Below are 54,546 nucleotides of genomic sequence, written 5' to 3' on the forward strand. Positions count from 1 at the left end.
GACACCACCCAAAACACCAAGAGCAACTGGGTTCTCGACAACAAAGAAAATCAGGGTGGGGTGTGGTTTTTCGTCTCGGAAGAACACAACCCCCCCCCCCCCCCCCCCCCCCTGGGCATGGTCACCGAGTACGCGGCCAACTCGGCCGAGGGCTGGGCGATGGCCACCGCCTCGGCGCGCGACCTGTTCGCCGACGCCGAGATGGGCGCCGACGAGGTGGGCGGCGACTTCCAGGGCGAGTCCTACCGGCTCGGCGAGGCCGTCGCGTCGGTGCACGCCGACCTGGCCGACGAGCTCGGCTCGGGGCCGGCGCCGTTCCCGCTCGACGCGGTGCTGGCCCGGCTGCGGCAGAACGCCGGCGCGGTCAGCGAGATCCAGCAGTACGTGCCGACGATCGAGGCCCAGTTCCGGGCGCTGCAGGGCGAGACCGTCACGGTCCAGCGCGTCCACGGCGACCTGCACCTGGGCCAGGTGCTGCGGACCCCCGAGGCGTGGCTGCTGATCGACTTCGAGGGCGAGCCGGGAGTGCCGCTCGAGGAGCGCCGCCTGCCCGACTCGCCGCTGCGTGACGTCGCCGGGGTGCTGCGCTCCTACGAGTACGCGGCCTACCAGTTGCTGGTCGACTCGGCCGACGACGAGCACCTCGCGGCGCGGGCCCGGGAGTGGGTGGACCGTAACCGGGCCGCCTTCTGCGACGGCTACGCGCACGTCTCGGGCGTCGACCCGCGGTCGCACGGCGCGCTGCTCGCGGCGTACGAGCTCGACAAGGCGGTCTACGAGGCCGCGTACGAAGCCCGGCACCGTCCCGGCTGGCTGCGGATCCCCCTGCGGTCGATCAGCCGGCTGGCGGGAACGACCACTTTCTAAGGAGCCACTCTCGTGATCGGCCACCCCGCCTCCTCGCTCGCCGCCGACCAGCGCGCCATGAACGGCGTGGTGGCCGGCGACACGCACGACCCGCACGCCATCCTCGGCGCGCACCCGACCGGCGACCACACCGTGGTCCGCACGCTGCGCAAGGGCGCCGAGAAGGTGTCGGTGATCTTCGGCGCCGAGCGCGCCGAGATGATCAAGGTGCACGACGCCGGCATCTTCGCCGCCGAGCTGCCGGGCACGGTCCTCGACTACCGGCTCGACGTCGACGGCCAGGAGTGCGACGACCCCTACCGGCACCTGCCGACGCTGGGCGAGCTCGACCTGCACCTGATCGGCGAGGGCCGGCACGAGAAGCTCTGGCGGGTGCTGGGCGCGCAGCCGCGCGGCACCGGCGTCGGCTTCGCCGTGTGGGCGCCGAGCGCCCAGGGCGTGCAGGTGATCGGCGACTTCACCGGCTGGAGCGCGTTCGACGGGTGGCCGATGCGCTCGCTCGGCTCGAGCGGCGTCTGGGAGATCTACGTCCCCGAGGCGCACGCCGGCTCGAAGTACAAGTTCAAGATCCTCGGCCGGGACGGGCAATGGCGCGAGCACGCCGACCCGCTGGCCCAGCACACCGAGGTCCCGCCGGCGACGGCGTCGGTCGTGTTCTCGTCCAGCTACGAGTGGGACGACGCGGCCTGGATGCGCGAGCGCGCCTCGAAGCAGTGGCACCAGGAGCCGATGAGCATCTACGAGGTGCACCTCGGCTCGTGGAAGCCCGGCCTGTCGTACACCGAGCTGGCCGAGGAGCTCGTCGCCTACGTCGTCGACATGGGCTTCACCCACGTCGAGATGATGCCGGTGATGGAGCACCCGTTCGGCGGCTCGTGGGGCTACCAGGTCACCGGCTACTTCGCGCCGACCTCCCGCTTCGGCAACCCCGACGAGTACCGCTACCTGGTCGACAAGCTGCACCAGGCCGGGATCGGCGTGATCCTCGACTGGGTGCCGGCGCACTTCCCCAAGGACGAGTGGGCTCTCGCCCGGTTCGACGGCACGCCGCTCTACGAGCACGGCGACTGGCGGCGCGGCGAGCACCCCGACTGGGGCACGTACGTGTTCGACTTCGGCCGCAAGGAGGTGCGCAACTTCCTGGTCGCCAACGCCCTCTACTGGTGCGAGGAGTTCCACGCCGACGGCCTGCGGGTCGACGCGGTGGCCTCGATGCTGTACCTCGACTACTCGCGCAAGGACGGCGAGTGGACGCCCAACCAGTACGGCGGCCGGGAGAACCTGGACGCGATCAGCTTCCTGCAGGAGATGAACGCGACCGTCTACAAGACCAACCCCGGCGTGGTCACCATCGCCGAGGAGTCCACGGCGTGGCCCGGCGTCACCCGCCCGACCCACCTCGGCGGCCTCGGCTTCGGCTTCAAGTGGAACATGGGCTGGATGAACGACACCTTGACCTACATGACCAAGGAGCCGATCCACCGGCAGTGGCACCACCACCAGATGACCTTCGCGACCGTGTACGCGTGGAGCGAGAACTACATCCTGCCGATCAGTCACGACGAGGTGGTGCACGGCAAGGGCTCGCTGGCCGGCAAGATGCCCGGCGACGAGTGGCAGAAGCTGGCCAACACGCGCGCCCTGCTCGGCTTCATGTGGGCGTTCACCGGCAAGCAGCTGCTGTTCATGGGCAGCGAGATGGCCGACATGCGGGAGTGGAGCGAGGAGCGCGGGCTCGACTGGGGCCTGCTCGAGAACCCCGCTTACGGCGGCGTGAAGAGCCTGGTCAAAGACCTGAACCGGGTGTACCGCGAGACCCCGGCGATCTGGACGCAGGACACCTCACCGACCGGCTTCCGCTGGATCACCAGCGAGGACTCACAACACAACACCTTCTCGTTCGTACGCTTCGCGCCGGACGGCGAGACGCTGGCCTGCGTGGTGAACTTCGCCGCCGTGCCGTTCGAGGGATACCGGATCGGTCTCCCCCGAACGGGCCGCTGGGAAGAGGTCGTCAACACCGACAGCGAGCTCTACGGCGGCAGCGGCGTCGGCAACCTCGGCGGGGTCGAGGCGGAAAGCATGCCGTGGCACGGCTTCGACGCCTCGGTGTCGCTGCGGGTGCCGCCGCTGGGCGCCGTCTGGCTACGCCACCGGGCCTGAGAAGAGCTTGGTGAGCCGCGGATAGCGGCTCGCCATCTCCGCCTCGTCCTCGAAGTCGAACTCGGCGTCCGGCGGCTCCGGGGACAGGCGGAAGTCATGGCCGCGCTCGACCAGGACGCGTTCGAGGTCGCCGTCGGTGGCCTCCTCGTACGCGTCCTCGGCCACGTCGTCGAGGCTCTCCCAGTCGGGCCACTCCTCCTCGGACCAGTCCGCGCTGTCCCGGCCGGCCAGCGCCTGGACGGCGGGCACGTCGGCGAGCGCGTCGGGGTCGGCGGCGGCCGCCTCGTAGACGTCCCGGCCCAGCCCGATCAGCCACGCCTGGAAGTACCAGAACCCGTCGTCGGAGCAGAGCCGGTCGCAGACCAGCCACGCCGCACCCCACAGCCGGTACGTGTCGATCCGGTCGCGCAGCGCGTCCACGTGCAGCTGAAAGTCGATGATGCCGGCCGCCGGCCCCTCGGCGAGCGCGCCGATGAGCCAGTCCACCCGGTCCTCGGGGTCGGACGTCTCGCGCCCGCTGCGCTCCATGAGCGCCCAGAATCCTGCTAGATCCACCCGCGCACTACACCACATCAAGGTGAGGCGCGGATGACCGGCCGGCGTCATTCGCGGGCGAGCCACTCCTCCGCGAGCAGGCCGAAGAGCAGGTCGTCGGTCCATTCGCCCTTGATGTAGGTCTGCCGGCGCAGGTGGCCCTCCTGGGTGAAGCCGAGCCGGCGCATCAGGGCCGCGGACGGGGCGTTGCGGGCGTCGCACTCGCCGGTGACCTTGTGCAGGCCCTGGAGGCGGAAGAGGCGGTCGAGGACGGCGGTGACGGCCTCGGTGGCGTACCCGTGCCCCTGGTGTTCCTTCGCCAGGGTGAAGCCGATCTCCGCCTGCAGCAGGTTCTCGTGCAGGTGGACGGCAACGTCGCCGATCAGCAGCTTGTCGTCGGCGCGCTCGATCGCGTACTGGAACCAGCCGGCCTTGGCCGGGTCGGAGGCCATGAAGTTGGCCACCGCGGTCTCGGCCCGCAGCAGCGGGAAGGGCGCGTCCCACGACTGGTAGCGGGCCACGCTCGGCTCCGAGCGGTACGCGGCGAGCACCGGCGCGTCGGCGGCCCGGAACCGCCGCAGCACGAGCCGTTCCGTCGTGATGAGCATGGGCCGAGGATATTCTGTTGATCTGATGTCGGCCTCGTCGCGCTGGGCGTTCGCCGCGACGGTCGGCGTCGTGAGCGCGATGCTCGCCGCCTTCGCCCTCGTCGGTTGCGCTGAGCACGAGTCCGGCTCCGAGGCGCAGTGGGCGACCGGCGCCCGCTCGTCGGCGGTGAGCTCGGCCGCGGCGACGTCGCCCGGGACCGGCCCGAAGTGCCCCAAACCGGTGGCGCCGGCCGGGTGGGGACCGGTCAAGGTCGCCGAGGACTTCAACGGCACGAAGCTCGACACCAGTAAGTGGGCCGTATACGACGATCCCACCGGGCACGTGCCGCGCGACCCGTCCCGCGTCGCCGTCTCCGGCGGCGAGCTCCGGCTCACCGGCGGCGCCGGCGAGAACGGCAAGGACGTCTCGGGCGGCATCTCCAGCAACACCAACCTCATGTACGCGCACGCCGACGTCTGCTTCCGCGTCGACAAGGGCTCGGGCTACTCGGCCATCGTGCTGCTGTGGCCGCAGACCGAGAAGTGGCCGGACGACGGCGAGATCGACATCTCCGAGGTCAACCGGGGCTCGCGGCAGTCGACGAACAGCTTCGTGCACAACCACGCCAACAACGACCGGCTCGGGAAGACCACGTACGCCGACTTCACGCAGTGGCACGTGATGGGCGTCGACTGGACACCCGACCACGTGACGTTCTACCTCGACGGGGACAAGCAGTGGACGGTGGGGCTGGACGCGAAGACGGCGGGCCTCGACCTGGTGCCGACGACCTCGCCGATGCACCTGGCGATCCAGTTCGACCAGGGCTGCGACAAGTTCGTCGAGTGCCGCACGAAGGACACCCCGGCCAAGGTCGTCATGCATACCGACTGGGTGCGGATTTATGCCTATAAAGAGTCTTAAAGGAGCCGGGCCAGTTGCGCCCGCATCATCTCGCGGACCAGGACGGCGCGGTCCCGGATCTCGGTCTCGGACAGCTCGACCCGCTCCCCCGCCCGGCGCCGGCGGATCTCGTCGGTCAGCGCCTCGGGGACGCCCAGCGACGGCAGGCGGTCGATCGCCTCGCGCTTGGTGATCAGCCGGCCGGTCGCGATCGTGACGTCCGCCCGCGAGACCGTCGTGAGCCCGAGGTCGACGTGCAGGTCGGTGCGCCAGACCTTGGCCCGCCGGACCGCGCCCGTCCAGTAGCCGCGCAGCTCGGCCCGGGCCGCCTCGGCGAGATCGGCCGCGGTCACGGCGGGGACCAGGTCGGCCGGTGGCGGACCGTAGACCGTCACCCCGAACTGGTGCAGCTCGGCGCGGGAGATCCCGCTCAGCGGCCGCCGGAACATCCGCTCGTGCGCCCAGTTGACATGCTTGCGCGAGACCTCGGCGATCTCGCCGGCGGCGACGTACGCGCAGTGCAGCTTGGCCGCCCCGATCGTGCGGTGCACGGCGCGCAGCCGGGCGCGGCGGGCCCGGGTGAGCGGCGCGGCGAGGACGGCGACCAGGTCGAGGTCGCTGATGCCGGGCCGGTAGTCGCGGGACCCGATCGAGCCGCCGGCATAGAAGGCGGTCACCCCGGCCACCTCCCGGACCGCCTCGGCGAAAGGCGGGACCACGGGTGCGACGGAGAGGCGTTCGTCCATGGTGTCCAGCATGACTCGGTTCGGCCACGACCTGCGGGGAGGGTCTTCGCCGCGGGCGCCGGAGCCGGATAGAGTGACCCCGCCAAGTTCGGGGGGACGGGGACTTTTCATGCCTGCGGATCAGACGGAGCCACTGCGCCCGCACGATCCGCGCGCCCTCGGGGAGTACGAGATCGTGGGGCGCCTCGGCGAGGGCGGCATGGGAACGGTCTATCTCGCGCGTACGCCCGGCGGGGTGCTCGTGGCGGTGAAGGTGGTCCGCGCCGACCTGGCCCCCGACGACGAGTTCCGCCGCCGCTTCCGCAGCGAGGTCGAGCGGGCCCGCCAGGTGCCGCCGTTCTGCACGGCCGAGGTGCTCGACGCCGACCCCGACCACGAGCGGCCCTACCTGGTCGTCGAGTACGTGGACGGCCCGACCCTGGCCGAGGTGGTCGAGGAGCGCGGCCCGCTGACCTCGGCCAACCTGCACAGCGTCGCGATCGGCGTGGCCACCGCGCTCACCGCCATCCACGGCGCCGGGGTGATCCACCGCGACCTCAAGCCGCGCAACGTGCTGCTCGCGCCCGGCTCCCCCAAGGTGATCGACTTCGGGATCGCCCGGCACATGGAGGCGACCGGCGGCAACACGGCCGCCGACCAGATGGTGGGCACCGTGGCGTACATGTCGCCGGAGCGGTTCGGCGACACGGACGCGCCGCTCACCCCGGCCGCCGACGTGTTCGCGTGGGGCGGCGTGGTGGCGTACGCGGGAACCGGCCGCACCCCCTTCGCCGCCGACAACCCCACCGCCACCGCCGTCCGCATCCTGACCCAGCCGCCCGACCTCAACGGCCTCAGCGGCCCGCTGCGCGACCTGGTCGCGCACGCCCTGGAGAAGGAGCCGGCCAACCGCCCGAGCGCCCGCGAGCTGCTCGACCTGCTGGTCTCCGGCCCGTCCCGCCCGGCCGCCACCGCCGCCCTGGCCGATCAGCCCGACCTGCGCGCGGCCGCGGCCGAGGCCCAGGCGGTGACCGGCGTGAAGGTCCCGGCCGGCCTGGTCGGCTACCACGAGAACTCGATCACCACGGTGCCGATCTCGGAGATGCCGGCGCCGCTGCCCGGCCCGCCGCCGCCGGTGCCGGCCCGCCGCTGGTTCCTGCCGGTCTCGATCGCGCTGCTGATCCTGGCCGTGGTGGCCGGCGCCGTGATGGTGATCCTCGGCCGCCCGCCGGGCAGCCCCGCCGACGCGGTCGGCCCCGGGCCCACCGCCCCGGTCAGCGTGGCGCCCGCCGAGCGGCTGATCATCGACGACGCGCTCGACAAGCCGCGGTATTGGCAGCCCAAGGACCTGGCGGCGGAGAAGGCGGAGTGCTCGTTCACCGGCGGCGCGCTGGTCGCCCACCGCGACGAGAAGGGCCTCTACCGCTGCGCCGGGCCCGCCGACGACGTGCCGGCCGACGTGCACGTCGAGGTCGGCGTGCAGTTGCGCACCGCGAACAGCTGCGCGGGCATCTGGTTCCGGTTCGTGCCGTGGCGCGGCTACCTGATCCGGGTCTGCGCGAACACGATCTACGTCGGCACCCACAAGCAGGACGGCGGCGTGACCACGATCCGCAGCTTCCCGCTCGAGCGGCCGCTGGTGGTGGGCGCCGCGCCGTCCGAGATCGGGCTGCGCGCGGCCGGCTCGTCGGTCGAGGTCGAGCGGGACGGCGTGACGCTGGGGTCGGTCGAGCTGAACGACCCGTCGATCGCCGGGGGCAAGGTGCTGCTCGGCGTCTACACCGAGCGGGGCGTGCCGCAGAAGGGCCCGTACGAGGTCGCCTTCAGCAACGTGCGGATCTGGGGACTCAGCGGCAACTGAGCCCCCAGCACTGCGCTAGTAGCCGACGCCTGGTCCTCCGGACGGCGCGGAGAACCCGGGCAAGGTGGTCACTCCTTGATCAGACCAGCCCGGCGCAGCGCGTCGGCCATCGCGTCGTTGACCGGCGCCTGCTGACGCTGACCGCCACCGCCACCGCCGCTTTGGCGCTGGCCGCCACCCTGACGCTGACCGCCGCCACCGCCCTGACGCTGACCGCCACCCGCCCGGCCGCCGCCTTGACCCCGCTGGCCGCCGCCTTGACCGCCGCCACCGCCGCCACCGCCGCCCTGGCGCGACTGGCCCTGACCTTGACCGCCCTGACCGCCCTGGCGCTGGCCGCCTTCGCGCTGGCCGCCCTCACGCTGCTGCCCCGGCCGGCCGTCCTCGCGGGGACGGCGCGGGGCGGGCTCGTCGGTCAGGCGCATGGTCAGCGAGATGCGCTTGCGCGCCTCGTCGACCTCCACCACCCGAACTTTCACGACATCACCCGATTTAACGACTTCGCGCGGGTCCTTCACGAACGTGTTGGACAGGGCCGACACGTGGACCAGCCCGTCCTGGTGCACGCCGATGTCGACGAACGCGCCGAACGCCGCCACGTTGGTCACCACGCCCTCGAGCACCATGCCCGGCTTGAGGTGGGCGATCTTCTCGACGCCCTCGGCGAACGTGGCCGTGGTGAACTCCGGCCGCGGGTCACGGCCCGGCTTGTCGAGCTCGCGCAGGATGTCGGTGACGGTCGGCAGGCCGACGGCGTCGGTGACGAACTGCTCGGGCCGCAGGGCGCGCAGCAGCGGGCTGTTCCCGATCAGCGTCTTGATGTCGGCGTTGGCGCTGGCCAGGATCGTGCGGACGACCGGGTACGACTCGGGGTGCACCGCCGAGGAGTCGAGCGGGTCGTCGCCGTCCGGGATGCGCAGGAAGCCGGCGCACTGCTCGAACGCCTTGGGCCCGAGGCGGGCGACCTTCTTGATCTCGTTGCGGCTGCGGAACGGGCCGTTCGCGTCGCGGTGCAGCACGATGTTCTCGGCCAGGCCCGCGCCGATGCCGGAGACCCGGGTCAGCAGCGGCGCCGAGGCCGTGTTCACGTCCACGCCGACCGCGTTCACGCAGTCCTCCACCACCGCGTCGAGCGACTTGGAGAGCTTCGACTCGGCGAGGTCGTGCTGGTACTGCCCGACGCCGATCGAGCGCGGGTCGATCTTCACGAGCTCGGCCAGCGGGTCCTGGAGGCGGCGGGCGATCGAGACGGCGCCGCGCAGCGACACGTCCATGCCCGGGAGCTCCTGGGCCGCGTACGCCGAGGCGCTGTAGACCGACGCGCCGGCCTCGGAGACCATCACCTTGGTCAGCTTGGCCTCGGGGTGCCGCTTGATCAGCTCGCCGGCCAGCTTGTCGGTCTCGCGGGAGGCGGTGCCGTTGCCGATCGCGATCAGGTCGACGTGGTGCTTGCTGGCGAGGGCGGCGAGCCGGTGGATCGCCTCGTCCCACTTGTTCTGCGGCACGTGCGGGTAGATCACGTCGGTGGCGACCACCTTGCCGGTCGCGTCCACCACGGCGACCTTCACGCCGGTACGGAAGCCCGGGTCGAGCCCCATCGTGGCCCGCGTGCCGGCCGGCGCCGCGAGCAGCAGGTCCCGCAGGTTGGCGGCGAACACGCGTACGGCCTCGTCCTCGGCCGCCTGCCACAGCCGGACCCGCAGGTCCGCACCCAGATGGATGAGCACCCGGGTCCGCCAGGCCCAGCGGACCGTGTCGACGAGCCACCGGTCGCCGGCCCGGCCCTGGTCGGAGATGCCGTTGCGGCCGGCGATGCGCGCCTCGAAGTAGCCCTCGTCCTCCTCCGGGTGCGGTTCCATGGTGAGGTCGAGGACGTCCTCCTTCTCGCCGCGGAACATCGCCAGGATGCGGTGCGAGGGGAGCTTCGCGTACGGCTCGGCGAAGTCGAAGTAGTCGGCGAACTTGGCGCCGTCGGTCTGCTTGCCGTCGCGCACCTTGGCGACCAGCCGCCCCCGGGTCCACATCTGCTCGCGCAGGTCGCCGATGAGGTCGGCGTCCTCGGCGAACCGCTCGATCAGGATCGCCCGGGCGCCGTCGAGGGCCGCCGCCTCGTCCGCGACGCCCTTGTCGGCGTCGATGAAGGCCGCGGCAGTCGCCCTGGGGTCGAGCGCCGGGTCGCCCAGCAGCTGGTCGGCCAGCGGCTCGAGACCGGCCTCGCGGGCGATCTGGGCGCGGGTGCGGCGCTTGGGTTTGTAGGGCAGGTAGATGTCCTCGAGCCGCGCCTTCGAGTCGGCGGCGAGGATCGCCTGCTCCAGTGCGTCGTCGAGCTTGCCCTGCGAGCGGATCGACTCCAGCACGGCGGCCCGCCGTTCCTCCAGCTCCCGCAGGTAGCCCAGCCGCTCCTCGAGATTGCGCAGCTGGGTGTCGTCGAGGGCGCCGGTCACCTCCTTGCGGTAGCGGGCGATGAACGGCACGGTGGCGCCGCCGTCGAGCAGATCGACCGCGGCGGTGACCTGCCCTTCGCGGACCCCGAGCTCCGAGGCAATGCGCTGATGGATCGGTGTCGTCACGCCGACGATTGTGACCGAGCCGCCCGCGGGTTGTCGCGCCACCCCGCTTGATGATCACCCCTGAGGGCCCAGAGGGCGGCTTCGGTACGCGAGGAGGCGCCGGTCTTGCGCAGCAGGTTCGACACGTGGACGGTCACCGTGCGCACCGAGATGCCCAGCGCCGTGGCGATCTGCTTGTTCGGCATGCCCTCGGCGAGCAGGCCCAGCACCTCGCGCTCGCGGACGGTCAGCTCGACCCGGGACGCGCTCAGGATCTGCGGGCCCTCGACGGCGAGAAGCTCGCTGAGCCGGTACGGGTTGCCGCCGGTCCGCCGCCAGACCGCCGCCGCTACATCGGGCTGCTCCGACCCGTACATCTGCCGGAGAATTTGGCCGACCTCGGCCGGAAGCAGACCGCTCAGATGCCGCCGCACCGCGCCCGGTCGCCCGCCGAGACGCGCCAGCGTGCGCTCGGTCAGCACGGGCGAGACCGCCGCCTCCGCCGGTTGGCTGGTCACCAGCAGCAGCGCCGGAAGATCGGTGGTGGCGAGCTCGGCCACGAGGTTGAGGCTGGCCGGGTCGAGAGCATGAAGATCTTCCACCACGAGTACGGCCGGAAGGTCGCCCACGAGCGAACGAACGGACGCGACGGCGATCCGCAGCAGGGCGTCGGGAGTGTACCGCTCACGGGGGACATCCGGGTCTTGTTTGAGCCAGGACAGCGCTCCCGGGGGCACGCCGAGACCACTCGTGTCCCGCCCGGCCAGCGCCGCCGCGAGCCAGTCGTAGGGCGCCGGCGAGTGCACCCGGGCCGTCCCGGCCAGCGCCGGCGCCTCGCCCTCGGCTCGCAGGAAGGCCGCCACCAACGCACTTTTCCCAGTTCCGGCCGCACCCGTGACGACGACGGGGATCGGCCCGTGACGATCGCGCACGCGGGCCCACGCGCGCCGCAGCTCGTCCACCGCGGCCGCCCGCCCCACCATCGGCATCGCCATCATCAACACACACTACGTAGGAGGTACTAGAGACATCTCCCCCGGCCTTTGGCAGTCTTGTCACATGACGCATGTTGTCCGGGCGGTCGCCGCCACCGACCAGGGACTTGTACGGTCCAACAACGAAGACGCGGTATTCGTCGGGAACCGCCTCCTCGTGGTCGCGGACGGCATGGGCGGGCTGCCCGCCGGCGAGCTGGCCAGCGACATCCTGGTGCAGGCGCTGGGCGTGGTCGACGAGATGCCGGACACCGGCGAGCCGCTCCAGGACCTGATCGCCGCCCTCCAGACGGCCAACGAGCGCATCGAGGCCGCCGTGGCCGACGACGACGCCCGCGACGGCATGGGCACGACCGTCACCGCGCTGCTCCTCTCCGGCGACCGGATGGCGGCGCTGAACGTCGGGGATTCGCGGTGCTATCTCGTGCGCGACGGCGAGCTCACCCAGATCACCAAGGACGACACGTACGTGCAGGCGCTGGTCGACCAGGGCGTCCTGACGCCGGACGACGCCCGCCGCCACCCGCAGCGCGCCCTGGTGACGCAGGCGGTGCAGGGCGGCCCGTTCCGGCCCGCCGGCCGCATGGTGCCGGTCCACCCCGGCGACCGTTTCCTGCTGTGCAGCGACGGCCTGTCCGACTATGTGGAGGACAGCGTGATCCTGCAGACTCTGCTGGCCAACGCCGACCGCAAGACGGCCGCCGCCGAGTTGGTGCACCGCACCCTGGAGAACGGCGCGCCCGACAACGTGACCGTGATCGTCGCCGACATCGCCGAGGCATGATCCGCCCCGCCGCTCGTTCCGACCTGGACCGCGTGGCGATGCTGGAGCACGGGGCCTTCGGCGACACGGCCTACACCTTCGCCACGCTCCGCCAATTCCTGGATTTGTCGGGCTTGCTGTTCTCGGTGGCGTGCGAACCGCTGGTGGTGGGGTACGCGCTGGCCGCCCGGTCCGTCGACCCCGGCGTGGCCTGGATCCTCTCGGTGGCCGTGGACACCGGCTTCCGCAAGCGAGGCATCGGCCGCGAGCTGGTCGTGCAGACCCTCGCGCGGTGCACGGAGGCGGGTCTCGAGCGCGTCCGGTGCACGGTCGCACCGGGAAACGCCGCGTCCGAGCGGATCTGGCAGTCGCTGGGCTTCCGGGAGATCGCCCTGGACCCGGAGTATTTCGGCCCCGGTGAACCCCGGCGCGTGCTCGAGCTGGCCCTCGGCGTTCGCCCTTCCGCCTAGGGAGCCGTCCAGCCGGCGTCCTTGCACGCGGTGGTCAGCGCGCTCGCGCTCGACTTCCACTTCGCCCCGCCGTCGGCGGCCGCGGTGCCCATGTCGGCGGCCTTCTGCTGGATCTGCTTGTTGTCGGTCTTGCCCGACGACGCGGTCACCTTGTCGGCCAGCGTCAGGCGCTCGGCCTTCGTCCCGGCCCCCGGGTAGCCGGCGGCGAAGTCGTCGCAAGCCTGCTTTCCCGACGCGTCCAGTCCGGTGGGCTGGTCGTTCTGCCGGGCCCGGCCCCACAGGCACGCGAGGAGGATGAGCACCACCACCACGGCGATGGTCGTGACTAGGCGCTTGGTCGGCTTCTTCACACCCGATGTTCTACCCTACGGTCCACCGTCGAGCTTCTCGATCAAGACCTTGGGCGCGACCGTACGGTAGGCGTCCTGGCAGACCTCGGCGACCTCGCCCCAGTCGGGGTCGTGGTCGAGACGCACGCCCAGCCAGCCGCGATGGCCCACATAGGGCGGCCGGAAGAACCGTTCCGGGTCGGCGGCGATCAGCTCCTGCTGGGCGCCGGGCGGGGCCGCGCACCACAGCTGCGGAAAGCCCGCGTGGTGATGGCCGTCCACCATCAGGTTGACGAAGCCCTTGCGGCCCCGGATGAAGAACGCGGGCGAGCCGTGACTGTCCCGCTCGCTCACCTCGGGCAGCGCCAGGCAGATCCGCCGCACCTGCTCGTCGATCTCCATCGGCCGCTCACAACTCCAGGAACTCGCGCATGGCGTCCTCGACCGCGTCCATCGTGCCCGGCGCCAGGTAGCCCAGGTTCTCCCCGAGCACGCCCCGGTCGAGGATCTGCACCAGGCTCGGGATGCTCACCGAGCCGCCCGCCAGCGGGTCGCCGTCGCACAGGTGCACGGCCAGCGGGTTGCCCTGCGGCATGCCCCGCACCACGGCCAGCGCCCAGATCGCCAGCGCCGGCTCGGCGTTGTACTCGTCGTTGCTGATCACGAGCACGTGGTGCCGGTCGTCACCGCGGACCATGGTCCAGACCTGGCCCCGCCTCACCACCGCGCGCCCCGCAGGGCGATCTCGTTGCTCTCCTCGGCGAGCGCGGACCCGGGCCCGGACGCGGGCCCGGACGCGGGCCCGACGAACGCGGCGAACTCCCGAGCGGCCGCCCGCTGCCGGGCCCGGCGCGCGTCGGGGAGCATCCGCCGCACCGCCCCGGTCACGGCCGCCGAGGCGTTTCCGCTGCTCTGCAGGTACGCGGCCACGTCGTCGGGCACGCTCACGCTGAGCTTGACGGTCATACTTTCATCCTACCGAGCAGGTCGCGACGGCGTTGGCGCCCGAGGACTCCTGGCTGGCCCGCAGCGTCCCGTCGACATAGAGCCGGCACGCCACGTACCCGGAGCCGCGGTCCCAGGCCACCACCGAGGCCGCCTCGTCCCCGGCCACCCCGACGTCCCGCGACCAGGGCAGTTGAACGGCGCCGACCCGGGCCGTCCCGGCCGCCGAGCGGTAGATGATCGTCGCCGAGCCGCCGTCGACCTCGTAGCGGAGCGTGTGCCCGCCGGCGGCCGGGTGCGGCGCCTCGCGGTCGGAGGCGGCCCGGCCGAGCAGCAGCGCGCCCCCGAGCCCGGCCAGCACGAGCAGGCCGGCGGCGATCCCGACCGCGGCCCACAGCGCGTGGTGGCCCGGGTGACGTGCCCGCGGCTCATGCTGCGGGTCGTGCCCGAAGCCGGGCAGAAAGTGCATACCACCCCCGGTACGACCAGCTTCCCCGTTCTTTCGGCCGAGCGACCCCTGAATGCCGGGGCCGGGCGAATCAGGGACGCCTCAGGGCACTTCCCGATGTTGCGGAAGCCCCCGCCACGCGACTCTTGAGTAGTCACACCACCGCTCGACATGACCGCGAGAAAGCGAGAGACCCATGAACTCGGTGCACGACTCGATGACCCGCCAGGGACTCGTCCGTCCGCAGGAGGGCCGCATCCTCGGCGGCGTCTGCGCCGGCCTGGCGCGGCGCTTCGGGCTCGACCCGTGGATCGCCCGGCTGCTGTTCGTGCTGATCCTGCTGGCCATCCCCGGCAGCCAGATCCTGGTCTACCCGATCCTCTGGATCCTGATGCCGTCCGAGAAGCCCGCCTACGTCACCGCGTACCCGCCCGCCGTCTGAGTCGCCACTCAGCACGGAGCGGTGATGTAGGCCCGGCTGCCGCCGGATCGGTCCCTGCCCCTTTCGGACCGTCCGGCGGCAGCGCCGGGACTCCCCGGCGGGAAAAGATCGGGACTCCCTGGCGGGAAAAGATCGGGACTCCCTGGCGGGAAAAGATCGGGACTCCCTGGCGGGAAAAGATCGGGACTCCCTGGCGGGAAAAGATGTGGGAAAAGATCAAGTACCCGAGCAGGAGCACGCCGAGGAGCGCCCCGATCCCGAGCGCGCCGGCGTTGTCGACGACCGCGGCGAGCCGCTGCTGCACCACGCCGGCCGCCGCCACGAGCGGATCACGGCCCGCCGCGCGCAGGTCGCGGGCCAGCCGCAGCTCGTACCACCCGTAGTAGGCGACGTAGAGTCCGCAGATCACCAGGATGGCCCCGCCGAGCCGCGGCACCACGGCGAGCAGGCGCCGGGCCCGGGTGACCAGCGAGACGCGCATGAGGGCGACGGCCACCGCGGTCAGCCCGACCACCAGGCCCATGCCCAGGGCGTAGGCCACGAACAGCACGAGGCCGGAGCCGACCGACCCGGCGCGGAGGCTGGTGGCGACGAGGGCGAGGAAGGGACCGATCGCGCAGCCGAGCGAGGCGATCGCGTAGGCCATGCCGAAGAGCACCATCGACCACGGTGATCCCAGCGAGAGACGGGCCGGTGCGGGCGCGCGTACGGACGGGAACGCCGGAAGCGAGCGCCCCAGCGCGAGCCACCCGCCGAGCCCGGCCAGGGCGAGGCCGAAGACCACCGTGAGCCAGGGCAGGCGCGGTTGCAGCACGCTCGCGACCGGGGTCAGCACCAGGCCGAACGCGCCGAAGACCAGCACGTAGCCGGCGGTCAGCGCGGCCGTGCACCACAGGGCGCGCGTCACCGGGCGGCCGCCGGGCGTCGCGACCAGCACCGAGAGGTACGCCGGGAGCAGCGCGAACCCGCAGGGGTTGACGGCGCCGAGCATCCCGGCGCTCAGGGCCAGGAGCAGCTCGGCGTCCACCTCACGCCACCAGCGACTTGACCTCGGCGGTGAGCTGGAGGTCGTCGAGATAGCCGGTCCGCACGATCTTCCCGGAACGGTCGAGGAACACGTACGTGCTCTGCTGCGTGATCTTGAATTTCTTCCAGATCTTGCCGGCCTGGTCGTCGAGGTGCGGCAGCGTGCCGAGGTCGAAGTCGGAGACGAACTCGTGCATCGCCTTGTTGTCGCCGAGCCCCGCGATGCCGAGGATGCCGAGGCGGCCCTGGTACTCCTTGGCGAGGTCGCCGATGCTCTGCGCCTCGCTCGCGCAGGTGGCGCACCAGGGCGCCCAGAACCAGAGGATCGCCGGCTTGCCCGCCATGGTGGTGGCGTCGAAGCCGGTTCCCTCGATCGTCTTGCCGGCGAACCGCAGCGTGTCCGGAATCTCCGGCTTGCCGGACGCGGGGATGGCGACCGGCGTGATCGGCGCCGACGCCGGTTGCTCGACCGTGGCCGCGCAGCCGCCCGCGCCGAGCAGGGCCGCCGCGCCGAGCAGGGCCGCCGCGGTGATCAGCGCGAGGCGGCGCCTCAAAGGGTCGCCTGCGCGTCGTCGAGGCGCAGCGCCAGCGCCGGGCAGACGTTGACCGCCTTGCGGGCGCCCATCTCCAGCCACGGCGGCAGCGGCGTCTGCGGGAAGGCCGGGAAGCCGTTCGCGTCGAGCCGGATGATCTCGGGGGCGACGGCCGAGCAGAGGCCGTGGCCGTCGCAGCGGGACCAGTCGAGCGCGAGCTTGCGGGCGCCGGTCTCGGCCGTGTACGGCAGCGGCAGGATGCCCCGGACCGCCTTGCCGCAGCCCTCGCCGTTGGTGTGCGCGTCGACGTCCTTGGCGAAGACCTCGAGTGCGGAGAGCGCGAACCGGGCGGTGCCGTCCGGGTGGCTGCACGCGCCGCGGCCCTTGACCACGCCGGCCGCCTGGCGCACGTTCTCGACCGCGTTGCCGCCGAGCGAGACCAGGGTGACCGCGCGGGCCAGGTCGGGCAGGCCGAGGCGGCACGGGCCGCACTGACCCGCCGACTCGCCGGCCAGGTACTGCACGACCTGGGAGACCTCGCCGAGCGGGCAGGTGTTCGAGCCGATCGGGATCAGCATGCCGGCGCCGAGCGTGCCGCCGACCTTGGCGAAGCCCTTGCGGGAGATCGTCACGGTCTTCGCCGCCTCGGCGGTGATCCACTTGCCGTGGTAGCCGCCGACCAGCAGGCCGGGCCCGATGTCGGCGCCGCACATGGTCAGCACGTCCAGCAGCGGGGTGCCGCTGGGCGCCTCGACGACGGCGGGGTTGGTGGACGACCCGCCGACCGTGAGCATGACCGTGCCCGGCTCTTCCGGGATGCCGACCGCGTTGTACTCCCACGGGCCGAGCCGGGCGGCGATCGCCAGCTGGGAGAACGTCTCGGCGTTGGAGAGCAGCGTGGGCAGGCCCATCACGCCGTTGTCGCTGGAGCGCACCTTGCGCCCGGGCGGGATGTGGGCCTCGCCGTTGATGCCACGGACCAGCGCGCCGCCCTCGCCCGAGATGAAGCGGTGCGGGACGGTGACGATCCGGGTCGGGCAGGGCATGCGGCGCTCGGCCAGGGCCGCGGTGATCGAGCTCTGCCCGATGCCGTCGTCGGCGATGCCGATGACGATCTCCTCCGCGTCCAGGGCGGCGGCCGCGAGCGCGGCGCCGTCCAGGATCAGGTGCGGCGCCCGGGTGAGGATCGCCTTGTCCTTCCAGGACGGCGGCTCGCCCTCGGTGCCGTTGACCACGATCACCGGGGGCAGGTCCTGCCGCCGGCAGGAGTCCATCACCGCGCGGACCTTGCGGGCGAACGGGAAGCCCGCGCCGCCCCGGCCGCGCAGCTCGATCCGGTCGGCCAGGCCGATCAGCTCGCCGGACGACAGCGCGGCGAACCCGCCGTGGACCTCCTGGTGGGCCAGGAGGTCCAGACGGCCGTACTCATCCATGCCCGCGGTGATTCGCGGAACGCCGATCGCGGTGACCGGCGGAACCTGGGCGGTGCTCAATTCGCTTCCCCTCGCAGCTGCGACCAGTAGTCGTCGTCAGCCACATCGTCGTTCCCCCGGCCGCGGCCACCGCGGCGAGCCCCCCGGCCCGCCTGGCCCCCACCGAGTTCCTGCTGAGTCGCCCGGCGCGCGCGGCGCGAGGCCATGTCGACCAGCGTCGGCGTGTCGTCGTCCTCGGCGAGGTCGACGAAACCGCTCCGGCTGTGCCGTCCCGAGTCGGCGCCGTCAAGGTCTGCGCCCCGGTCGCGCCGGGCCCGGGGCGCCTCCTCCGCCTGCGTCTCGCCGTAGCGCGGCTCGTATCGGGCGCTGCGGCGCGCCGGCGGCTCGTCGTCGTACCGGCCGCCACGCTGACGCGGGACGTCGTCGTAGTCGGGCTCGGCCCGGCGGCGTCCCCTCGACTCCCGCGGGGCGTCGTCGTACATCGGCATCGGCTCGGCCGCGGCCCGGCGGCGGGAGCGCGGCGCGGGCTCGTCGTCCTCGGCGTACCGGCGCTGGCGCGGGGCCGGCTCGACGTAGTCGTCCATCTCGACCCGGCGCATGCGGGTCTGGGTGTCCTCGAGGTCGGGGCGGCGCATCCGGGTGGAGGTGTCGTCCATCTCGACGCGGCGCATCCGGGTCGACGTGTCGTCCATCTCGACCCGGCGCATCCGGGTCTGGGTGTCCTCGAGGTCGGGACGCCGCATCCGGGTGGAGGTGTCCTCGAAGTCGGGGCGGCGCATCCGGGTGCTGGTGTCCTCGCCCGGGTAGCGGCGGCCGCGCGGGGCCGGCTCGTCGTACTCGATCTCGTCCTCCATGACGCCGCGGCGCTGGCGCGGCGCGACGAGCTCCTCCCGCTGCGCGGGTGGGAGCGGCGGGGCGACCGGCTGGAACGTGTCGACGACCGCGACCGGGCCGAGCATCTGCGGCTCGGGCTCGGGCTCGCGACGGCCGCGCGGCTTCTTCAGGGCCGGGGACGTGGTGGGCACCATGTTCCCGGCCGGGCGCAGCGCGCCGCCGGCCGCCGAGGAGAAGTCCTTGTTCCGGTTGAAGCTGACCGAGAGGCGGACGGCGAGGCCGACCAGCACGGCGAGGATGCAGATGATGTAGCTGACGATGACCCACGCCTTGGCGGGCCGGCCGGCCGCGAGGCCGTGCACCAGCGCGATCGGCCACATCAGGTAGGAGACGGCGTGAATGGCCCGCCACATCCAGGGCCGGCCGCGGCCGATGAACCGGGACCGCGCGATGCCCGTCCACATCACCATGATCATGATCCAGCCGGACAGGGTGCCGAAGCCGACGTAGAGCCGGTTTCCCTGGCTGAGGAACGGGATGAAGATGTCGATCACCGTGATGTGCTTCTCGGCGATCTTCGTCCAGACGTGGATGAAGAGGGAGGTCACCGCGATCAGGCCGGTGGTGCGGTGGGTGGACTGCAGCAGCACCCGTTGCCGGATCGACAGGACGAGCCGGTCGGTGGAGACCAGGCCGACCATGATGGTGATCGAGAGCGCCACCAGCGTGAGGACGCCCATGTAGTACTCGGAATACATGTAGAAGTAGATGTAGCCGACTCGGCCCGGGGCGGTCATCATCGCCAGCGCCCAGACCGCCGCGAGCACGCTCACGACCAGGATCAGAACGGCGCCCTTGGACGCGGGCTTCGTCCCGGTAGCACCGACATCGACTGCCACACGATTGGCGGATCGCTGGTTGTTTCCTGTCCGGGCCATTGACTCCTCGTTCTCCGCAGCGGGTGAACGTCCCGTTGGGCGTTGGGACGCCGGCATCCGTGGGGGATGCCCCGTGCTTCACGTTGTGCCGGGCAGGGTCCGGTCGCCCCGGTCCTTGCCCTCCCCCATCTACGTGTGGCGCACGGGTTCGGATGAACGTCCGGGCCCGAATTTGTCGGCTAGTTTCCACTGGCCCCGGCCACAGGGCCGCTGACCTGCACCGATACCGACTTGAAACGCCCGGCTAAGCTAAAAATAAGGTCCGCCGTAGAGTGACCCGGCGCACCGGGTGAACCTTTCGCCGTCCCGCGACGAACCATCTCGTGTGCACGTGCATATCTCGTGCGCGCGAGAGGGAGATGATCGTATGCGACACCTGGCGGCACGGATCACGACCGCGCTCGCTCTGGGTGCAGCGTCGCTGGCCTTCGCGGCACCGGCGTCGGCCGCCGTCGACGGTTTCGCCGTGAAGTTCGGCCAGTCGCCGGCCACGTTCACCATCGGTAAGGACGCGGGCACGCTCACGGCGGTCGCCTCGACCGACCGGCAGCGGCGGTGCTTCAAGGTGCGCTGGTCGCTGACCATCCGCACCCAGGGGGTGTCGCTGGACCAGGTCCGGGTGAACCGGGTGGAGAACGGGCAGTCCTTTCCCGTACGCGCTCAGCTCGGCGCCGAGGCGGCCAGGATCACCGATGTGCAGCCCGATCCCGGGCAGCTCTGCCGCAACCAGACGGTCACCGGCCGCTGGGACATCTCGTTCACCGGCCCCGACAACGGCCAGGTCACCTTCGAGGCCCGCGCGCTCGACGGCGCTCGCGAGCTGGCGGCGGCATCGGTGGGCAGCCGGGTCGTGACGCCGGTGGCGGCGAAGCCGAGCAAGACCCCGTCGGCGTCGCCGAGCCCGAGCACGACGCCCGACGAGGAGGCGACCGAGGACGTCGTCGACGACACGGCGCCCCAGGCGGACCGCACGTCGGCGGCGGCGCTGAACCCGGCCGCCGGAACGCCCAGCGTGCTCGGCCCCGGCCTGATCATCGGGGCCGTGCTGGTGTTCCTCGGGGTGGCGCTGCTGCTGCGGATCAGGTCGCGCAACCGCAAGGACGGGCCGGGCCGGCAGCCGGCCTGGCAGACGGAGACCCAGACGCTGCCGACGGGCTTCTATTCGATGCCCAACCGCCGGCGTCGGCGGTAGTTTTCCCGTACGTGCAGACGTTCTTGCAGGATTGCCTGCTCAGAGCCGGTATCGACGATGTCGTCGCGGTCTCGCCGGCGCCGGGCGGGCTGGCCGCCCTGGCCGGGGTGGCCGCTCGCCGGGATGCGCCGTCCGTGTTCGTCAAGGCGTTCGCCGAAGCGCCGGACGACGACGTCTTCGATGCCGAGGCCGAGGGGCTGACCGCCCTGCGCGAGCTCGGCGGCATGGCGACCCCCGACGTGATCCTGGCCGGCCGGGAGCTGCTGGTGCTGTCGCTGCTGCGGCCCCGCCCGGGCAGCGAGGCGTTCTGGGAGCAGTTCGCGCACGCCCTGGCCGGCCTGCACACGACCACGACCCACCCGCGCTTCGGCTGGCACCGCGACAACTGGCTGGGCCGCCGCCGCCAGGTCAACACCTGGGACGACGACGGTTTCGCGTTCTTCGCCCAGAACCGGTTGCTGCGGTGGCTGGGCGAGCCCCGGGTCGACGCGGCGCTCGACGCTGCCGACCGAGCGGCCCTGGAGCGACTCTGCGACCGGCTGCCCTCGCTGCTGCCGGACCGCCCCGCGTGCCTCACGCACGGCGACATGTGGGCGCAGAACCTGCTGGCCACGCCGGACGGCCGCCCCGCGGTGATCGACCCGGCGGTGTCCTACATGTGGGCCGAGGTGGATCTGGCGCACGTGTGGACTACGGCGCCGCCGCCCGAGGCCGACCGGTTCTTCGCGGTGTACGCCGAGCTGACCGGCCTGGATGCCGAATGGCGCGAGCGGATGCCGATCGTCCAGCTGCGTCAGCATCTGGCGGTGCTGGCGCAGTTCGACGACGACTGGGGCGCCGCCGGCCTGATCCGGCAGACGCTGGCGCCGTTCCGGGTCAGCCGGCACTGACTGCCGCCGTCACCTCCACCTCCAGCCGTGCCCCCGGCAGGAACAGCCTGCTCACCTCCACGGTCGTGCTGGCCGGCGGCGGCTTCCCCGTGAACAGCCGCCGCCGCACCGCCCCGTAAGCCGGCAGATCACCGAGATCCGTCATGAACGTCCGGATGTGCAGCACGTCGGCGAGCGACCCACCATGCGCCGCCAGCAGACCCCCGACGATCTCGAAGATCCGCTCGGCTTGAGCACCGGCATCCCCCGGCGCGACCACCCGGCCGTCGTCGTCCACCGCCACCTGCCCGGCGAGCATCAGCAGCGCCCCGCCCCCGATGTCGAACCGGGCCACGTGCGCGAACCGATCCCCGAACGGCGCCGCTACGCCCGCCGGGTTGTCCAGCGTGATTCTCATGGCGGCCACGCTAAGCGGCCGCAACCCATGCGACCAACGAATGTCGAGCATGGCTGCCATGCCCGGCTAGCATGCGAACCGTGGAAACGCAGCTGCTCGAGGTCTTCCGCACGGTCGCGCGCCTCGGCTCGATCACCGCCGCCGCGCGCCGGCTGCGGTTCACGCAATCGGCGGTGTCGCGGCAGATCGGCGCGCTCGAGCAGGAGCTGGGCGCTCGCGTCTTCGATCGGCTTCCGCGCGGTGTCACCCTCACCGCGGAGGGACGGGCCCTTCTGCCGTACGCGTCCCAGGTCCTCGACGGCCTCGCGTCGGCGCGCGGCGCGGTCGGCGACGTGCGCGCCGTGGCCGGGGGCCGGTTGCGGGTCGGCGCGTTCCCGACGGCCGTCGCCGCCCTGGTGCCGTCCGCGCTGGCGCGCTTCCGGGAGGCGTACCCGCAAGTGGTCCTGTCCTTGGTCGAGGGCCTGACCCCCGCCCTGCTGGAGCGGCTCGCCCGGGGTGAGGCCGACGTCGCCGTGGTGAGCTCCTCGCCGGCGGGGCCGCTCGACCGCGCCCGCTTCGACCTGCACCACCTGGTGGACGAGCGCATGCTGGTGGCCGTCGCCCGCGACCACCGGCTGGCCCGGCGCCGCGTGGTTCGCCTGGCCGACCTCGAAGGGGACGCCTTCATCGCCGGCTCGGCCACCGCCGAGGAGACCCTGTTGCGCGCCTCGCTGCCGGCCGGGTTCCGCCCCCGCATCGAGATCACCGCCGCCGAGTGGACCGGCAAGCTGGGCTGCGTCGCGGCCGGCCTGGGCGTGGCCATGGTGCCGGCGCTGATCGCGGGCCGCGTCCCGCGCGACATCGCCCTGCTGCGCCTGCACCCGGACGACGAGTCGCGCCGCCAGGTGTTCGCGGCCACCCCGGCGGGACGGACGATCCCGGCCGCGGTGGCCGCGTTCCTGACCTGCCTCAACGACGCAGCGGGCAGGTCAACTCGTAGTCGCTGACCCCGGACGCCGGCCCGGGGCACAGGAACTGCTCGTACCGGGTGTCGTCGTCCACGAAGCGCTTCAGCCACGCCACGCTGGTCGACGCGATCGTCGTGTTCGGAATGTTCGGCGCGAAGTGCGACGCCCCGGCGAGCTCCAGATAGCCCTTGTCCAGGCCGGACGGCAAGGAGGCGAAGAACGGCTCGGCATGCTGCCGCACCGGCGCGATCGTGTCGGACTGAGCTCCGATGATCATCGTGGGCACGCCGACTGCGGCGAAGTTCTTGGTCAGGTCCCACGGCGTCATCGGGATCGCGGCCCGCAACGACGGGCGGCTGCGCGCGGCCTCGAGCGTGCCGCCACCGCCCATCGAGTGGCCCATCACGGCCAGCCGGGACTTGTCGACACGGGTGCGGGCGGTGCTGCTGCCGGTCAGGAAGTCCAGCGCGGCGAGGAGTTCGCGGCCGCGGGCGGCGGGCTGGTCCGACGTGGTCAGGGTGTCGATGTTGAAGACCACGAAGCCCTGCGAAGCGATCCGCGGCGCCAGCCAGGCCAGGCTGCTGCGGGTGGCGGTGAAGCCGGGCGCCATCGCCACCGCGCCGAACGTGCCCACGCTCGTGTCGGTGGGGAAGTAGATGTCGCCGCCGCCGAAGCCGGACACCGAGGCGCGAGCCACATTGGCGCGGCCGACCGCGAACGGGCCGGTGGTGGCGCGGATGCCGGCGGCCGACGGGTCGGGGCCGCGCCGGAACGACGTGGTCGCGGCATCGGCGTGCGGCACCAGGGTGACGGCGGCCGCGGCCAGGGCCAGGCCCGCGAGGGCGGCGGCGATGTTCCGTGGACGTGTGATCGCTGCGTGCATGATCTCTCCCCGGACAGAAGAACGAAACTTGGTCGCCGGTACGCGGGGCGGTGGCGCGAAAGTTGAAGATTCGCGTAACCGTGAGACGGCCGTCGCAGAACTTGAACCGATCCAGCAACGATGGTGTACGCCCTGACGTGCGGGTCATGGAGAGAGCCGATGTCGTGCGGGGCGCCGTGCGTCAGTTCCAGGCCGACGGCTCGCTCGACATGGATCTGCTCGCCACCCAGCTCGCGGTCAGCCGGGCCACCCTCTACCGCATCGTGGGCAGCCGGGACGCGCTGCTCGGCGACGCGCTCTGGTCGCTGGCCCGCCGCACCCTCGACCGCGCGCGCCGGGCCCGCGAGAAGCCCGGCGCCGACGGCGTGATCGAGGTGTCCCGCCGCTTCGCCGAGCGGCTGTGGGCGGCCCGCCCGATCGGCCGCTTCGTCGCCGCCGAGCCGAAGACGGCGGCCCGCGTGCTGTTCACCGCCGACGGCCGGGTCCACCGCCGGGCCGTGCTGACCCAGCGCGAGATCTTCGTGGAGGCCGGCCTCCCGATGAGGAGCGACGGGATCGATCGCGCCTTCCTCTACGTCCGGATCATGGAGTCGGTCCTCTACGGCGAGCTGATCAACGGCCGCCGGGTGGCGTTCCCCGTCGCCGAGAAAGCGTTGCGCGCCCTGTTGACGGCGTAGTCGGTAAGTCGTAGCTTACGGTAAGCCATGACGAACGCAACCGCGATGCTGACGGCGCTGGGCGATCCCACCCGGCAGGCGATCTTCGAGCGGCTCACCGACGGCCCCCTCGCCGTCGGGCAGCTCGCCGACGTCCTGCCGGTCAGTCGCCCGGCCGTCTCCCAGCACCTGAAGGTCCTCAAGGACGTCGGGCTCGTCACCGACCGGCAGGACGGCACCCGCCGCCTCTACTCGGTCGACCCGGACGGGCTCGCCGCCCTGCGCGCCCACCTCGACTCGTTCTGGGAACGGTCGCTCGCCGCCTTCCAGCAGCATGCCAACCGGGAGAAACAACATGATCAAGACAACTGACGCCGTACGCCGGGAGGTCGTCGTCGACGTGCCGCCGGCGCGCGCCTTCGAGCTGTTCACCGCCGACATGACGACCTGGTGGCCGGCGGCGCACCACATCGGGTCGGCGCCGATCGCCGAGATCGTGGTCGAGCCCCGCCCCGGCGGCCGGTGGTTCACCCGCCACCAGGACGGCTCGGAGTCGTACACGGGCTTCGTGGTGGTCTGGGAGCCGGCCGCCCGGCTCGTGGTCACCTGGCAGATCGGCGCCGACTGGAAGTACCACGACGACCTCGCGACCACCATCGAGGTCCGCTTCCAGCCGGCGGGGAAAGATCGCACCCTTGTCTCCCTCGAGCACCGTGACCTCGACGCGTTCGGCGCCGACGCCGCGGCCATGCGCGAGACCTTCGACGCCCCCGACGCCTGGACCGCGACGTTCGCCGCCTACGCCCACGCCGCCACTCCCGCCCACGCCGCCGCTCTCGCCCCCGCCGCCACTCCCGCCCCCGCCGCCACTCCCGCCACCCCCACCGTCGCCGCTACCCCCACCGTCGCAGCCGCTCCCGCCGCCGCGCCCACCGACCCTTTGGGCGACAAATCATGAAATATGCGGTCATGTTGTATGAGTCGGCGGACAACGTCGGAACCCGCGCGCAACAACACTTCCCCGCCCACAAGGCCCGCCTCGACGAGTTCCATGCGCGCGGCGAGCTGGTCATGGTCGCACCTTCGGCGACCCGCAGGGCGAGGGCTCGATGGGCATCTTCACCAGCCGGGAGGCGGCCGACCGGTTCGCCGAGGGCGACCCGTTCGTCGTGAACGGCGTCGTCAAGGCCTACGAGATCCGCGACTGGCTCGAGATCCTCACGTAAAACCGGGCAAGTCCGGCGAATAGGTCGGCCAATCGGGGGTACGCGGAGGGGATGACGTCTGCGACGACAACGACGTTCCCCACCGCGGGAACGGAGCTCGAGGGTGACCTGGTCCTCCCCGCCGGCGCGCACGGCGTGGTGGTCTTCGCGCACGGCTCGGGCAGCTCCCGGCACAGCCCGCGCAACCGGTCGGTGGCCGCCGAGCTCAACCGGCGCGTCCTCGGCACCCTCCTGGTCGACCTGCTCACGCACGAGGAGGAGGTCGCCGACGCCCGCACCCGCGACCTGCGGTTCGACATCGGGCTGCTGGCCGACCGGCTGATCGGCCTGGTCGACTGGCTCGGCGGGCAGCCGGTGACCCGCAGCCTGCCGGTCGGCCTCTTCGGCGCCAGCACCGGGGCGGCCGCCGCCCTCGTCGCCGCCGCCGCCCGTACCCACGAGGTGCACGCCGTGGTGTCCCGCGGCGGCCGGCCCGACCTCGCCGGGCCCGCGCTCGTCCAGGTCGAGGCGCCGACCCTGCTGATCGTGGGCGAGAAGGACCTGCCGATCGTCGAGCTCAACGAGCAGGCCCGCGACGCGCTGACGATCGAGACCGAGCTGCGCGTCGTGCCGGGCGCCACCCACCTGTTCGAGGAGCCGGGGACGCTCGAGATCGTGGCCGAGGAGGCGGGAACGTGGTTCGCGTCGCATCTCCGATGATCTTCAAGGACCGTGCGGACGCCGGGCGGCAGCTCGGCGAGGAGGTCGCCCGGGTGCTGACCGAGGACGACGGCCGCCCGCTGGTGCTGGCGCTGCCGCGGGGCGGGGTGCCGGTCGCCGTCGGCGTCGCCGCCCGGGTCGGCGGCGACCTCGACCTCGTGCTGGCCCGCAAGATCGGGGCACCGGGACGGCCCGAGCTCGGGGTCGGCGCGATCGCCGAGGACGGGCCGCCGGTCTTCGACCCGCGCTCGCTCGAGACGCTCGGGATCACCGCGGACGACCTGGCCGCCACCGTGTCGGCCGAGCGCGCCGAGCTCGGCCGGCGGGTCGGCCGCTACCGGGCCGGGCGGCCGGCGCCGGCCGTGGCCGGGCGCTCGGTCGTGCTCGTCGACGACGGGCTGGCCACCGGCGTGACGGCCCGGGCCGCCCTGAGGTGGCTGCGCGGCCGGGGGCCCCGGCGGCTCGCCTTCGCCGCGCCGGTGTGCGCGCCCCAGGCGTACGAGTCGCTGGCCGCCGACGCCGACACCATCGTCTGCCTGAGCGCCCCGCCCGCCTTCCGTGCCGTCGGACAGTGGTACGAGGACTTCCGTCAGCTGACCGACGAGGACGTCGACGAGGCGATGCGAATCAGGGCCGGCGGCTGAGCTTCCACCACGTCGTCGGCGGGATGGTCGACCCGTCCGCGGCCAGCGTGATCTTCTGTCCGCCGGCGGTGACGTCGCCCAGGTACTGCCCGGTCGTGACCTTGTCGCCCAGCACCGGCGTGGTCACCTTGACCTGGTAGCTGAGGCCGGGCCAGCCGACGACCTTGAGCGCCGTGGCCGGGCTGACCGGGACGGTCGAGCCCCACGCGGTCGACACCTGCCCGAGGGTCTTGTCGGCCAGGATCGTGTACTGCTTCACCGCCGCCCGGGCCGCGGTCAGCAACTTGCGCACGACCTTGTTGACCTGCGCGAGCTGCTGCGGCGTGTTCGCCCCCGGCTGCTGGAAGACCGCGCCCACCACCGTGAACGTCTTGCCGCCGGCCTCGAGGTGCGCCGCGAAGAGCAGATTGCCGCCGGCGTCGTCGGTCGAGCCGGTCTTGATGCCGAAGACGCCCAGCTCGCCGAGCAGGTCGTTGTAGTTCTTGATCTCCCCGGCGACCGGGATGGTCGCCGACGGCTGGGCCACGATGCCGGCGAAGACCGGGTCCTTGAGCGCGGCCCGGCCCAGCAGAACCTGGTCGGCCGCGGTGCTGACGGTGGTCGCCAGGAAGCCGCTCGGGTCGGTGTAGTGGGTGTTCTTCATGCCGAGCTCGTCCGCGGCCGCGTTCATCCTGGTCAGGAACGCGTCCTGGCTGCCCGCGTCCCAGACGCCGAGCATGTGCGCCACGTTGTTGGCCGAGGGCAGCATGAGCGCCTCGAGCGCCTGCCGCTCGCTGATCCTCTCGCCCGCCGCGACCGCCACGAGCGACTGCCCGGACGGGATGCGGGCCTGGTAGTCGGCCACGTCGGCCGAGGTCACGGTGATCGTCGGGCCGTCGTTGCCGTCCTCGAGCGGGTGATTCTTGAGGATCAGGTACGCGGTCATCACCTTGGCGACGCTGCCGATGGCGGCCGGCTTCTTCGCCCCCGAGCCGCCGAGCCGGCCCAGCCCCTCGACCATCAGCTCGGCCGAGCCCTGCGACGGCCACGGCAGCGACAGCTTGCCCGGGATCTTGAGGGTCGAGGCGATCGACGTGGTCAGGGTGGCGGCCGGCAGGTCGCGCTTGAGCTGGACGGTCACCCCGGCGCCGAGAAGAGCGAGAAGAAGGACGAGCGGCACGAGTACGGCGAGAAGCAGCCGCTTCCGCTTGCCGGCGCGCGTCTTTCCGGCCGGCGCGGGGGCCGGGACCGGAGGAGGGACCGCACCCGGCGGGGACGCACCCGGCGGCGGGACCGCGCCCGGCGCCTGGGGCTGGGCCGGGATCGGGACCGATGCCTTGCCGGCCGCGGGCTTCCCGCCGTACACCTGACCGGTGGGAGGTTGTCGCGGCGCCGGCGGCGTGCCGCCCGGGGTGACCCTCGCCGAGCCGACCGCCGGTCGTCCGTTCCCCGCCGCCGTCATCACCCCTCCTCGCCGCGCCGGACACCCCGGCCGCCCGACCAGTATTCCCGGTCCGCGCCAACTCCCCGGAGTGCTCTTGTCAGCAGGGTGATTTCGAACCGAACCTTCTTCGGCTACGTGTGGTATTCACCGGCATAGGCCAGCAGCGGGGAGACTTCGGATGAGCGCCGTGACCCAGCCACAAACCCGCACCGCGACCACCGCGCGCAGCGCGCATATCGCCCTCTGGATATTCCTGATCGCCAACCTGGTGATCGTCGAGCTGATGTTCGCCACCGCGGGCCCGCCCGCGCACAACACCCTGACCGCGATCGGCCGTTTCCTCGGCCTGCATCTCGCCTTCGTGATGGCCCTCCAGCTGCTGCTGGTCGCCCGCCTGCCGTTCCTCGACCGCCGGATCGGTATGGACAAGCTGACCAGCTGGCACCGCTGGACCGGCTTCTCCCTCTTCTGGCTGGTTCTGCTGCATCCCACGTTCGTGCTGCTCGGCTACTCGCAGCTGGACAAGATCTCGTTCCTCGGCGAGATCCCGAACCTGGCCAAGCAGATGCCCGTCCTGCTCGGCATGACCGCCGCGGCGCTGATCGTGGTGATCGCCGCCATCTCGCTGCGCGCCGTCCGCCGTCGCGTCTCCTACGAGTCCTGGCACACCGTGCACCTGCTGGTCTACATCGTCGTGACGCTCGGCATCGTGCACCAGCTCTACGAGGGCAGCGCCTTCAAGACCAACATCTTCACCGAGGTGTACTGGTGGGGCCTGTGGGCGTTCGCGATCGGCGCCCTGCTCACCGGCCGCGTCCTCGTCCCGCTCGTCCGCAACGCCCGCCACCAGCTCAAGGTCGCCGCCGTCGTGCCCGAGGCCGACGACGTGGTTTCGGTCTACCTCACCGGCCACAACCTCGAGCGTCTCGACGCCCGTGCCGGGCAGTTCTTCCTGTGGCGGTTCCTCGGTCACAACCCGTGGTGGCAGGTCAACCCGTTCTCGCTGTCGGCCGCCCCCGACGGCCGCTCGCTGCGCCTAACGGCCAAGGGCATCGGGGCGACCAGCGCGGGCCTGCGGCGGCTGCCGATCGGCACGCGGGTCTTCGCCGAGGGCCCGTACGGCGCGTTCACCGCCGGCCAGGGCGTGACCGGCAAATCGCTGCTGATCGCCGGGGGCATCGGGGTGACGCCGATCCGGGCCCTGCTCGAGGACGAACGGCTGCCCGCCGACATCGTGGTGCTCTACCGCGTGCACGACCCGGCCGAGGCGGTCCTGCTCGGCGAGATGAACAACCTGGCGTCCGTACGGGGCGCCCGCCTGCACGTGCTGGCCGGGCGTACCGGCACCGGCACCCCGCCCAACCAGCCGTTCAGCCCCGAGAGCCTGCTGGCGATGGTCCCCGACATCACCGAGCGTGACGTGTTCGTCTGCGGCCCCGCCGGCATGACCGACGCCGTCCTCCGCAGCCTGCGGGCCCTGAAGGTCCCACCCCGCCAGCGTCACGCCGAGACGTTTCGTCTCGCAAGTTAGGTTTGCCCGGAGCGTGTAGCCTCCGCCGAGTGATCACGCTGACCCGCCGGCGGCTAGTCCTCGGTGCCGTTTGCGCCGCTTTGGTCGCGCTGCCGGCGGTGAGCGGGTGGAGCGCGGGCCGTTCCCTGCGGTCCACCGCTTCACCCTCTTCCGTTCCGCCGTCTTCCTCCCCCGCCGCCCCTTTCGTGCCCATTTTCTCCGCCGCCCCCGCTTCTGCTGTCGCCGCTCCGCCGTCTCTTTCTCCGCCGTCTCCCGCTTCGCCGGCTCTTGCTTCGGCGTCTGCCGCTTCGCCGGCTCTTGCTTCGCCGGCTCTTGCTTCGCCGGCTCTTGCTTCGCCGGCTCTTGCTTCGGCGTCTGTTGCTCCCGTCGGATGGAAGCTGAGCGACATCCCGCGTTTCCCCCCGCGCCCCGCTCCCGAGCCGATCACCCTCCCCGAGGGCGACGAGATCCCGTACCTCTCCCGTATCCCGGTGACCCAGCCGGTGGCGTTCCTGACCATCGACGACGGCGTGCTGAAGGACCCCGAGGCCCCCAAGCTGTTCGCCGCCGCCGGCATCCCCGTGACCCTGTTCCTGACCACGAACTTCATCGAGGACGACGTCCCGTACTTCGACAACCTCCGCACGTACGGCGCCGTGATCGAGTCCCACACCATCTCCCACCCGGAGTTGCGCGGCCGCTCGTACTATTTCCAGCACCGCCAGATCTGCGAGAGCACGGACCAGCTGGAGCAGTGGTACGGCCGTCGCCCCGTGCTGTTCCGCCCGCCCTTCGGCGACAAGGACCACACCACCTTGCGCGTAGCCAAGGAATGCGGCCTGCGTGCCGGTTTCATGTGGAAGGAAACCGTCGACAAGGGCATCGTCCGCTACCAGGAGGGCAAGTCGATCCAGCCCGGCGACATCATCCTGATGCACTTCCGCCCGGCGTTCGTGAAGGACTTCCTGGCCGCTTTGCACGCCATCCATCGGGCCGGCCTGACCCCCGCCCTGCTCGAGGATTACGTCCCGTCGGAGGCCGCGGTGGTGACCGGCCCGCCGGTCGATGGACGGGAGCGTTCGGCCCCCTGAGGCGCCGCCCAGCTGAGGCGCCGCCCAGCTCTGAGGCGCCCAGCCTGCCGGCCCACCGCTGTGGACGGTCCGCAAAAATGTCATACCCGGCCCGTAACGTCTGCCCCACCCAGTGACCGGGGTGGGGTTTGTGTAGGCCGGCTTGGGGATGAACTTTTCGCAGGCGGCCTTGGTGGTCGGGATCAACCGGCGCACCGGTAGACGATGGCGTAACGGCCCGAACCCGATCACCGCAGCCGTCCGACGCACGGTGCGCCGCTATCGGAGCGAGAACACCCGGGTGCATTTCGCCGACCGCAGGCGGCAGCGCGCGACGATCCGGCAGAGAGCGCCGCCGAGCGGGGCCGGGATCCGTCCACAATCAGCCGGGACCCAAGCCCCAACGCCCATCCTGCCAACGGCTACCGGCCGCATGCGGCGCACCGGCGGCCGAGGCCCGCCGGCCACGCCCGAAGACCCCGCAACATCACCGCCAACCCCTCCGGGCTCGCGACCGCCAAGGGCCACGCCGCGACCGTCAGGGCGGGCCGCGACCGTCAGGGCTGGCTGACGCCCGGCACAGCGTTCCCGGTCAGCCGGCGGGCATACCGAGGATCGACATCGCTGGTGAGCGACACGTCATACCAACCTTGGCGCACCGGCAAATGACGCGTCTGGCTCTGCCCCGGGTTGAGGCGAATCACCGAGCGCTCCCCCGAATAGGCATCGGCGAGGATCACCCGCTTCGCCCGCGACGACGAGTTCGCCAGGATCAGCCGGCCCTGCCGGACCGTAACCTCGACGCCCGCGCCTCGGAAGCGGCGCAAGAAGCCGTCCGGGCCGTGCACCGTGACGTCGGCCTCCCGATCCCACGATCCGCTGAGGTGGGTGCGGGCGGCGGCCGTGAAGGTTCGGGGCGCGCCGCCGGCCTCGGTGACGTGGAAGACGGCGGCGGCGGGGCCTCGGCTGGCGAACGTGAGCTCCAGCGCCGGGCCGAAGCGGGCCGAGACGGACAGGTCGTAGCCGAGGGGCCGGGCCGGGCGGACGCCGTGCTCGGGGCGGGGCAGCGACGGCGACGCGGGCGGCGTCGGCACGTAGTCCGGGTGTCGCGAACGGTCGGCGGGGGCGTACGCGCTCGTGTCCGGCAGCGACGGCGCCGCGGGCCGGGTCTTTCGGAAGTCGAACGCGAGAGTCAGATCGCCGCAGACGGCGCGCCGCCAGGGGGAGATGTTCGGCTCGTGCACGCCGAAGCGCTTCTCGAGGAAGCGGATGATCGAGGTGTGGTCGTAGACCTCGGAGCAGACGAAGCCGCCGGTGCTCCACGGTGACACCACCAGCATCGGCACGCGCTGCCCGAGGCCGTACGGGCCGGCGACGTGGCCGTTGGAGGCGGGCAGGAACTCGTCGCGCAGGTCGACCGTGGAGCTCCCGGCGGTCGGATAGGCGGGCACCACGTGGTCGTAGAAACCGTCGTTCTCGTCGTACGTGATGAGAAGTGCCGTTCTGGCCCACACCGCGGGGTCGGCGGTCAGCGCGTCGAGCACGTTGGCGATGTACCAGGCGCCGTAGTTGGCGGGCCAGTTCGGGTGCTCGGTGTAGGCCTCGGGCGCGACGATCCACGACACCTGCGCCAGCTTGCCGTTCAGCACGTCGTTCCGGAGCGGCGCGAACATGTCGTCGCCGTTCTTCAGACTGGTTCCGGTGCGGGCCTTCTCGTAGAGCGGCGAGCCGGGCGCGGCGTTGCGGTAGGCGTCGAAGTACAGCAGCGAGTTGTCGCCATAATTGCCGATGTACGGGTCGGAGGTCCAACCCCAGAAGCCGGCCGCGTCGAGCCCCTCACCGGCGTCCTGGTAGATCTTCCACGACACCCCGGCCGCCTCGAGCCGCTCCGGGTAGGTCGTCCAGCCGTACCCGAGCTCGTCGTTGGTGACGACCGGGCCGCCGCCCTTGCCGTCGTTGCCGGTGTACCCGGTCCACATGTAGTACCGGTTCGGGTCGGTCGGACCCATCAGGGAGCAGTGGTACGCGTCGCAGATCGTGAACGCGTCGGCCAGGGCGTAGTGGAACGGGATGTCCTCGCGGGTCAGGTAGGCCATCGTGGTCGCCGACTTGGCCGGCACCCACCGGTCGTACCGGCCGCCGTTGAACGCGTCGTGCCCGTCGTTCCACCCGTGCGGCAGGTCCTGCAGGAACGCCAGCCCCAGGTCGTCGACGTCGGGCCGGAACGGCAGCACCCCGTCCTGGTTCCACACCGACGATCCGTCCGGTTTCAGAGCCGCGACCCGGTCGCCGAACCCGCGCACCCCGCGCAGCGCCCCGAAGTAGTGGTCGAACGACCGGTTCTCCTGCATGAGGACGACGACGTGCTCGACGTCGGCGATGGTGCCGGTGCGCCGGTCGGCCGGGATGGCCGCGGCCCGGGCGATGCTCGGCGACAGGGCGGTCATGGCGGTCGCACCGCCGGCCAGCGCCAGGAATCCACGACGATTGATCCGATCCATGCGGCACAGTCTCGGCGGGACGCGACCAACAGCGGGCGGCGGCGAGGAGAACAGCTCACCTACAGTCGGTCATTCGACCGTGACGCGGCGGTCGTCCGGCAGGCGCCGGGTCAGGCCGCGGCGGTCGAGCAGCTCCAGCAGCGGGACGGCGACCCGGCGGGTGGTGTCCAGGGCCCGGCGGGCCTCGCTCAGGGTGAACGGCTGGGGCAGGGCGGCCAGGGCGCGGGCGGCTTCCTCCGGCGCCGCGGGGCGGAGCACGACGTTGGGCGCCACCTGGATGAGCAGGCCGGCGCGGACGGCGGCGGCCAGCTGCTTCGGGCCGAGGCCGCGGCCGGCGAGGTCGTAGGTCTCGGGCGCGGTGAACGGCGCCAGGCCCGCGAACGCCTTGCCGACGGCCGCGGTCAGCTCGGCGGGGATGCCGGGGCGGCCGGCCGACACGCGTCCGCCGTGGACGGTCAGTGTCCCGTCGGCGGCGATCAGGGCCTCGACCAGGGCGCGGTCGGGCAGGCCGAGACGGTGCCGGAGGGCCTCGATCGGGGCGCCGGGCTCGAGGGGGTGCTCGGCGCGATGGCGGTCGACCTCCTCGGTCAGGCGCCGGGCCAGGCCGGACCAGTGGGCGGGGTCCGCGTACCACTCGCCGGTGACCGGGTCGCCGTCGAGCGGGACGCCCATCGCGGTCAGGTCGCGGCCGTGCATCAGGTGCCGGCGGGCGAGCTCGCCGCGCAGGCCGGGGACGCCGTCCAGGGTGGCCAGCTCGGCGGCGCGGGCGGCGGCGGCGCCGCGGCGGTTCAGACCGGGCGGCTGTACGTCGAGGACGGTGACGCCTCCGGCGACATGATGGCGGCCGGGGTCGCGCAGCAGGGCACGGTCGCCCACGCGCAACGGCAGCGGGCGGGCCAGCCGCAGCCGGGCCGTGTCGGCGCCGAGCGGGCGGACCCGGGCCGGGACCGCGGCCGAGCCGAGGTGCAGGGTCAGCGTGGCGGGCAGGCCGGCGACCGGATCGCCGTGCACGCGGACGTCGACGAGATCGGCGTCGCGGAACCGGCCCGGGGTGAGGAGGGCGTCGCCGCGGCCCGCCCGGTCCCGGTCGACGCCGCGCAGGTTGACGGCGATCCGGGCGACGGCCGTGACCTCGCCGGCGGTCTGTCCGAGCGACTGGAGTCCGCGTACGCGAACCAGGTCGTCACCCAGCCGGAGCTCGTCGCCCACCCGGACCCGCCCCGCGCCCAGCGTGCCGGTCACCACCGTGCCGGCGCCCTTGATCGTGAAGGCCCGGTCGATCCACAGCCGCACCGGCGCGTCGCCGTCGGCCGCCGGAAGCCGCGCCACGAGCCGGTCGATCGCCCGCCGCAGCTCGTCGAGGCCGGCGCCGGTGCGACCGCTCACCGCGACCGCCTCCACCTCCCCCAGGCCGGTCGCCGCGATCTCGTGCCGCGCCCCGGCGATGGCGGCGGCCGGGTCGGCCAGGTCGGACCGGGTCACCACGAGCAGGCCGTGCCGCACGCCGAGCGCGTCGAGGGCGGCCAGGTGCTCGGCCGACTGCGGCATCCAGCCCTCGTCGGCCGCCACCACGATCAGGGCGGCCGGCACCGGGCCGACGCCGGCCAGCATGTTCGGCACGAAGCGCTCGTGGCCGGGCACGTCCACGAACGCCACGGTCGCCCCCGACGGCAGCGTCGTCCAGGCGAAGCCGAGGTCGATGGTCATCCCGCGGCGGCGCTCCTCGGCCCAGCGGTCGGGCTCCATGCCGGTGAGCGCCCGCACCAGCGTCGACTTCCCGTGGTCGACGTGGCCGGCGGTGGCCAGGACGTGCATCGCCTACTCCGCCTGCTGGGCGACGGCGAGAACGGCGGAGATCACATCACCATCGGCGTACGGCGGGACGCAGCGCAGATCCAGGAGCAGGCGGCCGCGCTCGACCCGGCCCACCACCGGTCGGGGGGCGGCGCGGAGGCTTTCCGCGTACGGCTGCGGGAGTGAGAGTGACCACGACGGAAGCCGGACGCCGGGTGCACCGCCGCCGCCCACCACCGCCGTCGATTCGACCAGGGTGACCTCGACGCCCGCCTCGGCCAGGCGCTCGCGGACGCGGTCCGTGCGGGACCGCAGCTCGTCCGGGTCCGCCCGCAGCGCCCGCCAGGTGGGCGTCCCGGGGCCGGTGAGCGTGGCCTGGAGGGCGGCGAGGGTGAGCTTGTCGACCCGCAGCGCCCGGGCGAGGGGGTGGCGGCGGAGGCGTTCGACCAGGCCGGCCTCGCCCAGGACGAGCCCCGCCTGAGGCCCGCCGAGCAGCTTGTCGCCGCTGGCCGTGACCAGGCTCGCGCCGGCGCGCAGGGACTCGGACGCGGTCGGCTCGTCGGGCAGCAGCGGGTCGGGGCGCAGGAGTCCGGAGCCGATGTCGGCGACGACCGGCAGTCCGAGCCGGGCCAGTTCCTCGATTTTGGCGTCACCGGTGAATCCGCTGATCACGAAGTTCGACGGATGCACCTTCAGAATGAATCCCGATTTTTCGGGGTTTATTGCCTTGCGGTAGTCGTCGGTGGACGTGCGGTTGGTCGTGCCGACCTCGCGCAGCCGGGCGCCGGTCGACTCGAGCAGTTCGGGCAGGCGGAAGCCGTCGCCGATCTCCACCATCTCGCCGCGGCTGACGATGATCTCCTTGCCCGCCGCCAGCGCGGTCGCGGCCAGCACCAGCGCCGCCGCCCCGTTGTTGACGACGTGCACGTCCCCCGCCTCGGGCACCGCGTCGTGCAGCGCCCGCATGGCCGTCCGCCCCCGCCGGGCCCGCCGCCCGGTCGCGAGGTCGAGCTCGACGTCGGTGTGGCCGGCCGCCGCCCGGATCGCCGCGATCGCGGCCTCCGACAGCGCGGCCCGGCCCAGGTTGGTGTGCAGCACGACGCCGGTCGCGTTGAGGACCGGACGCAGTCCCCCGGCCGTCCCGGGGAGCGCGGCGACCGCGGCGTCGGCCACCGCCTCGGGCGGCAGGTCGCCGGCCCGGGCCCGCTGCTGGGCGGCGCTCACGGCGGCCTTGACGGCGGCGCGGCCGAGCCGGGCGGCGGCTTCGGCCAGGCGGGGATCGGCGAGGACGACGTCGGTACGCGGCACCCGCCGGCGCGGATCATCCACGGCGAGCCGCACCGGGCCCCGGCGCCGCGACCGTGCCGAACGCGCGATTTGCCACGATCATGAGGCTATCCGGAGGCCAGCCGCAGGTCCACGAAGGGGATGGTGTCGCCGGGCAGGACGTAGCGCTCGATCTCGACGAAGCCGTGCCGCAGGGCGAAGCGCAGGCCGTCCTCGTTGGAGGCGAGCACCACCGTCTCGATCGCCTCGGCGCCGAGGTCGTGGGCCGCGGCCAGGGCGCGCTGGTAGATCTGCTCGCCCAGGCCGTGGCCGCGCCGGTCGGGCAGGACGCGGGCGATCACGGTGGCGGCCGTGTCGGCGGTCGGCGGGCGCACGGTCGAGTTGCCGACCCGCTCCCCGTCCAGGTAGGCCACCTCGAGGCGGTTGCGGCCGGCCCGCTCCTCGACCTCCTCGGGCGCGAGCGGCGCGGTCGGGATGATCAGGTTGTGGATGTCGCGCCAGTCGCGCAGCAGCGCCTCCGGGCCCGCAGGCCGGACGCGCTCGAAAACCAGCTCGGGCATGCCGCTCAGGGTAGTTTGCGGAAGTGCCACAGCACGGCGCCGGGCGCGCCGGCGAAGACGCCGCCGTGTGCGGACGGCGCCTGTGCCATCAGCGTCCACGGCCACATGTCCCACTCGCCGGCCTCGACCGTGGCGGCCATCGGCGCCCGCGGGCCGGTCTCGTCGGTGAGCCGGGGCTCCTCGCAGCGCCGCAGCTCGAGGCCGGCCGGCAGCGCGGCGCCGAGGTAGTCACTGGCGCGGTGCCGGTAGGACGGGATGAGCCGGGGCTCGCCGGCGTCGGTGCGCACGTGCGGCACCGAGCCGAGCAGGACCATCTCGTGGTGGATGTCGGTCACCACGAGGCTGCCGCCGGGCCGTAGCACCCGGACCAGCTCGGCGAAGGCCGGTCGCAGGTCGGGCAGGTGGGCGAGGGCGAGCGCGCAGACGGCGACGTCGACGTGGTCGTCCGGCAGCGGCAGCGCGTCGAGCGGGGCCTCGTGGAACTCGGCGCCGGGGACCCGCTCGCGGGCGCGGGCCAGCATGTCGGGCGAGCTGTCGACGCCGATCACCCGGTGGCCGCGGGCGGCCAGGTAGGCGGTGTGGCGGCCGGTGCCGCAGGCGGCGTCGAGCGCGACGCCGGGCGGGATCGCGTCGACGACCTCGTGGACGAACGGCTCCTCGATCGGGAACAGGCCGTTGCCGGGCTGGTCGTAGGTGCGGGACCAGACCCGGTAGCCGGACCGGGTGTCGACCGTGCCCACGGTGACGCCGTCGTGCGCCAGCCCGGGCTCGGTCAGCAGGCGGCGGATCTCGGCCACGCGCTCCTCGGCGAACCCCTGGTCGTAGTCGCCCCCGTACGCCCGAAGGAGAGCGAGACCCTCGAGCCCGAGCAGATAGTGCAGCGGATTTTGATAGATCGCCGTCAAAGCATCACTCCGGGGAAAGGGTTCACGGCCGGCGGGGGTAGCACCCGCCGGCCGGCTTCGGCACGGCAGTGAGGGGCGCGCGCCGGATGTGGCCGCCGAATGGAAACGGCCTTCCGAAAAGTCTTTCTGAACCCCCGATGCCGATGACGTTAGGCTTTCTTGCCATTCGGCGGCAACGCATTTTCCCGGTCGGCCGCCTTTTCCCGGTCGCCCGCCTTGTCCCGGCCGCCCGCATAGGTCGCGCGGGCCGCCTCGATGTGCGGCACGTGCTCCATCGCCCACCCGGCCAGGGCCAGCGCGGGCGCGAGCAGGCTGCGGCCCATCGGCGTCAGCGCGTACTCCACCCGCGGCGGCACCTCGGCGTGCACGGTCCGCGCGACCAGGCCGTCCCGTTCGAGGTTGCGCAGGGTCAGGGTCAGCATCCGCTGCGAGATGCCCGGCACCTGGCGGTGCAGATCGGTGAAGCGCAGCGTGTCCCGTTCCAGGGTCGCCACCACCAGCAGCGTCCACTTGTTGCAGATCTGGTCGAGGATCGCCCGGATCGTCCGGCCGCCGTCCCCGCGGATCATGCAGGTGTGCTCGTACTCCGACATGACAGCCCCTTGTGCCCTACGCACACACGTGTGCCTTTTGTACGCGCGTCAATAGTGCCGCATCATGTGGCTTCTTACGTTCGGTAACCGTCCTGGTCAAGGAGTCGCTGTGGAAATCGCGTACTGGATCGTCGGGGGGCTGCTCGCCGTCTTCTACGTCTACGCCGGCGGCAAGAAGGTGGTGCAGTCCCGCGAGCGGCTACTGCCGATGATGGGGTGGGTCGACCGGATGCCGATGCGGCTGGTCCGCACGATCGGCGTCCTCGAGGTGCTCGGCGCCGCCGGCCTGATCCTGCCCCCGCTGACCGGCATCGCCCCGGCGCTGGCCCTGGTCGCCGCCATCGGCCTGGTCCTGATCCAGGTCGGCGGCATCGTGGTGCACGTGTCCCGCGGCGAGGCCCGCCTGATCGGCCTGAACATCGCGCTGCTGCTGATGGCCGCCGTGGCGGCGTGGCTGGCGACTGCTTGGATCTAGGCATGTCGCTGCCTCCCGACCACGACCTGCCGCTCCCCGACGGCCGCGTCCTGCGGTACTGCCTGTACGGGCCGCCCGGCGGACTTCCGGTCATCATGCACGGCGGCTCGCCCAGCAGCCGGTGGAAGCGACCGGTCCAGGTCGAGGGGATGGAGCGGGGTCCCGTACGGCTGCTGGTGTATGACCGCCCCGGCTACGGCGGGTCCACCCGCCACCCCGGCCGCACCGTGGCCGATGCCGCCGCCGACGCCGCCGCCCTGGCCGACGCCCGGGGTTGGTCCCGGTTCGCCGCCTTCGGCGGCTCCGGCGGCGGGCCGCACGCCCTGGCCTGCGCCGCGCTGATCCCCGAGCGCGTCACCCGGTGCGCGGTGCTCTCCGGCATCAAGCCGGCCGATCCCGCCAAGCCCGCCGAGGCCGCCGGCCCCTCACTCTCCGAATCGGCGCTGCGCGGCCGCCTGGCCGACCGGGCCGCCACCATCCTGGCCGCGATCGAGGCCGGCGGCCCCGAGTTTCCCGCCGAGCCCGGCCCGCCGGCCCGCACCGACCCCGACGCGATGGCCCGCATCCGGGCGACCTTCGTGGACGGGATGGACGGGTGGGCCGACGACAGCCTGGCGTTCGCCCGGCCGTGGGGCTTCGACCCGGCGTCGATCGCCGTGCCGACGGCGATCTGGCGCGGAACGGCCGACCCGAACGTGCCGGCCGACCACGCGGAGTGGCTCCTGGCCACCATCCCCGGCGCCGAGGGACACGTCTACGAGGGCGGCCACCTGCCGGGGCCGGACATCTACGGGGACATCTACACCTGGCTGGCCTTGCCGTGAGCCGCGCGGAGCGGTGCGGGACCGACGACGGGCCGGCGGCCGGTTTCGCCTTCATGATCCGGTGAGCGGTCTGAGCGACGTCCGCTAGCGTGGCGGCAATGGAGAGAGATCTTGTCGCGGCGCGTGATCTGGCCGCCGGTCTTGCCGAGCGGGCCGGCCGGCTGCAGATCGACCGGCGTGACACGCTCAAGGTCGGCGCGCCCAAGGCACACGCCAACGACGTCGTGTCCGATGTCGATATCGCCAGCGAGCGGCTCATCGTGGACGCCATCGAGGCGGCCTGGCCGGACGACGCCATCCAGGCCGAGGAGGGTCACGGCCACGCCGGCCCCAGCGGGTGGACCTGGATCATCGATCCGCTCGACGGCACCCGCAACTACATCAGCCGCAGCGGGCCCTGGTCGGTGTGCATCGCGCTCTACGACGAGGCGCAGCGGCCGCGGGTGGCGGTCGTGCACGATCCGGCGGCGGGCGAGACGTTCAGCGCGGTGGACGGCGGCGGCGCGTTCCTCGGCGGCGAGCCGATCTCCGTGTCCGGCGGCCCGCCGCTGGGCGAGGCCCTGGTCGGCGTCAGCTTCCAGCCCGGTCCGGCGACCAAGGAGCGCGCCGGCCGGATGATTCGGGAGCTGCTCCCGAAGTCCGGCGACATCCGGCGCCTCCCGGCCGCGCTCAACCTGGTCTACCAGGCCGCCGGCCGGCTCGACGGCGGCGTCGCCCTCGACACGAAGCTGTGGGACATCGCGGCCGGCGCCCTCATCGCGCGGGAGGCCGGCGTGGTGCTCGGCGGCCACGGGCCGGACTACTCGACCGAGCTCACGGTCGGCGCCGCCCCGGACCTGTGGCCCGCGCTGTCCGAGCTGGTCAGGTCAGCAGCGCGCTGAGGGTGACCAGCTCGTAGCCGCCGGCCCGCAGCCGGGTGATGATCTGGGGCAGGGCCTTCGCCGTCTGCGGCGCGTTGGCCTCGGTGATGTGCAGGACCACGATCGAGCCCGGTTTCGCCTGCGCGACCGTGTCGTCGGCGATCCGCTTGGCGTTGCCGCCGAAAGCATCGCCGGATACGTCGTCGAACTCGACCGCGGTGCAGCCGGCCGGGGCGATCGCGGCCAGCGCCGCCGGGTCGTAGCAGCCGCCGGGGAACCGGAAGTAGCGCGTCGGGTGGTCGGTGTACCGGGCCAGCACCTGGAACGAGCGCTCGACGTCGGCGGCCATGTCGGCCGGGGCGATCGTGCCGAGGCCGTAGCAGGGCGCGTGGAAGCCCTCGTGCGCCCACGAGTGGCTGGCCAGCTCGAACCGCGGGTCGGCGGCGAGCCGCCGGGTGAGCTGCGGGTACGCCTCGACCCACTTGCCGGCCAGGAAGAAGGTGGCCGGGGTGCGGGCCCGCTGGAGCTCGTCGACGACGGCGACGTTGGCGTACGAGCGCACCTTCCCGGCCGCCAGCCGCCGCAGCATGGCGTCGGTCATGTTCGAGTCGAACGTCAACGCCACCCGCTTGCGGTCCCGCGGCCCGTGGAAGATCAGCGGTGGCCGGGTGCCGCGCGGCACCGCCCCCGCCCCGGTCGGCGCCGGCATGGCCAGCAGCCGCGCGGCCGGCAGCGCCGCGGCCTCGCCCAGCTCGGCGCCCGCGACCCGCCCGGCGCGCGGGTCGGCGACCGCGATGACCGGCCCCACCGGGGCGGCGGCCGATCCGGGCGACCCGTCCGGTCCCGGAGGCGCCGCGCTCGTGGACGAAGCGGCCGCCGGTTGCCCGCTCACGACCGGCGCCGGGCGCGACGACGACGAGGCGGCTGAGGACCCGGCGGCGGACGCGGAGGCGGCAGACGGCGCGGACGAGCCGGACCGGCACCCGGCCAGCGCCACGGCCAGAATGACGACGACCGGCACGAACCGGCGACGAGGCTTCACAGATGCGGCAGCTTAGCCGACGACGAATGGATGGCCGGCACGCTTCCGCCCGCCGACGTCCACCGGATCGCCGCGTTCCTCGACGGCGCGTCCCTCGCGGCGGTGGCCGACCTGTTCCGCGCCGCGTCCGCCGGCGACGACGCGGTCATCGTGCGCATCTCGGCCGGACGCCGTCGATATCGACGTTTGGCGATCTTCGCGGCCGGGCAGACGCGGGGGATGGAGTCTTCGAGGAGTGTCAATGCGACTCGCGGCCGCTGGTGGATCGTGGTGGCCGCCGTCCTCGTGCAGCTCGCGCTGGGCGCGGTCTACGCGTGGAGCGTGTTCAACAAGCCGCTTCAGGCGGAGTTCGGCTGGAGCAAGACCGAGGCCGTCCTGCCGTTCGAGGTGGCGATCGGCACGATCTTCATCGGCAGCCTGATCGGCGGGCGCATCCAGGACCGGTACGGGCCCCGGCCGGTCGCGTTCGGCGGCGTCGCCCTCTACTCGGCCGGGACCATCCTGGCGTCGCTCGTGTCGTCACCGGGCCAGCTCTGGCTGCTGGTCCTCACGTACGGCGTGATGGGGGGAATCGGTTTGGGCGCCGCCTACATCACCCCCATCGCCATGCTCGCCAAATGGTTCCCGGACCGCCGCGGGCTCATCACCGGCATCGCGGTCGCCGGCTTCGGCTTCGGCGCGGTGATCACGGCGCCGGTCGCGAAGACGCTGCTCGGCGGCACCGCCGACAAGACCAGCGTGTTCCTGCCGCTCGGCATCGCCTACCTGATCGCCGGGGTCGTCGGCGCCACGTTCTTCCGGAACCCGCCGGCCGGCTACGAGGTGCCCGGCTTCGTCGCCGCCTCGACCGGCCGTGCGGTCGCCGGCACCCGGGTCTACACGCTGTCCGAGGCGCTGCACACCAAGCAGTGGTACATGCTCACCGCGATCCTCGCCCTCAACGTCACCTGCGGCATCGGCTTCATCTCGCAGGCGGCCGACTCCGCCGAGGACATCGCCAAGGTCTCGGCCGCGACCGCCGCCACCATGGTCGGCGTCCTCGGCCTCTTCAACGGCGGCGGCCGCATCTTCTGGGCCTGGCTGTCCGACCGGATCGGGCGCATGCCGGCGTTCCTCGGCATGCTCGGGCTCCAGGCGGTCTGTTTCGCCTTCCTCCCGTACGCGGCGTCGTTCGCCCTGTTCTGCGTGTTCGCGGCCCTGATCTACCTCGCCTACGGCGGCGGTTTCGGGACGATGCCGGCCACCGCGGCCGACTACTTCGGAACCCCCAATGCCGGTGCGGTGTACGGGGCGATGATCGTCGCGTGGAGCATCGGCGGCGTGGTCGGCCCGCTCCTGACCGCCGCGCTCTACGAGGCCGACAACCAGAGCTACACGCTGCCGTTCACGGTGCTCGCGGCCATCGCACTGGCGTCCCTGGCGCTGCCGCTGATCACCAAGATGCCGTCGCCGGCGCCGGTCGAGGCGAACGCGGAATAGTCTGTTCCGCATGGGGCGATGGCTGGCCACCGTGCGGTTCCCGGACGGTTCCGAGCGGTACGCGTGGTACAGCACGGTCGTCGGGAGCGTGCTCGAGGATCTCTATCCGGCGGTGGACCGGTCGGGTGCACGGGCAGCCCCGGCCGGGGAGCCGTCCCGCGGCCGCCCGTCCGGCCGGCCGGCAATGACCGGTGAGCTCGTGCCGGTCACGATCGTCATCGACCCGGACGAGGTGACCTGGCACGCCCTCCACGACCCGGCCCGCGACATCCTGCTCGGTCCCCGATCCGGCGTCTTCTTCGACGATCTCTATCTCGTACGGGATGAGCTCCGTCATTTGTCCCGGCGGCCCCCGATGACGCTGTGTGGCCGTCGCGGGACCGGCGACGTGCTCCCGTTTCGGTCGGGTTTGTGGAACCCGGACGAGGAAACCGCCGATGAGGACGTCTATGCCGAGTGGACCACGGGCCGCGCGTGCCGGCCGTGCCTGGCGTCAGCGGTCACGGACGGTGTCGGCCAGTTCCCGGCGTGACCCGATCCCGAGCTTCGCGAAAATCTTGTGCATGTGCCATTCGACCGTGCGCGGGCTGAGGAACAGCGCCGCCCCGATCTCCGGGTTGGTCCGCCCGGTGGCGGCCAGCTGGACGATCGCCGCCTCCTGCGAGGTCAGCTCGCCGAGCATGCCGGTGTCCTTCCGGCGGGCCGTCTCTCCCGCCGCCGACAGCGCCCGGCCGGCCCGCCGGGCGTAGACGTCGGCCCCCATCCCGGCGAACGCCTCGTACGCCACGCGCAGCTCGGCCCGCGCCTCGGCCCGCCGGCCCTCCCGCCGCAGCCACTCCCCGAACAGCAGCCGCGCCCGATGCCCGTGCGTCGCCGACTCGGTCGCGGAGAGCCGGTCGACCGCCTCCCGGTAGCGCTCCTCGGCCCGCCCGGGCGGCCCGGCCAGCGCGTCGGCCAGGGCCTGCACGCCCAGCGCCGGCGGGGTCGGGGTGGCCGAGGTCCGCTCCGCCAGCCGGTCCCGCGCCTCGGCCGCCACCTCGCGATTCCCGGCCAGCGCGGCCGCCTCGACCAGCTCGCGCAGCCCCCAGTGCGGCAGCGCCATCTCCGGGTACGCGATCACCTCGCGCGCCGCGGCCATCGCCCGCTCGTGCTCCCCGACGCCGTTGAGGTGGATCGCCCGGGCCAGGTGGGTGACGGTGTGCAGCCGGCCGTCCCCGCGCTCGGCGGCGTCCCGCAGTTTCGCCTCGAACAGCTCGGTGGCCACCGGTCCCGGCCCGCGGTAGGCCGCGAGGTTGAGCCGGGACAGCTGATAGACCGACGCGCCGGTGGCCTCGGTGACGGCGTCGATCTCGTCCATCAGGCCGGCGGCGTCGGCCATCCGGCCGGCGTCGATCAGCGCGTTCGCCCGGATGGCCAGCGCGGCCGGCAGCTCGGCGAGAGCGCCCCGGTCGGCGGCGGCCCGGACGGCCCGCTCGCTCATCCGATAGGCGAGGTTGAACCGGAACAGCTCGTGGGACACGGCCGCCGCCAGCCAGATCAGGCCGCCGTCGTGGGCCACGTCGAGCGCGCCCCGCAGCAGCGGGACAGCGTGGTCGCGGCCGTCGAGCACGAAGGACACGAGCCCGGCCAGCAGCCGGGCCGGGAAGTCGTCACCGCCCGCGCCCCGGGCCGCCGACGCGGCCACCCGCAGGTCGCCGCCGCCGTACCGGCCCGCGTACATGGCCGCGCCGATCGCCATGAGGAAGGTGTCGCGTGCCGCCGCCGGGTCGAGCGTCTCCAGCTTGCGGGCGGCCTCGAGCAGCGGCGGGCCGGCCGCCCGGCCGTGGTGCAGCAGGAAGGTGACCTGCGCGCGCAGCCGCTCCACGCGGGCCTGCTGCAACGGGTCGAGCGGGGCCAGCTCGGCCGCCCCGAGCAGACCCGAGACCTGGTCGTACGCGCCGGCGTCGGCCCGGGCGCCGGCGGCCGAGACGAGCAGGGCGCCCCGCCGCGCCGGGTCGAGGGTCAGCTCGGCCGCCCGTTCCAGGAACGCGGCCGCCGCCGACCAGCCGCCGCGGGCCAGCGCGCGCCCGGCCGACGCCGCCAGCTCGGCGGCGACGTCGTCGTCCGGACCGGCCGCGGCGTGCGCCCGGTGCCAGGCGCGACGGTCCGGGTCCCGTACCGGATCGGTGACCTCGGCCAGCGCCGCATGCACCGCCCGCAGCTCGGCCGGGGTGCCGCAACGCCAGGCGGCCGACCGCATCAGCGGATGCGGGAAGCGCACCCGGGTTGCCGCGCGTCTCGGCGACGATCCGATCCCGTACGAGCGGATCGACCGGCCCGGTCAGGACCGAGTCCAGCAAGGCGCGGGCGTCGGGGGCGGCGAGGCCCTCGACCAGCAGCTCGGGGAGGCCCGCCATGATCTGCTCGTCGCCCCGGGTGGCGAAGACCAGCGCCACGGACTCGGCCGAGAGGCGGCGGGCCACGAAGCCGAGCGTGACCGCGGAGCCCCAGCACCGCGAGGCCGACCAGCAGCCGCTCCGGGGGATCGCCCGCGGCCAGGCCGAACGCCGTTGCCAGCGCGGCCCGCTGCGGCGGCGCGAGCGCGTCGAGATGACCCAGCAGCGGCGCGCACAGCTGCTGCAACGCCGAGTAGGCGATCTCCGACTCGGACTCGACCCCGGACGCGCGCAGCACCCGGCCGTCGCCGGCCCGCCCGGCCAGGACGTTAGCCGACGATCAACGTCGTCCCGTCGTCCCGCCGAGCCAGCAGCTCCCCGACGACCGGGTGCCCCGGGATCTCGCCCGCGACCAGCAGCCCGCCCGAGGTCTGCGCGTCGGCCAGCAGCAGGAGCTCGTCCTCGCTCGTGCCGCCCGGGTCGAGGTGCGGACGGACCCAGTCGAGGTTGCGCCGGGTCCCGCCGCTGACGAACCCGTCCCGCAGCGCTTCGCGCGCCCCGTCCAGGTAGGGGACCGCCGCCGGGTCGATCCGGGCGGTGACCCCGCTGGCCCGGGCGAGCTTGTGCAGGTGGCCGAGCAGCCCGAAACCGGTCACGTCCGTCGCGCAGACCACGCCGTACGCCAGAGCCTGCTCGGAAGCCTCCCGGTTGAGCGTCGTCATCGCGGCCACGGCCTGCGGAAACACCTCGCCGGTCGCCTTGTGCCGGCTGTTCAGCACCCCGATGCCCAGCGGCTTGGTGAGCGTCAGCGGCACCCCCGCCCGCCCCGCGTCGTTGCGCATGAGCCGCGCCGGGTCGGCGACGCCGGTGACCGCCATGCCGTACTTGGGCTCCGGATCGTCCACGCTGTGCCCGCCCGCGACGTGACACCGGGCCGCGCGCGCGACGTCGAGGCCACCGCGCAGCACCTCGCCCGCCAGCTCCATCGGCAGCACGTCGCGCGGCCAGCAGAGCAGGTTCACCGCCACGACCGGCACCCCGCCCATGGCGTAGACATCGGAGAGCGCGTTGGCCGCGGCGATCCGCCCCCAGTCGTACGCGGAGTCCACCACCGGCGTGAAGAAGTCGGCCGTGGCCACCACCGCCTGCCCGTTCGCGATCCGCACCACGGCCGCGTCGTCCCCGTCGTCGAGCCCCACCACCAGCTCGTCCCCGGCGTCGTCCCCGACCAGCCCCGCCACCACCGACTCGAGCTCCCCCGGCGGGATCTTGCAGGCGCAGCCGCCGCCGTGCGCGTACTGAGTGAGCCTCTTGACCGCAGCGATCGTCACCCACCAACTCTTCCACGCTTCCGCCCGGCTATGGTGAGCGGCGGAGGCGTTCAGGCGGCTGGTGCCCCTCGCGGTCTTCAACACCGTTGTGGCCCGGCATCCGGGCCAGGCGGGTTCGATTCCCGTCCGCCTCCGCTCACTCCCTCGGCCGGCGCCACCTTTGTTTGCGTGTCGCGTGCCGTGCGGGGTGCGGCGAGAGCGACTAGGGTCGGAGCCGTGGGTGTGCGGACCTGGATCGAGGGCTGGCCGGTCTATCGGCAGTTGACCGGTACCGATCCGCTGGGCCGTGGCGCCGCCGCTCAGTCGGAGCGCTCCAGGACGCTCGAAGCCCGCACCGAGACCGCCGATCGGGTCGCGAAAAGCGTGTGCCCCTACTGCGCCGTCGGGTGCGGGCAGCGGATCTTCGTCAAGGACGAGCAGATCGTGCAGATCGAGGGCGACCCGGATTCGCCGATCTCGCGAGGGCGGCTCTGTCCCAAGGGCTCGGCCAGCCTCAGCCTCGTCACCAGCGATCGCCGGCAGCGGCACGTGCTCTATCGGCGGCCGTACGGCACCGCGTGGGAGCGGCTCGACCTCGAGACGGCGATGGACATGATCGCCGACCGGGTCCTCGCCGCGCGGGAGGCGACCTGGGAGGACGAGGATTCCGAACACCGAAAGCTGAATCGCACGCTCGGCATCTCGAGCCTGGGCGGGGCGACGCTCGACAACGAAGAGAACTACCTGATCAAGAAGCTGTTCACGGCGCTCGGCGCGATCCAGATCGAGAACCAGGCCCGTATTTGACACTCCGCCACCGTTCCCGGTCTGGGAACCTCCTTCGGCCGTGGCGGGGCCACCAGCTTCCTTCAGGATCTGGCCAACGCCGACTGCATCATCATCCAGGGTTCGAACATGGCGGAAGCGCACCCGGTGGGCTTCCAGTGGGTGGTCGAGGCGAAGAACAAGGGCGCCAAGGTCATCCACGTCGACCCGCGGTTCACCCGGACCAGCGCGCTGGCGCACACCTATGTGCCGGTGCGGGCGGGGGCCGACATCGCGTTCCTGGGTGGGGTGATCAACTACATCCTCAGCAACGAGAAGGACTTCCGGGAGTACGTGCTGGCGTACACCAACGCGTCGACGCTGGTGAGTGCGGACTTCCAGGACACCGAGGATCTGGACGGGCTGTTCTCCGGCTACGACCCCGAGACCAACACGTACGACTCGTCGAGCTGGGCCTACGAGGGCATGGACCAGCGCCACGAGCCGGACCCGGAGACGGCCGAGCCGATGCGGCACGAATCGCACGGCGCGCCGGTGCCGGCCGACGTGCCGCGGGACCCGACGCTGAAGGATCCGCGCTGCGTCTACCAGGTGCTCAAGCGGCACTACGCCCGGTACACCCCCGAGGTCGTCGAGCGGCTCTGCGGCGTACCCCCGGAGAAGTTCCTCGAAGTTTGTGAGGCCTGGACCAGCAACTCGGGCCGGGAGCGCACGACCGCGCTCGTCTACTCGGTCGGGTGGACGCAGCACAGCGTCGGCGTGCAGTACATCCGCACCGGCGCCATCATCCAGCTGCTGCTGGGCAACATGGGCCGGCCCGGCGGCGGGGTGCTCGCGCTCCGCGGGCACGCCAGCATCCAGGGCTCGACCGACATCCCGACGCTGTTCAACCTGCTGCCCGGCTACCTGCCGATGCCGAACGCCGACAAGCACGAGACGTTCTCGAAGTGGGTCGACTCGATCCGGCACCCGGGGCAGAAGGGCTTCTGGTCGAACGCGGAGTCGTACGCGGTGAGCCTGCTCAAGGCGTACTTCGGCGACGCGGCGACGGCGGAGAACGACTGGGGCTACGACTGGCTGCCCCGGCTGACCGGTGACCACGGCACCTACCGCCAGGCGCTCGACATGATCGACGGGAAGATCAAGGGGTACTTCCTGCTCGGCCAGAACCCGGCGGTCGGCTCGGCGCACGGCCGCGCCCAGCGCCTCGGCATGGCCAACCTGGACTGGCTCGTGGTCCGCGACCTCTACATGATCGAGAGCGCCACGTTCTGGAAGAACAGTCCGGAACGGGAGACCGGCGAGATCGTCCCCGAGCGCTGCAAGACCGAGGTCTTCTTCATGCCCGCGGCCTCGCACGCCGAGAAGGAGGGCACGTTCACCCAGACCCAGCGCATGCTGCAGTGGCGCGAGAAGGCGGTCGAGCCGCCGGCCGACGCGCGCAGCGAGCTGTGGTTCTTCTACCACCTCGGCCGGCGCATCCGGGCCAGGCTGGCCGGGTCGACTTTGCCGCGCGATCACGGGATCAAGAACCTGACCTGGTCGTACGGGGATGACGAGCCCTCCTCGGAGATGGTGCTCAAGGAGATCAACGGGTACGACCTGACGTCCGGCACGCTGCTCTCGTCGTTCAACGAGATGAAGGCCGACGGCTCGACGAGCGGCGGCTGCTGGATCTACACGGGCGTGTTCAAGGACGGGGTCAACCAGGCCAACCGCCGCAAGCCCGGCCGCGAGCAGAACTGGGTCGCGCCCGAGTGGGGATGGGCGTGGCCGGCCAACCGCCGCACGCTCTACAACCGGGCCTCGGCCGACCCCGAGGGCAACCCGTGGTCGGAGCGGAAGAAGTACGTGTGGTGGGACCCTTCGGCCGGCGCGGCCGGGGAGTGGACGGGTGAGGACGTGCCCGACTTCGAGAAGACGAAGCCGCCCTCGTACCGGCCGCCCGAGGGTGCGTCCGGCGTGGCGGCGATCTCCGGCGACGACGCGTTCATCATGCAGGGCGACGGGAAGGGCTGGCTCTACGCGCCGAGCGGGCTGATCGACGGGCCGCTGCCGACCCACTACGAGCCGGCCGAGTCGCGGGTGCGCAACCCGCTCTACGGCCAGCAGGCGAACCCGACCCGGAAGGTCTACGACCGCGACGACAACCCGACCAACCCGAGCCCGCCGGAGCGGTACAGCGAGGTCTTCCCGTACGTCTTCAGCACCAGCCGGCTCACCGAGCATCACACCGCCGGGGGCATGAGCCGGCAGCTCGCCTATCTCTCGGAGCTGCAACCCGCGATGTTCGTGGAGGTCTCCCCCGAACTGGCGGCCGAGCGCGGTCTCGAGCACCTGGGCTGGGCGCACATCGTCACGGGCCGGGCCGCGATCGAGGCGCGGGTGCTGGTCACGTCCCGGTTGACGCCGCTGCGGATCGAGGGCCACACCATCCACCAGATCTGGCTGCCCTACCACTGGGGTTCGGAGGGCCTGGTCACCGGCGACTCGGCGAACGACCTGATCGGCATCACGCTCGACCCGAACGTGCTGATCCAGGAGAGCAAGGTCGGCACCTGCGACATCCAGCCCGGCCGGCGGCCGACCGGCAAGGCCCTGCTGGCGTACGTTGCGGAGTACCGCCGCCGGGCCGGTCTCGTGCCCGGTCACCACACGCCGGTCGTGACCACTCCGCTTGCTGCTTCCAGGGACGACGCCGATGAGTAACAGCCTGTTCGGACCGCTCGATCCCGCGCCGGACGCCGGGTACACCGACGCGCCGCCGCGGATGGGCTTCTTCACCGACACCTCGGTCTGCATCGGCTGCAAGGCGTGCGAGGTGGCCTGCAAGACCTGGAACGGCGTGCCCGACGACGGCTTCGACCTCCTGGGCCAGTCCTACGACAACACCGGCGGCCTGTCGGCGAACTCGTGGCGCCATGTCGCCTTTATCGAGCAACCTGTGGAAAAATCCACCGTTTTCCTCGGCATGCCCGGGGCGGACAAACCGGACTTCCGCTGGCTGATGATGTCCAATGTGTGCAAGCACTGCACGCACGCGGGCTGCCTCGACGTCTGCCCGACCGGCGCGCTCTTCCGCACCGAGTTCGGCACGGTGGTGGTGCAGGAGGACATCTGCAACGGGTGCGGATACTGCGTGGCCGCCTGCCCGTACGGGGTGATCGACCGTCGCGAGGGCGACGGGCGCGCCTGGAAATGCACGATGTGTTACGACCGCCTCGGCGAGGGGCAGACGCCGGCCTGCGCGCAGGCGTGCCCGACCGAGTCGATCCAGTACGGCGAGCTCGACGTGCTGCGGTCGCTGGCCGACGACCGGGTCGCCAAGCTCCAGGCCGAGGGCGTCGAGTCGGCGCGACTGTACGGGCACGACGACAACGACGGCGTCGGCGGGGACGGCGCGTTCTTCCTGCTACTCGACGAGCCCGAGGTGTACGGTCTGCCGCCGGACCCGATCGTGACCACGAAGGACCTGCCGGACATGTGGAAGCGGGCCGGTCTCGCGGCGCTGACCATGGCCGCCGCGGTCGTCGTCTCGTTCCTCGGAGGACGTTCATGAGCCCACGCGGCGATCGGCCGATGGTTCCCAAGGCGGAGTTCAAGTCGTACTACGGCCGGCCGATCGTGCGGCCCGCGCCGTGGACGCACGACGTCGCCGCCTACCTGTTCACCGGCGGGCTCGCGGCCGGGTCGGCGCTGCTCGCGGCCGGCGGCCAGGCCACCGGGCGCTCGCGGACCCGGCGCGCCGGCCGGGTGGCGGCGCTGGGCGCGCTGGCCGCCAGCGGCTACTTCCTGGTCGCCGACCTGGGCCGGCCCGAGCGTTTCCACCACATGCTGCGGGTCGCGAAGCCGACCTCGCCGATGTCGATGGGCACATGGGCGCTGTCGGTGTTCGGCGTGGCCGCCGGGACCGCGGCGATCGCCGAGGCGGCGCCGCTGGTGCCCTCGAAGCTCGCGCGCCGGGTGCTGCCGCCGGTGGGCGCGGCGGCCGGTCTGGGCGCCGCCGCGATCGCTCCGGTGGTGGCGACCTACACGGCCGTTCTGCTGGCCGACACCGCGACGCCGAGCTGGCACGCGGCGTACCCGGAACTGCCGTTCGTCTTCGCCGGGAGCGCCCTGGCCAGCGGCGCCGGGATCGGGTTGATCGCCGATCCGGCGCCACCGGCCCGCCGCATGGCCGTGCTCGGCGCGGCCCTCGAGCTCTACGGCGCCCACCGGATCGAGACGACCAAGGGCATCCTGAGCGAGCCGTACGCCATCGGCCGCGCGGGCCGCCTGCTGCGGGCCGGCCGGGCGCTGACCGCCGCGGGCGTGGCCGGCGCCGTCCTCGGCAAGCGCAGCCGCGTGATCTCGGCCCTCTCCGGCCTGTCGCTGCTGACCGCCTCGGCCCTGACCCGGTTCGGCATCTTCGAGGGCGGCATGGCCTCGGCTCGCGACCCGAAGTACACGGTCATCCCGCAGCGGGAGCGCCTCACTCGTTCCTGAACGTCTCAGCGGTCTTCTCGAGGCGGGCGTGATAGGACTGCCACCAGGCCTGATCCTCGTCGGGCAGGTTGCTGCCGTTCGCGCGTACGCCCGCCGATTTGTCGATCAGCTCGCGCACGATGTCCGCGTGGCCGGCGTGCCGATGGGTCTCCGCGATCATGTGCACGAGAATCAGGTGCAGCGTGACGACATTTCCCTCGTCCCACCACGGAACGTGGCCGGTGGCGTCGAGCGGCAGCGCCTCGATCGTCGCGTTCGAGTGCTCCCACACCCGGCGGTAGAGGCCCACGATGTCGTCTTTCGACTGGTCGGCGGTGGCCCACATGTCGGCGTTGGGCTCGGCGCCGTCCTTGATCCACGGGATGTCCTCGGGGAACGGCCGGCCGAACACCACCCCGAAGTACTCGGACTCCACGCTCGCGACGTGCTTGACCACACCGAGCAGGTTGGTGCCGGTCGGCGTCAGGGGGCGGCGGATGTCGTACTCGCCGAGGCCTTCCAGCTTCCACAGCAGAGCCTCGCGGCCCTCGTCGAGATAGTTGCGGAGATCAGCTTTCATGACGTGGAGGGTAGTTCCAGCGTCAACAACGTCTCGGCGAACACCGGCGCCGCCACACCCGGCTCCGCGGCGACGAGCCGTTCGATGCTTTGCAGTCCGGCCTCCGCATCGTCGTCGCCGAGCCGCCCGAAGAACGAGAACGTCCGCAGCCGCAGCCGTTCCAGCATGTCCTCGCGGGTCCCGGCGGACGGCTCGGTGACCGTCCCGAAATGCGCGACGCGCCAGCCCGCCCCGGTCAGGGTGGCGATGACTTCATGCAGAGGCTGAAAGATCGCCGCGTCCATCTCCCACCCGCCCGGAAAATGATCGAGCCACCACGGCCGCGGGTGATGGTCGCTGAAGTTGGCGCGCAGCAGCAGCCGCCCACCCGGCCGCACCACCCGAGCCAGCTCCCGCGCCGCGCGCCGCTTGTCCTCGACGTGATGCCAGGAGAGGAACATGAGGACGTAGTCGGCGCTGTCGTCGTCCGCCGGCAGGTCCTCGGCCGACCCCGCGAGGTAGCGGACGTCCCGGTGGCGCGCGTCGGCCTCGGCGATCTCCCGCATCCGCGCCGCCGGCTCGACGCCGGCGACCGGGCCGAACCGCTCCGCCAGCGCCGGGGTGAACCGCCCGGTGCCGGAGCCGACGTCGAGGCCGGTGAGCGGCCGCTGCTCCGGCAGGGCGGCGGCAAACGCATCCAGCCAGACCCGCAGTTGGTCGTCGCCCAGGGCGCGGCCGCGGGCGTAGTGCTGGTATTGCTCGGTGTCGTAGTCGATCAGCTTCATCCGTGATCCCCCGCATCGATATATCGAGCCGATACATCGGGATGATAGTCAGGCGAGGGGCAGCTTTGGGGGCCTGGGGCGGCCTGCGGGTCCTGACCGACGCGGTTCGCCCGCGGGACGTCGGTCGTGGCGACGGTGTTGGCCTTGCCGCGTCCAATTCGGAGCTTTGAGCAGCTGGCCTCGAGATGCTGGGATCCGCCCAGGGGCTATTTCTGGCAGCGGTTGGCCTGCTCAGCGGCCGGTCCCGCCGACGGGTGAACCGCGAACCCTGATCTCGTCTGGGCCGCCCGACTCGGCCGGGCCAGCCCAACTCGCCCAGCCAGCCCAGCCAGCCCAGCTCGTCCCGCCCAGCCAGCCCAGCCAGCCCGGCCCGCCCAGCCGGCGCGGCCCGCCCAGCCGGCGCGGCCCGCCCAGCCGGCGCGGCCCGCCCAGCCAGCCCAGCCAGCCCAGCCAGCCCAGCCAGCCCAGCCAGCCCAGCCAGCCCAGCCAGCCCAGCCAGCCCAGCCAGCCCAGCCCGCCCAGCTCGCCCGCCCCCGCCCTCTTGGGTGGGGGCGACTTAACCAGGCGGGTACGACAATTTCGAGCCGCCATCCACAACCCATGTCTCGCGCCCCGCCAAGCGCGGCCAGCAGGCCCTCGTCAAAGCCTGCGAACACCCACATCCCAGCGACACGAGCCCGCCTCGCACCGATGGCAGCCGTGACCGCCCGGAGCTGAAAGCCGCGACACCAAAAGGTCAGGACGGCGAATCCGGGCACCCCGCCTCGCTCAGATAAACGTCTCCCCCACCCGCCGGCTTCGAGCCGACCAACACACCGTCCGCATAGGCGTCGACCGCCGCGTCGGCCGGGACCGGGGCCGCGAACACCCCGCCCACCGGGATCGAGCCCGAGGCGACAACCGCGCCGGCCTGGCGGAACTCGATGGTCACCCGATCGGTGGGATGGGACGGGCCCGGCGCCACGCAGACGGACAGACGCTGGGTCGGGGCCGGGCGGGCCGGGTGGCCGCACCCCGCGAGCAGCACCAGGACCAACAGCGGCGAAACCCGCGAGGTGATCATG

General features: G+C 72.5%; 56 protein-coding genes and 1 tRNA gene. 27 read left to right on the forward strand and 30 right to left on the reverse strand.

The annotated features are described in order from the left end of the window. The first annotated feature begins 117 nt into the window (after positions 1-117). Entirely contained in the window at positions 118-867 is a 750-nt protein-coding gene (locus ACZ6TB_RS42770; RefSeq protein WP_465565597.1) for a hypothetical protein, read from the forward strand. A gap of 57 nt (positions 868-924) precedes the next feature. Continuing rightward, the gene (gene glgB, locus ACZ6TB_RS42775) at positions 925-3,030 is read left to right on the forward strand and encodes a 1,4-alpha-glucan branching protein GlgB (RefSeq protein WP_465565983.1); all 2,106 of its coding nucleotides are present in this window, start codon (positions 925-927) and stop codon (positions 3,028-3,030) included. Here glgB and ACZ6TB_RS42780 read toward each other — a convergent pair. Beyond that, complete coding sequence (locus ACZ6TB_RS42780; protein WP_465565600.1) at positions 3,013-3,585, reverse strand: DUF4240 domain-containing protein; 573 nt, start codon at positions 3,583-3,585, stop codon at positions 3,013-3,015. The two genes, glgB and ACZ6TB_RS42780, sit on opposite strands and share 18 nt — an antisense overlap. 47 nt (positions 3,586-3,632) lie before the next feature. Further along, positions 3,633-4,172, reverse strand: a complete 540-nt coding sequence (locus tag ACZ6TB_RS42785) for a GNAT family N-acetyltransferase (protein ID WP_465565603.1) — start codon at positions 4,170-4,172, stop codon at positions 3,633-3,635. Positions 4,173-4,197: 25 nt separating this feature from the next. Between ACZ6TB_RS42785 and ACZ6TB_RS42790 the strand changes: the two genes are divergently transcribed. Beyond that, positions 4,198-5,076: a glycoside hydrolase family 16 protein gene (locus ACZ6TB_RS42790; protein WP_465565606.1), complete on the forward strand. Its 879-nt coding sequence runs from the start codon at positions 4,198-4,200 to the stop codon at positions 5,074-5,076. Here ACZ6TB_RS42790 and ACZ6TB_RS42795 read toward each other — a convergent pair. Then, entirely contained in the window at positions 5,073-5,801 is a 729-nt protein-coding gene (locus tag ACZ6TB_RS42795) for a hypothetical protein (protein WP_465565609.1), read from the reverse strand. The genes ACZ6TB_RS42790 and ACZ6TB_RS42795 overlap by 4 nt on opposite strands. Positions 5,802-5,910: 109 nt before the next feature. Here ACZ6TB_RS42795 and ACZ6TB_RS42800 point away from each other — a divergent pair, with 109 nt between their 5' ends. Further along, the gene (locus ACZ6TB_RS42800) at positions 5,911-7,641 is read left to right on the forward strand and encodes a serine/threonine protein kinase (protein ID WP_465565612.1); all 1,731 of its coding nucleotides are present in this window, start codon (positions 5,911-5,913) and stop codon (positions 7,639-7,641) included. Positions 7,642-7,709: 68 nt separating this feature from the next. On the opposite strand, the gene ACZ6TB_RS42805 is transcribed toward ACZ6TB_RS42800, so the two are convergent. Both ACZ6TB_RS42805 and ACZ6TB_RS42810 read right to left on the reverse strand, forming a co-directional pair. Further along, complete coding sequence (locus tag ACZ6TB_RS42805) at positions 7,710-10,211, reverse strand: Tex family protein (protein WP_465565615.1); 2,502 nt, start codon at positions 10,209-10,211, stop codon at positions 7,710-7,712. Next, on the reverse strand, positions 10,208-11,188 hold the full coding sequence (locus ACZ6TB_RS42810) for a LuxR family transcriptional regulator (protein ID WP_465565618.1): 981 nt from the start codon (positions 11,186-11,188) through the stop codon (positions 10,208-10,210). Before ACZ6TB_RS42810 ends, ACZ6TB_RS42805 begins: the two co-directional genes overlap by 4 nt. A gap of 61 nt (positions 11,189-11,249) precedes the next feature. Between ACZ6TB_RS42810 and ACZ6TB_RS42815 the strand changes: the two genes are divergently transcribed. Both ACZ6TB_RS42815 and ACZ6TB_RS42820 read left to right on the forward strand, forming a co-directional pair. Further along, positions 11,250-11,969, forward strand: a complete 720-nt coding sequence (locus tag ACZ6TB_RS42815) for a PP2C family protein-serine/threonine phosphatase (protein ID WP_465565621.1) — start codon at positions 11,250-11,252, stop codon at positions 11,967-11,969. Then, positions 11,966-12,418, forward strand: coding sequence for a GNAT family N-acetyltransferase (locus tag ACZ6TB_RS42820; RefSeq protein WP_465565624.1), 453 nt, complete (start codon positions 11,966-11,968; stop codon positions 12,416-12,418). Before ACZ6TB_RS42815 ends, ACZ6TB_RS42820 begins: the two co-directional genes overlap by 4 nt. Here the strand turns inward: ACZ6TB_RS42820 and ACZ6TB_RS42825 are convergent. The 5 genes from ACZ6TB_RS42825 to ACZ6TB_RS42845 are packed head-to-tail and all read right to left on the reverse strand — an operon-like array spanning position 12,415 to position 14,161. Then, positions 12,415-12,768 (reverse strand): hypothetical protein, encoded by a 354-nt coding sequence (locus ACZ6TB_RS42825; RefSeq protein ID WP_465565627.1) that lies wholly within the window; start codon positions 12,766-12,768, stop codon positions 12,415-12,417. The two genes, ACZ6TB_RS42820 and ACZ6TB_RS42825, sit on opposite strands and share 4 nt — an antisense overlap. Positions 12,769-12,783: 15 nt before the next feature. Continuing rightward, positions 12,784-13,149, reverse strand: coding sequence for an MmcQ/YjbR family DNA-binding protein (locus tag ACZ6TB_RS42830; protein WP_465565629.1), 366 nt, complete (start codon positions 13,147-13,149; stop codon positions 12,784-12,786). Between the two features lie 7 nt (positions 13,150-13,156). Continuing rightward, positions 13,157-13,471, reverse strand: a complete 315-nt coding sequence (locus ACZ6TB_RS42835; RefSeq protein ID WP_465565632.1) for a type II toxin-antitoxin system PemK/MazF family toxin — start codon at positions 13,469-13,471, stop codon at positions 13,157-13,159. After that, entirely contained in the window at positions 13,465-13,713 is a 249-nt protein-coding gene (locus ACZ6TB_RS42840; protein WP_465565635.1) for a hypothetical protein, read from the reverse strand. The genes ACZ6TB_RS42835 and ACZ6TB_RS42840 overlap by 7 nt, the downstream gene beginning before the upstream one ends. A 4-nt stretch (positions 13,714-13,717) precedes the next feature. Next, the gene (locus ACZ6TB_RS42845) at positions 13,718-14,161 is read right to left on the reverse strand and encodes an MmpS family transport accessory protein (RefSeq protein WP_465565638.1); all 444 of its coding nucleotides are present in this window, start codon (positions 14,159-14,161) and stop codon (positions 13,718-13,720) included. 175 nt (positions 14,162-14,336) lie between these two features. On the opposite strand from ACZ6TB_RS42845, the gene ACZ6TB_RS42850 reads away from it, so the two are divergent. Next, positions 14,337-14,582, forward strand: a complete 246-nt coding sequence (locus tag ACZ6TB_RS42850) for a PspC domain-containing protein (protein WP_465565641.1) — start codon at positions 14,337-14,339, stop codon at positions 14,580-14,582. On the opposite strand, the gene ACZ6TB_RS42855 is transcribed toward ACZ6TB_RS42850, so the two are convergent. Genes ACZ6TB_RS42855 through ACZ6TB_RS42870 form a run of 4 tightly spaced genes read right to left on the reverse strand, consistent with a single transcriptional unit; the run spans position 14,557 to position 19,307 of the window. Further along, complete coding sequence (locus tag ACZ6TB_RS42855; RefSeq protein WP_465565644.1) at positions 14,557-15,609, reverse strand: cytochrome c biogenesis CcdA family protein; 1,053 nt, start codon at positions 15,607-15,609, stop codon at positions 14,557-14,559. The genes ACZ6TB_RS42850 and ACZ6TB_RS42855 overlap by 26 nt on opposite strands. 1 nt (position 15,610) lies before the next feature. Then, positions 15,611-16,162, reverse strand: coding sequence for a redoxin domain-containing protein (locus tag ACZ6TB_RS42860; protein WP_465565647.1), 552 nt, complete (start codon positions 16,160-16,162; stop codon positions 15,611-15,613). Then, a complete protein-coding gene (locus tag ACZ6TB_RS42865) occupies positions 16,159-17,634 on the reverse strand; it encodes an NADH-ubiquinone oxidoreductase-F iron-sulfur binding region domain-containing protein (protein ID WP_465565650.1) in 1,476 nt (491 codons plus the stop codon). The genes ACZ6TB_RS42860 and ACZ6TB_RS42865 overlap by 4 nt, the downstream gene beginning before the upstream one ends. After that, on the reverse strand, positions 17,631-19,307 hold the full coding sequence (locus tag ACZ6TB_RS42870) for a translation initiation factor III (protein ID WP_465565654.1): 1,677 nt from the start codon (positions 19,305-19,307) through the stop codon (positions 17,631-17,633). Before ACZ6TB_RS42870 ends, ACZ6TB_RS42865 begins: the two co-directional genes overlap by 4 nt. 406 nt (positions 19,308-19,713) lie before the next feature. Between ACZ6TB_RS42870 and ACZ6TB_RS42875 the strand changes: the two genes are divergently transcribed. After that, positions 19,714-20,538 carry a hypothetical protein gene (locus tag ACZ6TB_RS42875; protein WP_465565657.1) on the forward strand — a complete coding sequence of 275 codons (825 nt, stop codon included), beginning with the start codon at positions 19,714-19,716 and terminating at the stop codon, positions 20,536-20,538. A gap of 11 nt (positions 20,539-20,549) precedes the next feature. Beyond that, a complete protein-coding gene (locus ACZ6TB_RS42880; RefSeq protein WP_465565659.1) occupies positions 20,550-21,428 on the forward strand; it encodes a fructosamine kinase family protein in 879 nt (292 codons plus the stop codon). On the opposite strand, the gene ACZ6TB_RS42885 is transcribed toward ACZ6TB_RS42880, so the two are convergent. Beyond that, positions 21,415-21,825 (reverse strand): RidA family protein, encoded by a 411-nt coding sequence (locus tag ACZ6TB_RS42885; protein ID WP_465565661.1) that lies wholly within the window; start codon positions 21,823-21,825, stop codon positions 21,415-21,417. The genes ACZ6TB_RS42880 and ACZ6TB_RS42885 overlap by 14 nt on opposite strands. 80 nt (positions 21,826-21,905) lie before the next feature. Between ACZ6TB_RS42885 and ACZ6TB_RS42890 the strand changes: the two genes are divergently transcribed. Then, positions 21,906-22,811 (forward strand): LysR family transcriptional regulator, encoded by a 906-nt coding sequence (locus ACZ6TB_RS42890; RefSeq protein ID WP_465565664.1) that lies wholly within the window; start codon positions 21,906-21,908, stop codon positions 22,809-22,811. Here ACZ6TB_RS42890 and ACZ6TB_RS42895 read toward each other — a convergent pair. Next, positions 22,774-23,655 carry an alpha/beta hydrolase family protein gene (locus ACZ6TB_RS42895; RefSeq protein ID WP_465565666.1) on the reverse strand — a complete coding sequence of 294 codons (882 nt, stop codon included), beginning with the start codon at positions 23,653-23,655 and terminating at the stop codon, positions 22,774-22,776. The genes ACZ6TB_RS42890 and ACZ6TB_RS42895 overlap by 38 nt on opposite strands. A gap of 146 nt (positions 23,656-23,801) precedes the next feature. Here ACZ6TB_RS42895 and ACZ6TB_RS42900 point away from each other — a divergent pair, with 146 nt between their 5' ends. The 6 genes from ACZ6TB_RS42900 (at position 23,802) to ACZ6TB_RS42925 (ending at position 26,880) form a co-directional block, all read left to right on the forward strand. Continuing rightward, positions 23,802-24,332 (forward strand): QsdR family transcriptional regulator, encoded by a 531-nt coding sequence (locus tag ACZ6TB_RS42900; RefSeq protein ID WP_465565669.1) that lies wholly within the window; start codon positions 23,802-23,804, stop codon positions 24,330-24,332. A gap of 27 nt (positions 24,333-24,359) precedes the next feature. Continuing rightward, a complete protein-coding gene (locus tag ACZ6TB_RS42905; protein ID WP_465565672.1) occupies positions 24,360-24,683 on the forward strand; it encodes an ArsR/SmtB family transcription factor in 324 nt (107 codons plus the stop codon). Further along, positions 24,667-25,269, forward strand: coding sequence for an SRPBCC family protein (locus ACZ6TB_RS42910; protein ID WP_465565675.1), 603 nt, complete (start codon positions 24,667-24,669; stop codon positions 25,267-25,269). Before ACZ6TB_RS42905 ends, ACZ6TB_RS42910 begins: the two co-directional genes overlap by 17 nt. Before the next feature lie 151 nt (positions 25,270-25,420). Then, the gene (locus tag ACZ6TB_RS42915; RefSeq protein ID WP_465565678.1) at positions 25,421-25,537 is read left to right on the forward strand and encodes a YciI family protein; all 117 of its coding nucleotides are present in this window, start codon (positions 25,421-25,423) and stop codon (positions 25,535-25,537) included. Between the two features lie 51 nt (positions 25,538-25,588). Further along, a complete protein-coding gene (locus ACZ6TB_RS42920; protein WP_465565681.1) occupies positions 25,589-26,236 on the forward strand; it encodes a dienelactone hydrolase family protein in 648 nt (215 codons plus the stop codon). Next, positions 26,212-26,880, forward strand: a complete 669-nt coding sequence (locus ACZ6TB_RS42925) for a phosphoribosyltransferase (RefSeq protein WP_465565684.1) — start codon at positions 26,212-26,214, stop codon at positions 26,878-26,880. Before ACZ6TB_RS42920 ends, ACZ6TB_RS42925 begins: the two co-directional genes overlap by 25 nt. Here the strand turns inward: ACZ6TB_RS42925 and ACZ6TB_RS42930 are convergent. Then, positions 26,864-28,321, reverse strand: coding sequence for a D-alanyl-D-alanine carboxypeptidase family protein (locus ACZ6TB_RS42930; protein WP_465565686.1), 1,458 nt, complete (start codon positions 28,319-28,321; stop codon positions 26,864-26,866). The genes ACZ6TB_RS42925 and ACZ6TB_RS42930 overlap by 17 nt on opposite strands. 160 nt (positions 28,322-28,481) lie before the next feature. Here ACZ6TB_RS42930 and ACZ6TB_RS42935 point away from each other — a divergent pair, with 160 nt between their 5' ends. Continuing rightward, positions 28,482-29,834: a ferredoxin reductase family protein gene (locus ACZ6TB_RS42935; protein ID WP_465565689.1), complete on the forward strand. Its 1,353-nt coding sequence runs from the start codon at positions 28,482-28,484 to the stop codon at positions 29,832-29,834. Between the two features lie 470 nt (positions 29,835-30,304). Further along, complete coding sequence (locus ACZ6TB_RS42940; RefSeq protein ID WP_465565692.1) at positions 30,305-30,904, forward strand: polysaccharide deacetylase family protein; 600 nt, start codon at positions 30,305-30,307, stop codon at positions 30,902-30,904. A 536-nt stretch (positions 30,905-31,440) separates the two neighbouring features. Here the strand turns inward: ACZ6TB_RS42940 and ACZ6TB_RS42945 are convergent. From ACZ6TB_RS42945 to ACZ6TB_RS42970, 6 genes are all read right to left on the reverse strand, one after another. Further along, positions 31,441-33,384, reverse strand: a complete 1,944-nt coding sequence (locus ACZ6TB_RS42945; protein WP_465565695.1) for a phosphocholine-specific phospholipase C — start codon at positions 33,382-33,384, stop codon at positions 31,441-31,443. A 69-nt stretch (positions 33,385-33,453) separates the two neighbouring features. Then, positions 33,454-35,199: a selenocysteine-specific translation elongation factor gene (gene selB / locus ACZ6TB_RS42950; RefSeq protein WP_465565698.1), complete on the reverse strand. Its 1,746-nt coding sequence runs from the start codon at positions 35,197-35,199 to the stop codon at positions 33,454-33,456. 3 nt (positions 35,200-35,202) lie between these two features. Further along, on the reverse strand, positions 35,203-36,507 hold the full coding sequence (gene selA / locus ACZ6TB_RS42955; RefSeq protein ID WP_465565701.1) for an L-seryl-tRNA(Sec) selenium transferase: 1,305 nt from the start codon (positions 36,505-36,507) through the stop codon (positions 35,203-35,205). 65 nt (positions 36,508-36,572) lie between these two features. Continuing rightward, positions 36,573-37,025, reverse strand: coding sequence for a GNAT family N-acetyltransferase (locus ACZ6TB_RS42960; RefSeq protein WP_465565704.1), 453 nt, complete (start codon positions 37,023-37,025; stop codon positions 36,573-36,575). Positions 37,026-37,030: 5 nt separating this feature from the next. Then, complete coding sequence (locus ACZ6TB_RS42965; RefSeq protein WP_465565707.1) at positions 37,031-37,930, reverse strand: class I SAM-dependent methyltransferase; 900 nt, start codon at positions 37,928-37,930, stop codon at positions 37,031-37,033. 149 nt (positions 37,931-38,079) lie between these two features. Further along, entirely contained in the window at positions 38,080-38,523 is a 444-nt protein-coding gene (locus ACZ6TB_RS42970; RefSeq protein ID WP_465565710.1) for a winged helix-turn-helix transcriptional regulator, read from the reverse strand. A 109-nt stretch (positions 38,524-38,632) separates the two neighbouring features. Between ACZ6TB_RS42970 and ACZ6TB_RS42975 the strand changes: the two genes are divergently transcribed. The 3 genes from ACZ6TB_RS42975 to ACZ6TB_RS42985 all read left to right on the forward strand — a co-directional run bounded on the left by ACZ6TB_RS42975 (position 38,633) and on the right by ACZ6TB_RS42985 (position 40,703). Then, a complete protein-coding gene (locus ACZ6TB_RS42975) occupies positions 38,633-38,998 on the forward strand; it encodes a DoxX family protein (RefSeq protein ID WP_465565713.1) in 366 nt (121 codons plus the stop codon). A gap of 2 nt (positions 38,999-39,000) precedes the next feature. Beyond that, the gene (locus ACZ6TB_RS42980) at positions 39,001-39,822 is read left to right on the forward strand and encodes an alpha/beta fold hydrolase (RefSeq protein WP_465565716.1); all 822 of its coding nucleotides are present in this window, start codon (positions 39,001-39,003) and stop codon (positions 39,820-39,822) included. Positions 39,823-39,920: 98 nt separating this feature from the next. After that, complete coding sequence (locus ACZ6TB_RS42985; protein WP_465565719.1) at positions 39,921-40,703, forward strand: inositol monophosphatase family protein; 783 nt, start codon at positions 39,921-39,923, stop codon at positions 40,701-40,703. On the opposite strand, the gene ACZ6TB_RS42990 is transcribed toward ACZ6TB_RS42985, so the two are convergent. Beyond that, positions 40,684-41,724, reverse strand: a complete 1,041-nt coding sequence (locus ACZ6TB_RS42990) for a polysaccharide deacetylase family protein (protein WP_465565722.1) — start codon at positions 41,722-41,724, stop codon at positions 40,684-40,686. The two genes, ACZ6TB_RS42985 and ACZ6TB_RS42990, sit on opposite strands and share 20 nt — an antisense overlap. Before the next feature lie 30 nt (positions 41,725-41,754). Here ACZ6TB_RS42990 and ACZ6TB_RS42995 point away from each other — a divergent pair, with 30 nt between their 5' ends. Further along, positions 41,755-43,203: an L-lactate MFS transporter gene (locus ACZ6TB_RS42995; protein WP_465565725.1), complete on the forward strand. Its 1,449-nt coding sequence runs from the start codon at positions 41,755-41,757 to the stop codon at positions 43,201-43,203. A 10-nt stretch (positions 43,204-43,213) separates the two neighbouring features. Next, positions 43,214-43,735 carry a hypothetical protein gene (locus tag ACZ6TB_RS43000; protein ID WP_465565728.1) on the forward strand — a complete coding sequence of 174 codons (522 nt, stop codon included), beginning with the start codon at positions 43,214-43,216 and terminating at the stop codon, positions 43,733-43,735. Here the strand turns inward: ACZ6TB_RS43000 and ACZ6TB_RS43005 are convergent. Together ACZ6TB_RS43005 and selD are read right to left on the reverse strand one after the other, a co-directional pair. After that, positions 43,697-45,442, reverse strand: coding sequence for a LuxR C-terminal-related transcriptional regulator (locus tag ACZ6TB_RS43005; protein WP_465565731.1), 1,746 nt, complete (start codon positions 45,440-45,442; stop codon positions 43,697-43,699). The genes ACZ6TB_RS43000 and ACZ6TB_RS43005 overlap by 39 nt on opposite strands. A 465-nt stretch (positions 45,443-45,907) precedes the next feature. Beyond that, on the reverse strand, positions 45,908-46,909 hold the full coding sequence (gene selD / locus ACZ6TB_RS43010; RefSeq protein ID WP_465565733.1) for a selenide, water dikinase SelD: 1,002 nt from the start codon (positions 46,907-46,909) through the stop codon (positions 45,908-45,910). 42 nt (positions 46,910-46,951) lie between these two features. On the opposite strand from selD, the gene ACZ6TB_RS43015 reads away from it, so the two are divergent. The 4 genes from ACZ6TB_RS43015 (at position 46,952) to nrfD (ending at position 52,159) form a co-directional block, all read left to right on the forward strand. Further along, positions 46,952-47,045: transfer RNA gene (locus ACZ6TB_RS43015), tRNA-Sec, on the forward strand. A gap of 80 nt (positions 47,046-47,125) precedes the next feature. After that, a complete protein-coding gene (gene fdh / locus ACZ6TB_RS43020; protein ID WP_465565736.1) occupies positions 47,126-50,383 on the forward strand; it encodes a formate dehydrogenase in 3,258 nt (1,085 codons plus the stop codon). Next, the gene (locus ACZ6TB_RS43025; protein WP_465565739.1) at positions 50,376-51,233 is read left to right on the forward strand and encodes a 4Fe-4S dicluster domain-containing protein; all 858 of its coding nucleotides are present in this window, start codon (positions 50,376-50,378) and stop codon (positions 51,231-51,233) included. Before fdh ends, ACZ6TB_RS43025 begins: the two co-directional genes overlap by 8 nt. Then, positions 51,230-52,159, forward strand: a complete 930-nt coding sequence (gene nrfD / locus ACZ6TB_RS43030; protein ID WP_465565742.1) for an NrfD/PsrC family molybdoenzyme membrane anchor subunit — start codon at positions 51,230-51,232, stop codon at positions 52,157-52,159. The genes ACZ6TB_RS43025 and nrfD overlap by 4 nt, the downstream gene beginning before the upstream one ends. On the opposite strand, the gene ACZ6TB_RS43035 is transcribed toward nrfD, so the two are convergent. The 4 genes from ACZ6TB_RS43035 to ACZ6TB_RS43050 form a co-directional block, all read right to left on the reverse strand. Beyond that, the gene (locus ACZ6TB_RS43035; RefSeq protein ID WP_465565746.1) at positions 52,146-52,718 is read right to left on the reverse strand and encodes a DinB family protein; all 573 of its coding nucleotides are present in this window, start codon (positions 52,716-52,718) and stop codon (positions 52,146-52,148) included. The genes nrfD and ACZ6TB_RS43035 overlap by 14 nt on opposite strands. Then, positions 52,715-53,482, reverse strand: coding sequence for a class I SAM-dependent methyltransferase (locus tag ACZ6TB_RS43040; RefSeq protein WP_465565749.1), 768 nt, complete (start codon positions 53,480-53,482; stop codon positions 52,715-52,717). The genes ACZ6TB_RS43035 and ACZ6TB_RS43040 overlap by 4 nt, the downstream gene beginning before the upstream one ends. 231 nt (positions 53,483-53,713) lie before the next feature. Then, a complete protein-coding gene (locus ACZ6TB_RS43045) occupies positions 53,714-54,073 on the reverse strand; it encodes a hypothetical protein (protein ID WP_465565752.1) in 360 nt (119 codons plus the stop codon). A gap of 145 nt (positions 54,074-54,218) precedes the next feature. Then, a complete protein-coding gene (locus ACZ6TB_RS43050; protein WP_465565754.1) occupies positions 54,219-54,545 on the reverse strand; it encodes a hypothetical protein in 327 nt (108 codons plus the stop codon). Position 54,546 lies beyond the last annotated feature (1 nt).

It is taken from the genome of Actinoplanes sp. NPDC051537 (assembly GCF_055586105.1).

What these genes read in the sequence shown, in the direction of transcription:
- ACZ6TB_RS42945 (WP_465565695.1), bottom strand. Translation starts at nt 33,384, where the DNA reads ATGGATCGGATCAATCGTCGTGGATTCCTGGCGCTGGCCGGCGGTGCG.
- ACZ6TB_RS42960 (WP_465565704.1), bottom strand. Translation starts at nt 37,025, where the DNA reads ATGCCCGAGCTGGTTTTCGAGCGCGTCCGGCCTGCGGGCCCGGAGGCG.
- ACZ6TB_RS42785 (WP_465565603.1), bottom strand. Translation starts at nt 4,172, where the DNA reads ATGCTCATCACGACGGAACGGCTCGTGCTGCGGCGGTTCCGGGCCGCC.
- ACZ6TB_RS42895 (WP_465565666.1), bottom strand. Translation starts at nt 23,655, where the DNA reads ATGCACGCAGCGATCACACGTCCACGGAACATCGCCGCCGCCCTCGCG.
- ACZ6TB_RS42900 (WP_465565669.1), top strand. Translation starts at nt 23,802, where the DNA reads ATGGAGAGAGCCGATGTCGTGCGGGGCGCCGTGCGTCAGTTCCAGGCC.
- ACZ6TB_RS42915 (WP_465565678.1), top strand. Translation starts at nt 25,421, where the DNA reads ATGGGCATCTTCACCAGCCGGGAGGCGGCCGACCGGTTCGCCGAGGGC.
- ACZ6TB_RS42970 (WP_465565710.1), bottom strand. Translation starts at nt 38,523, where the DNA reads ATGTCGGAGTACGAGCACACCTGCATGATCCGCGGGGACGGCGGCCGG.
- ACZ6TB_RS42795 (WP_465565609.1), bottom strand. Translation starts at nt 5,801, where the DNA reads ATGGACGAACGCCTCTCCGTCGCACCCGTGGTCCCGCCTTTCGCCGAG.
- ACZ6TB_RS42995 (WP_465565725.1), top strand. Translation starts at nt 41,755, where the DNA reads ATGGCCGGCACGCTTCCGCCCGCCGACGTCCACCGGATCGCCGCGTTC.
- ACZ6TB_RS42790 (WP_465565606.1), top strand. Translation starts at nt 4,198, where the DNA reads ATGTCGGCCTCGTCGCGCTGGGCGTTCGCCGCGACGGTCGGCGTCGTG.
- ACZ6TB_RS42840 (WP_465565635.1), bottom strand. Translation starts at nt 13,713, where the DNA reads ATGACCGTCAAGCTCAGCGTGAGCGTGCCCGACGACGTGGCCGCGTAC.
- ACZ6TB_RS42885 (WP_465565661.1), bottom strand. Translation starts at nt 21,825, where the DNA reads ATGAGAATCACGCTGGACAACCCGGCGGGCGTAGCGGCGCCGTTCGGG.
- ACZ6TB_RS42920 (WP_465565681.1), top strand. Translation starts at nt 25,589, where the DNA reads ATGACGTCTGCGACGACAACGACGTTCCCCACCGCGGGAACGGAGCTC.
- ACZ6TB_RS42800 (WP_465565612.1), top strand. Translation starts at nt 5,911, where the DNA reads ATGCCTGCGGATCAGACGGAGCCACTGCGCCCGCACGATCCGCGCGCC.
- ACZ6TB_RS42815 (WP_465565621.1), top strand. Translation starts at nt 11,250, where the DNA reads ATGACGCATGTTGTCCGGGCGGTCGCCGCCACCGACCAGGGACTTGTA.
- ACZ6TB_RS42985 (WP_465565719.1), top strand. Translation starts at nt 39,921, where the DNA reads ATGGAGAGAGATCTTGTCGCGGCGCGTGATCTGGCCGCCGGTCTTGCC.
- ACZ6TB_RS43050 (WP_465565754.1), bottom strand. Translation starts at nt 54,545, where the DNA reads ATGATCACCTCGCGGGTTTCGCCGCTGTTGGTCCTGGTGCTGCTCGCG.
- ACZ6TB_RS42820 (WP_465565624.1), top strand. Translation starts at nt 11,966, where the DNA reads ATGATCCGCCCCGCCGCTCGTTCCGACCTGGACCGCGTGGCGATGCTG.
- ACZ6TB_RS43025 (WP_465565739.1), top strand. Translation starts at nt 50,376, where the DNA reads ATGAGTAACAGCCTGTTCGGACCGCTCGATCCCGCGCCGGACGCCGGG.
- ACZ6TB_RS43000 (WP_465565728.1), top strand. Translation starts at nt 43,214, where the DNA reads ATGGGGCGATGGCTGGCCACCGTGCGGTTCCCGGACGGTTCCGAGCGG.
- ACZ6TB_RS42910 (WP_465565675.1), top strand. Translation starts at nt 24,667, where the DNA reads ATGATCAAGACAACTGACGCCGTACGCCGGGAGGTCGTCGTCGACGTG.
- ACZ6TB_RS42935 (WP_465565689.1), top strand. Translation starts at nt 28,482, where the DNA reads ATGAGCGCCGTGACCCAGCCACAAACCCGCACCGCGACCACCGCGCGC.
- ACZ6TB_RS43040 (WP_465565749.1), bottom strand. Translation starts at nt 53,482, where the DNA reads ATGAAGCTGATCGACTACGACACCGAGCAATACCAGCACTACGCCCGC.
- ACZ6TB_RS42930 (WP_465565686.1), bottom strand. Translation starts at nt 28,321, where the DNA reads ATGACGGCGGCGGGGAACGGACGACCGGCGGTCGGCTCGGCGAGGGTC.
- ACZ6TB_RS42980 (WP_465565716.1), top strand. Translation starts at nt 39,001, where the DNA reads ATGTCGCTGCCTCCCGACCACGACCTGCCGCTCCCCGACGGCCGCGTC.
- ACZ6TB_RS42850 (WP_465565641.1), top strand. Translation starts at nt 14,337, where the DNA reads ATGAACTCGGTGCACGACTCGATGACCCGCCAGGGACTCGTCCGTCCG.
- ACZ6TB_RS42845 (WP_465565638.1), bottom strand. Translation starts at nt 14,161, where the DNA reads ATGCACTTTCTGCCCGGCTTCGGGCACGACCCGCAGCATGAGCCGCGG.
- ACZ6TB_RS43005 (WP_465565731.1), bottom strand. Translation starts at nt 45,442, where the DNA reads ATGCGGTCGGCCGCCTGGCGTTGCGGCACCCCGGCCGAGCTGCGGGCG.
- nrfD (WP_465565742.1), top strand. Translation starts at nt 51,230, where the DNA reads ATGAGCCCACGCGGCGATCGGCCGATGGTTCCCAAGGCGGAGTTCAAG.
- ACZ6TB_RS42905 (WP_465565672.1), top strand. Translation starts at nt 24,360, where the DNA reads ATGACGAACGCAACCGCGATGCTGACGGCGCTGGGCGATCCCACCCGG.
- selB (WP_465565698.1), bottom strand. Translation starts at nt 35,199, where the DNA reads ATGCACGTCCTGGCCACCGCCGGCCACGTCGACCACGGGAAGTCGACG.
- ACZ6TB_RS42875 (WP_465565657.1), top strand. Translation starts at nt 19,714, where the DNA reads ATGCGACACCTGGCGGCACGGATCACGACCGCGCTCGCTCTGGGTGCA.
- glgB (WP_465565983.1), top strand. Translation starts at nt 925, where the DNA reads ATGAACGGCGTGGTGGCCGGCGACACGCACGACCCGCACGCCATCCTC.
- ACZ6TB_RS43035 (WP_465565746.1), bottom strand. Translation starts at nt 52,718, where the DNA reads ATGAAAGCTGATCTCCGCAACTATCTCGACGAGGGCCGCGAGGCTCTG.
- ACZ6TB_RS42830 (WP_465565629.1), bottom strand. Translation starts at nt 13,149, where the DNA reads ATGGAGATCGACGAGCAGGTGCGGCGGATCTGCCTGGCGCTGCCCGAG.
- ACZ6TB_RS43045 (WP_465565752.1), bottom strand. Translation starts at nt 54,073, where the DNA reads ATGGCGGCTCGAAATTGTCGTACCCGCCTGGTTAAGTCGCCCCCACCC.
- ACZ6TB_RS42810 (WP_465565618.1), bottom strand. Translation starts at nt 11,188, where the DNA reads ATGATGGCGATGCCGATGGTGGGGCGGGCGGCCGCGGTGGACGAGCTG.
- ACZ6TB_RS42770 (WP_465565597.1), top strand. Translation starts at nt 118, where the DNA reads ATGGTCACCGAGTACGCGGCCAACTCGGCCGAGGGCTGGGCGATGGCC.